The sequence below is a fragment of the Pseudomonas paraversuta genome, assembly GCF_904063065.1.
GTDB classification, from domain to species: Bacteria; Pseudomonadota; Gammaproteobacteria; order Pseudomonadales; family Pseudomonadaceae; genus Aquipseudomonas; species Aquipseudomonas paraversuta.
Genome location: NZ_CAJFCL010000001.1, coordinates 574,675 through 628,908, shown reverse-complemented (window position 1 = coordinate 628,908; position 54,234 = coordinate 574,675). Strand labels below are relative to the sequence as shown.

Genomic DNA, 54,234 nt, shown 5'->3' with positions numbered 1-54,234 from the left:
GGCAAGATTGCCGCTGACTTCCTGATCCGTATTCATATGGATCACTCTGAAGAAGACTATATGGACCTGCGGGTCGGCCTGACCGATGGTGATGGGCGCTTCACTCCAAAATACCTGCCTGAGGTATTGAGCCCGGCGCTCACCGAATGGCTGAGTACGGCCATCATCAAGGGCTCGGTTGACGAAGGTTTCTTCCAGTATCAGGGCTCGCTCAGTCACGATGCGGTGGCCGCCGCGCGCAACATCAGCCTGTTCTTCAAGGTTCATGGCGCCGAGCTGGATTTCCAGCCCGGCTGGCCCCATGTGCGCAATGTGTCGGGTGATGTATTCATCGAAGACAGCGGCGTACGCATCATGGCCAGCAAGGGCCAGTTGCTCGACACCCAGGTGCGCAATGTCGCGGTCAGTATTCCCCACGTGCCGACTGGCAAGGTCAGCCATCTGTACCTGGACGGTGACTTCGACGGTGGCCTGGGCGACGGTTTGAAAATCCTTCAGGAGGCGCCGATAGGCACGGCTGAAACCTTTGCCGGCTGGCAAGGCGAAGGCTCGCTCAAAGGCCGGGTCGATCTTGATATCCCGCTGGAGAAAGGTGTCGAACCGAAAATTCTGGTGGACTTCAAAACCGACAAGGCGCGTTTGAAACTGAGCAATCCCGAACTTGAATTGACCCAGCTCAAGGGCGACTTCCGTTTTGACAGCGCCAAAGGTTTGAGCGGCAAAGGTATCAGTGCCAGGGCTTTTGATCGTCCGGTCACCGCGCAGATATTCGCCGATGGCAAACCTGGCAGGCTGAGTACCCGGGTTGTTGCCAGTGGTCAGGTCGGGGTCAAGAAACTCACCGACTGGCTCAAGTTCTATCAGCCGATTCCGGTCTCCGGGGATTTGCCTTTTCAACTGCAACTCACCCTGGATGGTGCGGACAGCCAGTTGCGGGTCAGCTCCAGCCTCAAGGGGGCGGTGGTTGATCTGCCTGCACCCTTCGGTCTGGCCGCCAACCAGACCCGCAACAGTGTATTTCGCATGACCTTGCAGGGCGCCGAGCGCCGTTACTGGTTTGACTACGGTGATCTGGCAAACCTGACCTTCGCTGCGCCTGACGGCAAATTCGAAGACGGTCGTGGCGAGTTGTTTCTGGGGGCTGGCGATCCCGTGTTGCCACCCGGTAAAGGGTTGCGTATTCGCGGCGTGCTGTCGGAACTGGATGTTGCTCCCTGGCAGGCACTGGTCGAGCGTTATGCGGGCAAGGACCCCGGAGGCAGCGCCAAGCAGATGCTCAGCAGTGCGGATTTCAAAGTCGGCAAGCTGAACGCGTTTGGTACGCAACTGGATCAGGTCAGTCTGCAAATGAAGCGCAGCGCGGCGTCCTGGGGCTTACAGATCAATAGCAAACAGGCCACCGGCGCAGTGACCTTGCCCGATGCCAAAAATGCCCCGATCGTGATCACTATGCAGACCATTCGCCTGCCGGCGCCTGATCCCAAGGCGGTGACTGACGACAATGCTCCGGACCCGCTGGCTTCGGTTGATCCACGCAAAATACCGGCGCTGGACATCATCATTCGCCAGCTTTATCAGGGGTCTGACTTGTTGGGTGCCTGGTCGCTGAATGTGCGGCCGAACAACCGCGGCATCAGCCTCAACAATCTGAACCTGGGGCTCAAGGGCTTGCTGCTCGAAGGCTCGGGCGGTTGGGAAGGGGGAGCCGGTGCCAGCAACAGTTGGTACAAAGGCCGTATCGGCGGACGCAACCTGGCCGATGTCCTGAAGAACTGGGGCTTTGCGCCGAGTGTGACCAGTAACAATTTCCATGTCGACGTCGATGGGCGCTGGCCCGGCTCTCCGGCCTGGATCGGCCTCAAGCGCTTCTCGGGCACTCTGGATGCCTCGCTGAACAAAGGTCAGTTTGTCGAGGTCGATGGCAGCGCTCAGGTGCTGCGTATCTTTGGCCTGCTGAACTTCAATGCCATCGGCCGCCGCTTGCGTCTGGACTTCTCGGATCTGTTTGGCAAGGGTCTGAGCTATGACCGGGTCAAAGGCGTGCTGAATGCCACAAATGGCGTTTACAGCACCTCCAGACCGGTCCTGATGACCGGGCCGTCGACTAACCTTGAACTCAGCGGCACGTTGAATATGATCACCGACCAGGTCAACGCCAAGTTGCTGGTCACGCTGCCTGTGACCAACAATCTGCCCCTTGCGGCGCTGTTGGTGGGCGGGCCGGCGGCAGGCGGAGCAATGTTCTTGCTCAACAAGTTGATCGGTGATCAGGTGTCGCGCTTCGCCAGCGTGCAATACAGCATCCAGGGCCCGTGGGCCGATCCGAAGATCACCTTCGACAAGCCTTTTGAGAAAAACTAGGAGTAGCATGGCGTCAGACATTTCAAGGAGTGCGCCATGTCGTTTGCAGTGATTCAGATGGTCAGCCAGAGCGATGTGCTGGCCAATCTGGCCCAGGCCCGCCGCCTGTTGGAGCAGGCCGCCGGGCGTGGCGCGCGGCTGGTGGTATTGCCCGAAAATTTCGCGGCAATGGGTCGCCGGGATATCGCCGATATCGGCCGCGCCGAGGCCATGGGGCAGGGACCGATCCTGCCATGGTTGAAACAGGCCGCCCGAGACCTCAACTTATGGATAGTGGCGGGTACTTTGCCGCTGCCGCCCGAAGGGCAACCAGATGCCAAGGTCAATGCCTGTTCATTGTTGATCAACGCCGATGGCGAGCAGGCCGCGCGATACGACAAACTGCACCTGTTTGATGTGGACGTGTCTGACAGTCGTGGCCGTTACCGTGAATCCGATGACTATGCGCCCGGGGCACAGGTAGTGGTGGCAGATACCCCGGTTGGCAAACTGGGCCTGAGCGTATGTTACGACCTGCGTTTTCCGGAGCTGTATAGCGAACTGCGGGCTGCCGGGGCTGAATTGATTACCGCGCCTTCGGCCTTTACCGCCGTTACCGGGCAAGCACACTGGGACATACTGATCCGTGCCCGGGCGATAGAAACCCAATGCTACCTGTTGGCTGCAGCCCAGGGTGGCGTGCATCCCGGGCCGCGTGAAACCTGGGGGCATGCTGCAATTATCGACCCTTGGGGGCGCGTGCTGGCAGAGCAGGCCCAGGGCGAAGGGGTGCTGCTGGCCGAGCGCGACAATGCCGAGCAGGCGGCCATCAGGGCGCGCATGCCGGTGGTGAATCATCGACGATTTTTTTCCCGGGGCGCTCAGGAGCAGGTTTAGAGGCGTTTCGGTCAGATGCATTTTTTGTGGGAGCTGGCTTGCCAGTGATAGCAGCACGGACAGAGACAGATCAACTCGTCTGCATCGCCGGCAAGCCAGCTCCCGCAGTAATTTTCAGGCCCGTGGGTTCAGCACTCAAAGATGCTGAAGCAGGGGCCAAGACGGAGTGAATATGAGCGACTTGTTGACCTCAGTCAGCGAACATCTGCTGGCACCGGGCGGTGTCACCATTGAAAGCCTGCAAAGTGTTTTGGGTGATCTGGCCGGGCCGGGCATCGACGCAGCAGATCTGTATTTCCAGGGCCAGATATCCGAGTCCTGGGCGCTGGAAGACGGCATCGTCAAGGAAGGCAGCTTCAGCCTTGATCAAGGTGTCGGCGTGCGCGCCCAGTCTGGCGAGAAAACCGGATTTTCCTACAGTAACGCCATCACCCTGGAAGCACTGGGCCTGGCTGCACGTGCTGCGCGCTCGATCTCGCGTGCCGGGCAAAACGGCACCGTTCAGGCTTTCACCACCCAGGACGTGGCGCAGTTGTATGCGCCCGACAACCCGCTGGAAGTGATCAGCCGCGCAGAAAAGGTCGAGTTGCTCAAGCGTATCGATGCTGCTACCCGGGCCCTTGATCCGCGTATTCAGCAGGTCACCGTGAGCATGGCCGGGGTCTGGGAGCGGATCCTGGTGGCATCCACCGACGGCGGTCTGGCTGCGGATGTGCGGCCTTTGGTGCGCTTCAATGTGAGTGTCATCGTTGAGCAAAATGGCCGGCGCGAGCGCGGTGCTCATGGCGGTGGCGGACGTACCGATTACCGCTACTTCCTCACTGAAGACCGTGCCATGGGCTATGCCCGTGAGGCGCTGCGCCAGGCATTGGTCAATCTTGAGGCCGTACCGGCTCCAGCGGGCACCATGCCGGTGGTACTGGGTTCCGGCTGGTCCGGCGTGTTGCTGCACGAAGCAGTCGGTCATGGCCTGGAAGGCGATTTCAACCGCAAGGGCAGTTCGGCCTACAGCGGGCGCATGGGCGAGATGGTTGCCTCCAAGCTGTGCACCATCGTTGATGACGGCACCCTGGCCGGTCGTCGTGGCTCGCTGAGCGTGGATGACGAAGGCACCCCGACCGAGTGCACCACGCTGATCGAAAATGGCGTACTCAAGGGTTACATGCAGGACAAGCTCAATGCCCGACTGATGGGTGTGGCCCGCACCGGCAATGGCCGTCGCGAGTCCTACGCGCATCTGCCGATGCCGCGCATGACCAACACCTACATGCTGGGTGGCGAAAGTGATCCGGCCGAAATCATTGCTTCGGTGAAGAAAGGCATCTACTGCGCCAATCTGGGCGGCGGACAGGTGGATATCACCAGCGGCAAGTTCGTGTTCTCCACCAGTGAGGCGTACATGATCGAAGACGGCAAAATCACTTACCCGATCAAAGGCGCGACCCTGATTGGCAACGGGCCGGAAGCGATGAGCAAGGTGTCGATGGTCGGTAACGATCTGACGCTGGACAGCGGCGTGGGCACGTGTGGCAAGGATGGGCAGTCGGTGCCGGTGGGTGTGGGTCAGCCAACCTTGAAGATTGACGCGATCACCGTAGGCGGTACAGGCGGGTGATAAAGACTGGGTGGACTGCAATGCAGCCCACCCATTGGTCGGGGATCAACGCAGACCGCGTTGAACCTCGTCCAGGTCACGAATGTACTTGAACAATTTGCGGCTTGCGGCCGGCGCCTTGTTATGGGCAAGTTCGTGTTGAGCCTGACGCACGAGCGAACGCAATTGCTGGCGGTCGGTCTCGGGGAAATCGGCAACGAACTTTTCAAGTACGTCGTCGGAGCCCGCAATCAAGCGGTCACGCCAGCGTTCGAGTCCGTGGAAACGTTCGTTGTATTGGCGCGAAGAGGCATCTACTTGATCAATCAATGCAAGGATTTCGTCGATCGGTTGATCACGCATCAGCTTGCCGATGAACATCATATGGCGCTTGCGCGCAATATTGGCCGTGTGTTTTGGAGCATCTGCCAGAGCCTTGCGCAAGGCGTCGGTCAAAGGCAGTTTTTTCAGCAAATCAGGCTTGAGTGTCGTGAGACGCTCGCCCAGATCAACCAGAGCATGCAGCTCTTTCTTGACCTGTGTTTTGCTTTTTTCGCCGTCGAAGGCGTCGTCGTAAGAATCAACCATGGTGGCAGTCCGCAAAGAAACGCCGCCATGATAACCAGTCGGGGGCCGCTTGTCCGGCCCGGTCGCTCGGCGGCCCTGCCGAAAACAGAATTTGAGTGGAGAAAACCATGAGTGCAGTACAAAGCGTCGGCCCGCAGGCCTTGCCGGCACTGCAGGAGCAAGTAGAGCAAATCATTGCTGAAGCCAGGCGTCAGGGGGCCAGCGCCTGTGAAGTGGCAGTGTCACTGGAGCAGGGGCTGTCGACTTCTGTACGTCAGCGCGAAGTTGAAACCGTTGAGTTCAACCGCGACCAGGGATTTGGCATCACGCTCTATGTGGGTCAGCGCAAGGGGTCGGCCAGCACTTCGGCCACCGGTCCCGATGCCATCCGCGAAACCGTTGCGGCGGCTCTGGCAATCGCCAAACACACTTCTGAAGATGAAAGCTCGGGCTTGGCCGACGCCAGCCTGATGGCGCGCGACCTGAAAGACTTTGATGTCTTCCACACCTGGGATATCACCCCGGAACAAGCCATCGAAAAAGCGCTGGCTTGTGAAGCCGCGGCATTCGAGGCCGACAGCCGCATCAAAAACGCCGACGGCACCACCCTGAGCACCCACCAGGGCTGCCGGGTGTATGGCAACAGCAACGGTTTTATCGGTGGCTCGGCTTCGACCCGCCACAGCCTGAGCTGCGTGATGATTGCCGAAGGCGACGGCCAGATGCAGCGTGACTACTGGTATGACGTTAATTGCCAGGGTGAGTTGTTGATGGATGCAGCAACCATCGGCAAGCGCGCAGCAGAGCGGGCGGCCCGGCGACTGGGTTCGCGTCCGGTGCCCACCTGCGAAGTGCCGGTGCTGTTCTCGGCCGAGCTGGCCGGCGGCTTGTTTGGCAGCTTCCTGGGGGCGATCTCGGGGGGCAACCTGTACCGCAAGTCATCCTTCCTGCTGGACGCGATGGGCCAGCAGATCTTCCCTGAATGGCTGACCCTGGATGAGCGCCCGCATTTGATGCGTGCCATGGGCAGTTCGTCGTTCGATAACGATGGCCTGGCCACCTACGCCAAACCGTTCATCAAAGACGGCGAGCTGGTGTCCTACATCCTCAGCACCTATTCCGGACGCAAGCTGGGCCTGCCAAGTACCGCCAACGCGGGCGGCGTGCACAACCTGTTCGTGACCCATGGCGATGAAGACCAGGCCGCGTTGATCCGGCGCATGGGGCGCGGTTTGTTCGTCACCGAGCTGATGGGCAGCGGGCTTAACATGGTGACGGGGGATTACTCCCGTGGCGCCGCAGGTTTCTGGGTCGAGAATGGCGAGATCCAGTTCCCGGTTCAGGAAGTGACCATCGCCGGCAACATGCGTGACATGTTCAAGCAGATCGTTGCCGTAGGTAATGACCTGGAGTTGCGCAGCAACATCCGCACCGGCTCCGTGTTGATTGAACGGATGACGGTGGCTGGCAGCTAATTCCTCCCGGCGTACACCAGGGCGTATCACCTGTCGGGGGGATACGCCTTTTTTGTGTCTGCACAAGATTGCGCGGCACAGCCTTTAGCAGGCTTGTGTTGATAATCAATATCGCTTAATAATGAATCTCATTATCGAGTGAGCCTGGGTCATGAGTTCTGCCTTGCATGAAGGGCCTTATCTGGAAAGCTGGCGCTGGATGAGCCGCCAGATCCGTTGCGGGCTGGCGCCTGATGAACCGCGCCTGATTGAGCACTACCTGGCCGAGGGCCGCTATCTGGCCTGCTGCACGTCAACGTCGCCCTGGACGATTGCCGTGACCAGCTTCCGGCTGCTGCTGGACACCGCAAGCGACACTGCGCTGCCCTGGCAGTGGCGCACCCTGTGTCTGGACCACGCCTGGCGTCCGCTGCGCGATATCGAAACTCAAGCCCTGTGTGCCTGCCGCCTCAAGCACTGGCAAAGCTTTGCCTGGCGATTGGCAACCTGCGAGCTCGAGCCCTCCATTTCTCTAACAGAACTGCTGCAAGGATTTCCCGATGAGTAATACCCGTATCGAACGTGACAGCATGGGTGAATTGCACGTGCCTGAGGCTGCGCTGTATGGCGCCCAAACCCAGCGTGCGGTGAATAACTTCCCGATCAGTCATCAGCGCATGCCCGCGCAATTCATTCGCGCACTGATCCTGGCCAAGGCTGCCGCGGCCAAGGCCAACGTAGAACTCAAGCAGATCAGCGAAGCGCAGGGCAGCGCCATAGTCGAGGCCACGCAGATTCTTTTGGCCGGCGATTTCATGGAGCACTTCCCGGTGGATATTTTCCAGACCGGCTCGGGCACCAGCTCCAACATGAATGCCAACGAAGTGATTGCCACGCTGGCCTCCCGGGTACTGGGAGAGGCGGTCAATGCCAATGATCACGTCAACTGCGGGCAAAGCAGCAACGACATCATCCCCACCACCATTCACGTCAGCGCCGCGCTGGGCCTGCATGAGGAGCTGCTGCCGGCGCTGTCCCATCTGGTGCAGGTGATTGAGCATAAGGCTGAACAGGTTCACGTTTACGTCAAAACCGGCCGCACGCACCTGATGGACGCCATGCCGGTGCGCATGAGCCAGGTTCTCAATGGCTGGGCGCAGCAGCTGCGGGCCAATATCGGGCACTTGCACGACCTGCAGCCGGCCCTGCAATCGCTGGCACAGGGTGGCACTGCTGTGGGCACCGGGGTCAACGCGCATGCGCAATTCGCCGGGCTGTTCAGTCAGCAGCTCAGCGCACTGACCCATGTGCAGTTCACGCCGGGTAAAGACCTGTTCGCCCTGATCGGTTCGCAGGATACCGCCGTATCCGTCTCGGGCCAGCTCAAGGCTACGGCCGTATCGCTGATGAAAATCGCCAACGACCTGCGCTGGATGAACTCCGGCCCGCTGGCCGGCCTGGGCGAGATCGAGCTTGAAGCCTTGCAGCCGGGCTCTTCGATCATGCCGGGCAAGGTCAACCCGGTGATTCCTGAAGCCACGGCCATGGTTGCGGCCCAAGTGATCGGCAATGACACGGTGATCACCATCGCCGGTCAGTCCGGCAATTTCGAACTGAATGTGATGTTGCCGGTGATTGCCCGCAACCTGCTGGGCAGCATCGAACTGCTGGCCAATTCCAGCCGTTTGCTGGCGGACAAGGCGATCGCCAGCTTCAAGGTTAACGACGCCAAGCTAAAGGAAGCGCTGTCGCGCAACCCGATTCTGGTGACGGCGCTGAATCCGATCATTGGCTATCAAAAGGCCGCTGAAATAGCCAAGACCGCCTATCAACAGGGGCGCCCGGTGATAGACGTTGCCCTTGAATACACAGATCTGCCACGCAGCCAGCTTGAAGTCTTGCTCGATCCCGAGAAGCTGACAGCCGGCGGCGTTTAACCCCTCGCCTGGAGGTTCACATGGAGCACTGGAAACGCACGATCGAAAGAGCCAATCGCTGTTTCGCTGAGGGCGAGCTGGTCGATGCCCGCGAGCATTATCTGCAAGCGCTTGCGCTGGCCCAGGTCCTGCTCGAGCGCTGGAGTGATGCCGATGAGGCGGTGGCGGCCTGCGTTATTTCGCACCACAACCTGGCAGATCTGCATCTGCGCCTCAATCAGCCAGAGGAGAGCGTCGAGTACCTCTGCGCCATTCACCAGCGCTTGTTGCAAACCATGCAGAACCCGCGTCTGGGGCCGGCATTGCGAGAAGCAGCGCTGCGTCAGAGCAGCAAAACCTATGTCGAGCTTTTGAACTTCATCAGCGATCACGGCGAATACCCGCGTTCCAATCTGTTGCTCAAAAGACCCGTGGCGCAGTCCGGTCACGGGTTTTCAACAGTCAGCGGCCATCATCCAGGAGCACATTGATATGACTTTTACCTTGCCTGCCTTGCCTTATGCCTACGACGCACTTGAGCCGCATATCGATGCGCAAACCATGGAGATTCACTACACCAAGCATCACCAGACCTATATCAACAACCTGAATGCCGCAGTGGAAGGGACTGAATGGGCGCAGTGGCCGGTTGAAAAATTGCTCGCCGGAGTTCAGCAACTGCCGGAAAAGCTGCGGGCCGCAGTCATCAACCAGGGTGGCGGACATGCCAATCACTCGCTGTTCTGGCAAGTCATGAGCCCGCAGGGCGGCGGTAATCCGGACGGTGCGCTGGCCAAGGCGATTGATCAGCAACTGGGTGGCCTGGAACTGTTCAAGGAGAACTTCACCAAGGCCGCCCTGACCCGTTTTGGCAGCGGTTGGGCATGGTTGACCGTGACCCCGCAAAAGACCCTGGTGGTGGAAAGCAGCGGCAACCAGGACAGCCCGCTGATGAATGGCAACACCCCGATTCTGGGGCTCGACGTATGGGAGCACGCTTACTACCTGCGCTATCAGAATCGCCGTCCGGAATACATCAATGCGTTTTACAACGTGATCAATTGGCCAGAAGTGGCGCGCCGGTATCAAGCAGCGATTGCCTGAGCCTACTTAAAAGGATTCGGGCCGATTATGGGCACGCAAATATTGGCAGTCGGCGGGGTGCGGATGTTCCGTTATGCCCTCGGCATGCTCTTGCTGTTGGCGGGCACGGCCTTGTTGGTGGCCAAGGGACTGCTCTGGCTGGACCTTGAGCCAAGAATGTTGCGGGCGTTGCAGGGCGGATCGCTCTGCGCGCTGGGCACCGCTTTAGGCGCAGTACCGGTACTGGTCATCCGCAAAATGCCGGTGGCGGTGAGCGATACCTTGTTGGGCTTCGGGGCCGGGGTGATGCTGGCAGCCACGGCTTTCTCGCTGGTTGTGCCCGGCATTGCGTCGGCCCAAAGCCTGGGGTTGTCATCATGGGCGTCGAGCGGGCTGGTCAGTGCGGGCATCCTGCTGGGAGCGTTCTGTCTGTTTTTGCTCGATCGCAAGGTCAGCGGAGCGGGGCCGGAGATGTTCCTCAACCGGCCTGGCGAGCCGCTGATTGCGCCACGTATCTGGTTGTTTGTCATTGCGATTGTGGCGCACAACATTCCTGAAGGAATGGCGGTCGGGGTGTCGGCAGGGGGAGGCATGCCGGATGCCGATAGCCTGGCGATGGGCATCGCCCTGCAGGATGTACCGGAAGGTCTGGTGATCGCATTAGTGTTGGCGGGTGCCGGGATGTCGCGGGTCAAGGCATTCCTGATTGGCGCCGCTTCCGGTCTGGTCGAACCGGTATTTGCGCTGCTCTGTGCCTGGCTGGTGAATTTGGCCGAGGTGTTGTTGCCACTGGGCCTGGCGCTGGCAGCCGGGGCCATGTTGCTGGTGGTGACGCAAGAAGTGATCCCCGAGTCGCGGCGCAATGGTCACGAGAAGCTTGCAAGCCTGGGGTTATGCGTCGGGTTCTGCTTGATGATGGTGATGGACACGGCGTTGGGGTAAACGCTGCAAACTGCCGGGGGAGCGTCTAGCGGCGCTCCTGCAATTGGTTATTCGCCCTCGTCAAAGTAGTTGTTGATGAGTTTGACCAGTGCATCCAGTGCTTCCTGCTCTTGTTCGCCCTCGGTCTTGAGGTGGATCTTTGTGCCCTTGCCAGCGGCCAGCATCATCATGGCCATGATGCTTTTACCATCGACCATGGATTCTGCGGTACGTCCTGCTCTTACCTGGCATGGAAACTGTCCGGCTATGCCTACGAACTTGGCGGATGCCCGAGCGTGCAAGCCCAGCTTGTTGATGATTTCAATTTCCAGTGCAGGCATCGCGGGGTTGATCCTTTCAAGTAAGGTCGCGGTGGCGAACCTGGACATTCTTCAGAGTTTGTTGCAGGCATTTACCGAGTCGCTCGGTCAGATACACCGAGCGGTGATGACCGCCAGTGCAGCCGATCCCTATGGTGACATAGGCGCGGTTGCTGGCGGCGAAGCGGGGTAGCCATTTGAGCAGGTAGCTGGAGATGTCCTGGAACATCTCTTCGACATCAGGCTGCGCTGCCAGGTAATCCGCAACGGGCTGATCCAGCCCTGACAGCTCGCGCAGTTCGGGCTTCCAGTAGGGGTTGGGCAAGCAACGCACGTCAAATACCAGGTCGGCATCGACCGGCATGCCGCGCTTGAAGCCAAACGACTCAACCAGAAAGGCGGTGCCGGGTTCAGGCTTGTTCAGCAGGCGCAGCTTGATGGTGTCGCGCAGCTGATACAGGTTCAGATTGGTGGTGTTGATCGTCAGGTCGGCAAGGTCGGCAATGGGCCCGAGCAACTGGCTCTCATCACGAATGGCCTCGGCCAGTGAACGGCTCGCGCTGCTCAGTGGATGCCGCCGACGGGTTTCCGAGAAGCGCTTGAGCAAGGTTTCTTCATCGGCGTCGAGGTACAGAACATCGCACTGGATATGCCGGTTGCGCACTTCTTCAAGCAATTGCGGAAAGCGTGACAAATGGCTTGGCAGGTTTCGCGCATCGATCGATACCGCCACCAGCGGCTGCGCCAGTTCAGTATGAATCAGTGCACGTTCCGCCAGCTCTGGCAGCAAGCCGGCGGGCAGGTTGTCGATGCAATAGAAACCGTTATCTTCGAGGACGGCGAGGGCGGTGCTTTTACCGGAGCCGGAGCGTCCGCTGACAATGACTAGGCGCATGATAATTAACCGTTCTGTACGTCCAGAACAACCTGATACAGCGCTTCGTTACTGGGTGCGCTGCGTAATCGTTCACGCACATCTTTGCGGTCGAGCATGCTGGCGATCTGCCGCAGCAGTTCCAGGTGTGCGTCGGTAGCAGCTTCTGGCACCAGCAAAACGAACAACAGGTCGACCGGCGCGCCATCGATGGCGTCGAAATCTATGGGAGCGTCAAGATGTAGCAAGGCACTGACAGGCGACTCGCAGCCCTTGAGGCGGCAATGGGGGATGGCGATGCCGTTACCAAAACCGGTGGATCCCAGTTTTTCACGGGCAATAAGGCTCTCGAAGACATCTTGCATTTCCAGACCCGGCACTTCGCGGCTGATCAGGGTGGCAATTTGTTCGAGTGCGCGCTTTTTACTGCCGCCCGGCGCGTTCACCAAGGAACGGCCGGGGGTCAGGATATTTTCAAGTCGAATCATGGTTATGGAGTATTAACGACCCGTGGCGCCCTGGAGCAGGCTTTGGGTCTTTTCCTTATGCTTTTTCAGTTGGCGATCAAGCTTGTCGTAGAGGCTGTCAATAGCCGCATACATGTCTGGATCGACGGCATTGGCGACAACTTCGCCACCGTGAATGTTGAGGGTGGCCTCGATTTTCTGTTTTAGTTTTTCAACAGAGAGAATCACCTGCACATTGGTGATCTTGTCGAAGTGACGTTCCAGCCGTGCGAATTTTTCGTTGATCGAGTCGCGGAGCGCTTGGGTGACTTCCAGATGTTGTCCACTGATGTTGACTTGCATGCAGTTTCTCCTTCTGTTGCCATTGCATAAAGTGGCAGGCCGACCAGCCTGCCACTGAAACGCTGTGGCCCGTGGCTTACATCAAACGCTTGCGTTCGCTCGAAGGCGCTATCCCTAAGGACTCGCGGTACTTGGCGACGGTGCGACGGGCCACCTGAATACCTTGTGCCTCCAGTAAACCAGCGATCTTGCTGTCACTCAACGGCTTTTTCTGATTTTCAGCCGCCACCAGTTTTTTGATGATGGCGCGTATCGCAGTGGACGAGCATTCACCCCCTTCGGAGGTGCTGACGTGACTGGAAAAAAAGTACTTCAATTCATAAATGCCCCGCGGGGTATGCATGAATTTCTGGGTGGTGACCCGGGAAATGGTTGATTCGTGCATGCCGACGGCTTCTGCAATGTCATGCAGTACCAAAGGTTTCATTGCCTCGTCGCCATACTCCAGAAAACCGCGCTGATGCTCCACGATCTGGGTCGCCACTTTCATCAGGGTTTCGTTGCGGCTCTGCAGGCTTTTGATGAACCAGCGCGCTTCTTGCAGCTGATTGCGCATGAAGGTGTTGTCGGCGCTGGTGTCGGCACAACGAACGAATCCTGCGTATTGCGGGTTGACCCGCAGGCGCGGTACCGACTCCTGGTTAAGCTCGACCAGCCAGCGTTCGTTGTCTTTACGAACGATCACGTCAGGCACGACGTATTCGGCTTCGCCGGATTCGATCTGCGACCCCGGACGTGGATTAAGGCTCTGTACCCGTTCGATGACCTGGCGCAGTTCGTCTTCTTTGAGCTTCATGCGGCGCATGAGCTGGCTGTAGTCGCGGGCGCCCAGCAGGTCGATGTAATCGGTTACCAGGCGCTTGGCTTCGTTCAACCAGGGCGTGTTGGCCGGCAGCTGGCGCAATTGCAGCAGCAGGCACTCGCTCAGGTTGCGCGCACCAATGCCGGCCGGTTCGAATTGCTGGATACGGTGCAGAACGGCTTCGATTTCATCGAGTTCAATGTCCAGCTCGGGATCGAACGCCTCAAGGATCTCTTCGAGAGTTTCGTCGAGATAGCCCTGGTTGTTGATGCAGTCGATGAGGGTGACGCCGATCAGTCGGTCGGTGTCGGACATCGGTGCCAGGTTCAGTTGCCACAACAGGTGACTTTGCAGGCTCTCACCGGCCGAGGTGCGGGTGGTGAAGTCCCATTCGTCATCATCGTTGCTGGGCAGGCTGCTGGCGCTGGTTTGATAAACGTCTTCCCAGGCTGTGTCGACGGGTAGCTCATTGGGAATGCGTTCGCTCCAGTCGCCTTCTTCCAGGTTGTCCACAGTAGGCGCGGACTCTTGATAGGAAGGTTCCTGGATGTCGCTGTTGGGTTTTTGCTCAATGTTGTCGGCTAAAGGATCTGAATTGTCGAAGTCGTCGCCGTCTTCCTGGCGCTCGAGCATCGGATTGGATTCCAGAGCCTCCTGGATCTCCTGTTGCAGGTCCAGGGTCGACAATTGGAGCAGGCGGATGGCCTGTTGCAGCTGCGGTGTCATCGTCAGCTGCTGGCCCATTCTCAGGACTAGCGATGGTTTCATGGCTGGGGCTTAAGACCTTATTCGCCGGCGCGCATGGCGCCATCCACTACCAAGGCGCGTGAGCGCCAAACATAAGCAAATTATATGCCTGAAACCGGTGCGTTTGCCTAGAGCACCAAGGTAATAAAAGTCGTGACGACTTTTTGCTGTCCTTGGCGCCCGGGAATTCGCGATGCATCTGGCCTTACAGGCGGAACTCGTGGCCCAGATACACTTCTCTGACCAATTCATTGGCCAGAATGGTTTCAGCATCACCTTCGGCTATCAACTGCCCATCGTTGACGATGTAGGCGGTTTCGCAGATGTCGAGGGTTTCACGGACGTTGTGATCGGTGATCAGTACGCCAATGCCCTTGGCCTTGAGGTGATGAATGATTTGCTTGATGTCGCCCACAGATATCGGGTCAACGCCGGCAAAGGGTTCGTCGAGCAGGATGAATTTCGGGGCGGTTGCCAGTGCCCGGGCGATTTCGACCCTGCGTCGCTCACCACCGGACAGGCTCATGCCGAGGCTGTCGCGGATGTGGCTGATGTGGAACTCCTGCAGCAGGCTTTCGAGCTCCTTGCGACGACCGGCCTTGTCGAGTTCTTTGCGCGTTTCGAGGATCGCCATGATGTTATCGGCGACCGAAAGCTTGCGAAAGATCGAGGCTTCCTGGGGCAGGTAACCGATGCCGGCGCGTGCGCGGCCGTGCATCGGCTGGTGGCTGACATCCAGGTCGTCGATCAGTACGCGTCCCTGGTCAGCCTGGACCAGGCCGACAATCATGTAGAAGCATGTGGTCTTGCCTGCACCGTTAGGGCCGAGCAAACCCACGATTTGCCCGCTGTCGATTGACAGGCTGACATCACGTACCACCTGGCGACTCTTGTAGCTTTTAGCCAAATGCTGGGCTTTGAGGGTTGCCATTACTGGGCCTTCTGCTGGTCGGTTTTCTTCTTCGGCTGGATCACCATGTCGATGCGCGGGCGTGGTGCGGTGACTGTGGAGCCATTGGCGCGTCCGGCGTTTGCGACCTGTTTCACCGTGTCATAGACGATCTTCTCGCCTTCGGTGGTGTTGCCGTCGTTGATGACCTTGGCCTTGTCGATCAGCACAATGCGGTTTTGCGGCGCATGGTACTGAATGGTTACGGCGTAGGCCTGAACCGGCTTGGAGTCGGTTGCTTTTTGCAGCTGCTCGAAATAGGCCAGGTTGCCGACTGAGGTCACGATATCAATTTCACCCGCAGCATTGCGGGTAATAGTGACGGTGTTACCGGTGATTTTCATCGAGCCCTGGGTGATGATTACATCGCCCTTGTAGGTCGCGACGCCTTGTTTGTCATCCAGCTGGGCTTCATTGGCCTGGATGCGGATTGGCTGTTCGTTATCGTTCGGCAGAGCCCAGGCGCTCACGCTTCCCAGTGCTGCGCTCAGGCTGAGCAATAAAGGGAGGGATTTAACGAGACTCATACTGTCCTCTTACGTTGGACAGCAGGTCCATCCTGCCGTCTTTCAAATATGCTTTCATGCCCTTGCCAGTTGTTACGCCGCCAGCGCCGTCGATTCTAACGTCTCGCTCGGTCTGCGCATATTGCTTCTGGGGGAATACAGTCATGCGGGAACTGGTAATAACCGTAGTGCGATTTTTTTCATCTGTGCGGGCCACACGTACCGAGTCGATCAGCTCGACCTCGGTGCCGTCCGGATTAACTTCTCCGCGCTCGCTCTGTACGTGCCACGGGAAGGCCGTGCCGCGGTACATTTGCAGGTCGGGCTTGGTCATCAGGGTGACTTCCGATGACAGCACATGCTCGATTTTGTCGGATGTCATTTCATACTGCAGTTTGCCGTCCGGCAAGAACTGCAGGCTGCGCGCATTAAGCGCGTAATAGTCGATAGCGCTTTCATCGACGGCCGCTTTAGGGGTGTCGAGAAAACGTTCGGGGCTGATATTCCAGTAGCCAACTGATGCGAACAACGCAGCAATGACCGTGAATAACAGGATGTTACGGATCTTTTTGCTCAGCATGGAAAACTCTATAGGTAGGCTGCGTGGGCCGCGTCTAGACGGCCTTGAGCGCGCAAAATCAACTCGCAGAATTCGCGTGCGGCACCTTCTCCGCCTCGTGCCTGAGTGACGCCATGGGCGTGCTCGCGAACAAAGCTGGCAGCATTGGCAACTGCCATGCCCAGACCAACTCGGCGGATAACCGGTAAATCAGGCAGATCATCGCCCAAATAGGCGACCTGTTCATAGCTTAGGTTGAGTTGGCCAAGAAGCTCGTCCAATACCACCAACTTGTCTTCGCGCCCCTGATACAGGTGCGCGATACCCAGGTTTTGTGCGCGACGTTCAACCACCGGGGTTTTACGGCCGCTGATAATCGCGGTCTGAACCCCGGCGGCCATCAGCATCTTGATCCCCAGACCGTCCAGCGTGTTGAAGGTCTTGAACTCGCTGCCGTCTTCAAGGAAGTACAGGCGGCCGTCGGTCAAAACCCCGTCAACGTCGAAAATGGCAAGTTTTATGTCTTTGCCGCGCTTGAGTAGATCAAGGGTCATTACATCACTCCTGCGCGTAGCAAGTCGTGCATGTTCAAGGCACCAACCGGCCGGTCTTCCTTGTCGACTACAATCAGTGCGTTGATTTTGTGGTCTTCCATGATTTTCAAGGCTTCGGCGGCGAGCATGTCAGCCCGTGCGGTTTTGCCGTGGGGGGTCATGACTGCATCAATGCTTGCGTTGCGGATATCGATTTCGCGATCCAGGGTTCTGCGCAAGTCACCGTCAGTGAAGATTCCGGCCAGGCGACCATCTTCTTCTATAACCACGGTCATGCCGAGACCTTTGTGCGTCATTTCCATCAATGCATCCTTGAGCAGCGTGCCGCGGACAACCTGCGGCAAGTCTGCGCCCGAGTGCATGACGTTTTCGACTTTCAGCAGCAGGCGGCGGCCCAGGGCTCCACCGGGATGCGAAAAGGCAAAGTCCTCAGCGGTAAAGCCACGGGCTTCGAGCAAGGCTATGGCCAGAGCATCACCCAGCACCAGCGCGGCAGTCGTCGAGGAGGTCGGTGCCAGGTTCAACGGGCAGGCCTCCTGAGCCACGCGGGCGTCCAGGCTGACATCGGCGGCTTTGGCCAGTGGCGACTCGGGGTTGCCGGTGATGCAGATCAACTGGATACCCAAACGCTTGATCAGGGGCAGCAGGGTGACGATCTCTGCAGTCGACCCCGAGTTGGACAGCGCGAGAATAATGTCATCTCGGGTAATCATGCCCATGTCGCCATGGCTGGCTTCGGCCGGATGGACGAAAAAAGCGGTGGTACCGGTGCTGGCCAGAGTCGCAGCAATTTTGTTGCCGATATGCCCGGACTTGCCCATGCCGACCACGACTACCCGGCCCTTGCTGGCCAAAATCATCTCGCAAGCGCGTACGAAGTCTGCGTCGATATGAGCCAGCAAACCTTCTACGGCTTGCAGTTCGAGGCGGATGGTACGCTGAGCAGATTGGATCAGGTCGCTGGATTGGCTCATGTTTGAAGTCAGATAGCCTGAGAAAAGGCAAAGATTATAGCGGTAATGCGCAATTCCCTCACGCTAGATCGTCGTGCTTTGTTGTCTGCGCTACAAACTACTGCCGGGATTACAGCTGAATCGAATTTATTTCGCTGTCTGGAACCTGATACGGCACTCCTTCGGCCTTGGGCGGTCACTATCAGCAGTGCTATAGTTCGCCGCCAGTTCGGCCCGCTCAGGGAACGCGCCTCCCGATAAAGGGGCAAAGTGTCCGGGTGAGAGGCAGAGGCTGCATCGCAAGGAGTTTAGATGAGCGCCGATAACGCCTACGCGGTCGAGCTGAAGGGAGTGTCCTTCAAGCGCGGTACGCGCAGCATCTTCAATAATGTCGATATTCTGATTCCGCGTGGCAAAGTCACGGGAATCATGGGGCCTTCCGGCTGCGGCAAGACCACCCTTTTACGTTTGATGGGAATGCAACTGCGTCCCAGCAGCGGTGAGGTGTGGGTCAACGGTCAGAACCTGCCGACGTTGTCGCGCAGTGATCTGTTCGATGCCCGTAAGCACATGGGGGTGTTGTTTCAGAGCGGGGCGTTGTTCACCGACCTGGACGTATTCGAGAATGTGGCCTTCCCGCTACGGGTTCACACCCAGTTGCCGGAAGAAATGATTCGCGACATCGTGCTGCTTAAATTGCAGGCGGTGGGACTGCGCGGAGCCATTGATCTGATGCCCGACGAGTTGTCTGGCGGCATGAAGCGCCGGGTTGCCCTGGCGCGTGCGATTGCCCTGGACCCGCAGATCCTGATGTATGACGAACCTTTTGTCGGGCAGGACCCCATCGCAATGGGGGTTCTGGTTCGCCTGATTCGTCTGCTCAATGATGCCTTGGGCATCACCAGCATCGTGGTTTCTCACGACCTGGCTGAAACAGCGAGTATCGCTGACTATCTGTATGTAGTCGGCGATGGTCAGGTGCTGGGGCAGGGTACGCCCGAAGAGTTGATGAACGCCGATAACCCGCGTATTCGTCAGTTCATGAACGGCGACCCGGATGGTCCTGTTCCGTTTCACTTTCCGGCGTCGGACTACCGAACCGATCTTCTGGGGAAGCGCTGATGCGCAAGCATTCAATTATGGATCGTGTCGGACTATTCGGCCGGGCCGGTATCGATATCGTCTCGGTACTGGGCCGTTCGGGGATATTCCTCTTTCATTCTTTGCTGGGGCGTGGCGGCATTGGTGGCGGGTTCGGACTGTTGCTCAAGCAGCTGCACTCCGTGGGCGTCATGTCGCTGGTGATTATCGTGGTGTCCGGTGTGTTCATCGGCATGGTCCTGGCGCTGCAAGGCTTCAGTATCCTGTCCAGCTACGGCTCCGAGCAGGCGGTCGGGCAGATGGTTGCCCTGACGCTTCTGCGTGAACTCGGGCCGGTGGTCACTGCGCTGTTGTTTGCCGGGCGTGCGGGATCTGCCCTGACCGCCGAGATTGGCAACATGAAATCCAGCGAACAACTGTCCAGCCTGGAAATGATCGGGGTCGACCCGCTTAAATACATCATTGCCCCGCGCTTGTGGGCCGGGTTCATTTCCCTGCCGATACTGGCGATGATCTTCAGCGTGGTCGGGATCTGGGGTGGTTCGTGGGTCGCGGTTGACTGGCTGGGCGTCTACGACGGCTCATACTGGGCCAATATGCAAAACAGCGTAACCTTCAGTGGTGACGTACTTAACGGGATCATCAAAAGCATCGTTTTTGCCTTTGTGGTGACCTGGATTGCCGTGTTCCAAGGTTATGACTGTGAGCCCACTTCAGAGGGGATCAGCCGTGCCACTACCAAGACCGTGGTGTATGCCTCGTTGGCAGTCCTCGGGCTGGACTTTATTTTGACTGCCTTGATGTTTGGAGATTTCTGATGCAAAACCGCACCATGGAAATCGGTGTCGGCCTGTTTTTGCTGGCTGGCATCCTGGCTTTGTTGTTGCTTGCCCTGCGAGTCAGTGGACTGTCCCCGACCGCCAGCACCGACACCTACAAGCTCTACGCCTACTTCGACAATATTGCCGGTCTTACCGTGCGCGCCAAAGTCACCATGGCGGGCGTGACCATCGGCAAGGTCACGGCAATTGATCTGGACCGGGACAACTTCACTGCCCGGGTCACCCTGCAGCTCGAAAAGAGCGTGGATAACCTGCCGACCGATTCGACAGCGTCTATCCTCACAGCTGGCTTGCTGGGGGAGAAATACATCGGTATCAGCGTCGGCGGCGAAGACGCTGTGCTCAAAGATGGTGGCACCATCCATGACACGCAATCATCGTTGGTCCTTGAAGATCTGATCGGGAAATTCCTGCTCAACACCGTTAGCAAAGAAGCCAAATAAGGAGCTTTTAGATGATTTCTCTCTTGCGCCGTGGCCTGCTGGTAATTCTGGCAGCAGCCCTTCCTTTGGTGGCAAATGCTGCTCCGGGGCAGTCTGCCCACGACATCGTTTCAGATACCACCAACCGCTTGCTGGCAGACCTGTCCGCCAATAAAGAGCTGTACAAGACCAACCCGAGCAAGTTCTACGATGCCCTGAACGGCATTGTCGGTCCTGTGGTGGACGTCGACGGTATTTCCAAAAGCATCATGACCGTGAAGTACTCGCGTAACGCCACCCCGGCGCAAATGCAGCGCTTCCAGGAAAACTTCAAGCGCAGCCTGATGCAGTTCTATGGCAATGCCTTGCTCGAGTTCAAGAACGAAGGCATTACCGTGTCGCCGGCCAAGGATGAAAGTGGCGATCGCACCAGCGTCGACATGACGGTGAAGGGCGACAAGGGCGCGATTTACCCGCTGTCCTACACCCTTAACAAGGTCAACGGCGAGTGGAAAGTTCGTAACGTGATCATCAACGGTATCAATATTGGCAAGCTGTTCCGTGACCAGTTCGCCGACGCCATGCAGCGCAATGGCAACAATCTGGACAAGACCATCGATAACTGGGCGGGCGAAGTTGCCAAGGCCAAGCAAGTTACCGATCAAGCGGCTCCCAAGGCTGCCGGCCAATGAGTGAGGCGGCAGTGACCCTGGCCGGCGAAAGCGAGTTGCGCCTCAGCGGCGTACTCGACTATCAGACCGGCCCTCGCTTGCGCAAGGAAGGTCAGGCCCTGATCAAAAAGGCTCTGGCCAAGACCCTGGTGGTGGATTGCTCGGCGGTCACCAAATCCAGCAGCGTCGGTTTGTCGCTGCTGCTCTGTTACATCCGTGATGCACAAGCCCTGAACAAGCCATTGAGCATCAAGGCAATGCCCGAAGACATGCGCGAAATCGCCCAGGTCTCGGGCTTGACCGAGTTGCTGGCACATCATTAATAGCCATTTATAGAAAAGCCCCCCGTCAGAGTCCTGTTAAGTGGGGTTCGCAGGCGCGGGGCTTTTTTGTATGATGGCCGACCCGCGCGCATCAGGCGCCGATTGAGGTTGAGCATGCAGGCCGTAGAAGTGAAGAGCTTTCTTGAAGGAAAGCTGCCTGGAACCCAGGTAGAAGTTGAGGGCGAAGGCTGCAACTTTCAGCTGAACGTGATTAGTGACGAACTGGTGGCCTTGAGCCCGGTTAAGCGTCAACAAAGCATCTATGCCCATTTGAACCCTTGGATTGCTGATGGCAGTATCCACGCGGTCACTATGAAATTCTTCAGCAGCGCGGCCTGGGCCGAGCGCACCTGAGCCCCCTGAGCCCCCTGAGCCCATTGGCGTCGAGATTGTTATGGATAAATTGATTATTACCGGTGGTGCTCGTCTTGATGGCGAAATCCGCATTTCCGGGGCGAAAAACTCCGCTCTGCCAATTCTTGCTGCAACCCTGCTGTGCGATGGCCCGGTTACCGTTGCCAACTTGCCGCACTTGCACGACATCACCACCATGATCGAGTTGTTCGGTCGCATGGGCATCGAGCCTGTGATCGATGAAAAACTCAGCGTCGAAATCAACCCGAATACCATCAAAACCCTGGTGGCTCCGTACGAACTGGTTAAAACCATGCGTGCGTCGATCCTGGTACTGGGCCCGATGGTTGCCCGTTTTGGCTACGCTGAAGTTGCGTTGCCAGGCGGTTGCGCAATCGGTTCGCGTCCGGTCGACCTGCACATTCGTGGCCTTGAAGCCATGGGCGCAGAAATCGATGTCGAAGGCGGTTACATCAAAGCCAAGGCGCCAGAAGGCGGCTTGCGCGGTGCCAACTTCTTCTTCGATACCGTCAGCGTAACCGGTACCGAGAACATCATGATGGCCGCCGCACTGGCCAAGGGCCGCAGCGTTCTGCAGAACTCTGCCCGCGAGCCTGAAGTCGTCGACCTGGCCAACTTCCTGAACGCCATGGGCGCCAAGGTCAGCGGTGCAGGTACCGACACCATCACCATTGATGGCGTTGAGAAGCTGCACCCGACCACTTACAAAGTAATGCCGGACCGTATCGAAACCGGTACTTACCTGGTGGCTGCTGCAGTGACCGGTGGCCGGGTCAAGGTCAAGGACACTGATCCGACCATCCTCGAAGCAGTACTTGAAAAACTCAAGGAAGCTGGCGCCGAGATCACCACCGGTGAAGACTGGATCGAGCTGAACATGCACGGCAAGCGCCCGAAAGCGGTGAACGTGCGTACTGCACCGTACCCGGCGTTCCCGACCGACATGCAGGCGCAGTTCATTTCGCTTAACGCCATTGCCGAAGGCACGGGTGCAGTGATCGAGACCATCTTCGAAAACCGCTTCATGCACGTGTATGAACTGCATCGCATGGGCGCCAAGATCCAGGTCGAAGGCAACACGGCCATCGTCACCGGTACCGAAACCCTCAAAGGCGCGCCAGTCATGGCGACCGACCTGCGGGCTTCGGCCAGCCTGGTGATCTCGGCGCTGGTCGCCGAAGGTGACACTCTGATCGATCGCATCTACCACATAGACCGCGGCTACGAGTGCATCGAAGAAAAACTGCAAATGCTGGGTGCCAAAATCCGCCGCGTTCCGGGCTAGTTTCTGGTATTTGGCATCATGGGCACAGGGATGGTGTCCAGCCGCCAGGTGACGTAACGGCTTGCAAGCGTTACCTTACCCGGCCTCGAATCGTTCAAGTCGAGCCTGATTATCAGGCTCGATGCATGTCCGGCACCGCTTGTGTCCGGACATAAGTACCCTGATAAGGACTTACGTTTCCCATGTTGACCATTGCACTGTCCAAGGGCCGTATCCTTGACGACACCCTGCCGCTTCTGGCTGAAGCAGGTATTGTGCCGACCGAGAATCCGGACAAAAGCCGCAAGCTGATCATCCCGACCTCCCAGCCCGACGTCCGCCTGCTGATCGTCCGCGCCACTGACGTGCCGACCTATGTAGAGCATGGCGCGGCCGACCTCGGTGTGGCCGGTAAAGACGTGTTGATGGAGTACGGTGGCCAGGGCCTCTACGAGCCACTGGACCTGCAGATTGCCCAGTGCAAACTGATGACTGCCGGTGCCATCGGGGCTGCCGAGCCCAAAGGCCGGCTGCGCGTAGCAACCAAGTTCGTCAATGTCGCCAAGCGTTACTACGCCGAGCAAGGCCGTCAGGTCGACATCATCAAGCTCTATGGCTCGATGGAGCTGGCCCCGCTGATTGGCCTGGCCGACAAGATCATCGACGTGGTCGATACCGGTAACACCTTGCGTGCCAATGGCCTGGAACCCCAGGAATTCATTGCCGCCATCAGCTCCCGTCTGGTGGTCAACAAGGCTTCGATGAAGATGCAGCACGCCCGTATTCAAGCCCTGATCGACACCCTGCGCAAAGCAGTGGAGTCGCGACACCGCGGCTGACTCACCTGCGCGACCCGGGGTCTGTACCCTGAAGTCGCGCCCATCCATCCGTGTAATAGCCAGAAATCTCAGGTACCCGCGCGGATGGCTTGGTAGTCTTGCGGTGCCTGTGCTGTGCAAAACCATAAACTCTAAGCATTCGCCAATTTCCGAGGCCCTCGCTATGACCGCTCCCACTGCAATTCGCCGACTCAACGCTGCTGACCCGGACTTCGCGCAGCATCTGGATCATCTGCTGAGCTGGGAAAGTGTGTCTGACGACTCGGTCAACCAGCGTGTGCTCGACATCATCAAAGCCGTACGCGAACGCGGCGACGCCGCACTGGTTGAGTTCACCCAGCGTTTTGACGGGCTGAGCGTCAAGTCGATGGCGGACTTGATTCTGCCCCGCGAACGCCTTGAGCTGGCACTGACCCGCATCACGGCCCCTCAGCGTGAAGCGCTGGAAAAAGCCGCGCAACGGGTTCGCAGCTACCACGAAAAACAGAAGCAGGAATCCTGGAGCTACACCGAAGCCGACGGCACGGTGCTGGGCCAGAAAGTCACGCCACTGGATCGTGCCGGCCTGTACGTACCGGGCGGCAAGGCGTCGTACCCGTCGTCGGTATTGATGAACGCGATTCCGGCCAAGGTGGCAGGCGTCACCGAAGTGGTGATGGTCGTGCCGACGCCCCGTGGCGAACTCAATGAACTGGTACTGGCTGCTGCCTGTATCGCCGGTGTCGACCGGGTGTTCACCATCGGCGGCGCCCAGGCGGTTGCGGCATTGGCCTACGGCACCGAAAGCGTGCCAAAAGTCGACAAGGTGGTCGGCCCCGGCAACATCTACGTTGCCACTGCCAAGCGCCACGTGTTCGGTCAGGTCGGCATCGACATGATCGCCGGCCCTTCGGAGATCCTGGTGGTGTGCGATGGCCAGACGGATCCGGACTGGATCGCCATGGACCTGTTCTCCCAGGCCGAGCATGACGAAGACGCGCAAGCGATTCTGGTCAGCCCCGACGCCGAGTTCCTCGACAAGGTGGCGGCCAGCATCGCCAAACTGCTGCCAACCATGGAGCGGGCCGAGATCATCAACACTTCGATCAATGGTCGTGGTGCGCTGATTCTGGTCAATGACATGCAGCAAGCCATAGACGTAGCCAACCGCATCGCCCCGGAGCACCTTGAGTTGTCGGTTGCCGACCCGCAAGCCTGGCTGCCGCAGATCCGCCACGCCGGTGCGATCTTTATGGGCCGTCACACCTCCGAGGCGCTGGGCGACTATTGCGCCGGTCCCAACCACGTATTGCCTACGTCCGGTACCGCGCGTTTCTCATCGCCCCTGGGTGTGTATGACTTCCAGAAGCGCTCCTCGATCATCTTCTGCTCCGAGCAGGGCGCTTCCGATCTGGGCAAGACGGCCTCGATTCTCGCCCGTGGAGAATCACTGACCGGCCACGCCCGTAGTGCCGAATACCGGATCATTGCTGACAGCGAACAGGGGCAATAAGCATGAGTAAATTCTGGAGTCCGTTCGTTAAAGAACTGGTGCCTTACGTGCCGGGCGAACAACCTAAGCTGGCCAGACTGGTCAAGCTCAACACCAATGAAAACCCCTACGGCCCTTCGCCAAAAGCGCTGACAGCGATGCAGGCGCAGATAAACGACAACCTGCGCCTGTACCCGGACCCGAACAGTGACCTGCTCAAACAGGCGGTTGCCGAGTATTACGGCGTGCAGACCGGCCAGGTGTTTGTGGGTAACGGCTCTGACGAAGTGCTGGCCCATGTTTTCAACGGCTTGTTTCAACACGACAAGCCGCTGCTGTTCCCGGACATCAGCTACAGCTTCTATCCGGTTTACTGCGGCCTGTATGGCATAGAGTTCGACGCGGTGCCGCTGGATCAACAGTTCCAGATCCAGCCTGCGGATTACGCCAGGCCCAATGGCGGCATCATCTTCCCCAACCCCAATGCTCCGACCGGCTGCCTGCTGGCGCTGGATGCCATTGAGCAAATACTCAAGGCCAGCCCGGATTCCGTGGTGGTCGTGGATGAGGCCTATATCGACTTTGGCGGCGAGACGGCCATCAGCCTGGTCGACCGCTACCCGAACCTGCTGGTGACGCAAACCCTGTCCAAGTCCCGCTCGCTGGCCGGTTTGCGTGTAGGGCTGGCGGTGGGGCATCCCGACCTGATCGAGGCGCTGGAGCGGATCAAAAACAGCTTCAACTCCTACCCGCTGGATCGCATGGCGATTGCCGGTGCGGCGGCGGCGTTCGAAGACCGTGAGTATTTCGAGCACACCTGCAAAGTCGTGATCGACAGTCGCGAGCAAGTGGTCGGGCAGCTACAGGCGCTGGGGTTCGAAGTGCTGCCATCGGCGGCGAACTTCATCTTCGCCCGTCACCCGGAACATGATGCGGCCGCGCTGGCGGCAAAATTGCGGGAGCAGGGGGTGATAGTGCGTCACTTCAAGCAACTGCGCATCGCCCAGTTCTTGCGCATCACTATCGGCACGCCGGAGCAGAATGCGGCGTTGATTGAAGGCTTGTCCGACCTGTAAACCTGCTCTCCTGCTCGCGAGTTTTTAAAAGATCGCGGGCAGGCTCGCTCCTGCAGGTTATTCCTCTTGCTGCGGCGGCTGCTCTTGCGGTGGACGCAGGCCAACCTCGGCGGTGAGCTTGATCTCTTTGCCATTGCGCATGACGACTATCGACACCTTGTCCGAAGGCTTGATGCGCGCCACTTGATTCATTGAGCGGCGGCCGTCGCTGGCCGGTGCACCGTCAATGCTCAAGATCACATCGCCCAGTTGCAGGCCGGCTTTCTGCGCCGGGCCGTCACGGAAAATCCCCGCCACCACAATCCCCGTGCGTCCGGCCAGGCCAAAGGACTCGGCCAGCTCAGCAGTCAACGGCTGCACCTCAATCCCCAGCCAGCCCCGAATCACTTGCCCGTGTTCGATGATCGACTTCATGACTTCCATCGCCAGGTTGATCGGGATCGCAAAGCCTATGCCTTGTGAACCGCCGGACTTGGAGAAGATTGCAGTGTTGATGCCGGTCAGGTTGCCATTGGCATCCACCAGTGCACCACCGGAGTTGCCGGGGTTGATCGCGGCGTCCGTCTGAATGAAGTCTTCATAGTTATTCAGCCCCAACTGATTGCGGCCGGTGGCACTGATGATGCCCATGGTAGTGGTCTGGCCGACCCCGAACGGGTTACCGATCGCCAGGGCGATGTCACCAATGCGCAGGGTGTCCGAGCGGCCGATGGTGATCGCCGGCAAGTTTTTCAAATCGATCTTGAGAACCGCCAGGTCTGTTTCCGGATCGCTGCCAATCACCCGGGCCAATGTTTCGCGGCCGTCCTTGAGTGCCACCACAATCTGGTCGGCGCCCGTTACCACGTGGTTGTTGGTCAGCAAATAGCCCTCGGGGCTCATGATGACCGCCGAACCCAGGCTGGACTCCATGCGTTTTTGCTTGGGCGCGTTATTGCCGAAGAAGTGCCGGAACTGCGGATCTTCGAACAGGGGCTTGGCGTTTTTGTTCACCACCTTGGTGGTGTACAGGTTGGCCACAGCGGGCGCCGCGCGGGTCACGGCGTCGGCATAGGTGACCGGGCCCTGCTGCACGTAAGTGGTTTGCGGGGCCTGCTGCAGATTGACGTCCTGGCTCGGCAACCCGACCCACTGCGGGTAGCGCTGAATAATCAGCATGGCGACAAGCACGCCCGCCAGTAGTGGCCAGCCGGAATAACGCAAAGCCTTAAACATTGAACTCAGTCCTGAAGGTTGCAGAGCCATCTTGACGGCCCATAATGGCGGCCATTATACGAGGGCCGAACGCCTCTGAACGCTATATTTAGGAGTCTTTTATGGCTGTTGCCCTGAGCACACTGGTAGAAGAAGCAAATCGTTACCTGAACTGCGCTGCAATCAGCGATTACTGCCCCAACGGGCTGCAGGTCGAGGGCCGGCCACAAGTGCTGCGAATCGTCAGCGGCGTGACCGCCAGCCAGGCGTTGCTGGATGCGGCAGTCGAGGCCCAGGCCGATCTGGTGCTGGTGCACCACGGTTACTTCTGGAAGGGCGAAGACCCCTGCATCACCGGGATGAAGCAGCGCCGCCTCAAAACCTTGCTCAAACACGATATCAGCCTGCTGGCGTATCACCTGCCCCTCGACCTGCACCCCGAGGTTGGCAATAACGTGCAACTGGCGCGGCAGCTGGACATCACTGTTGAAGGGCCGCTGGACCCGAACAACACCAAAGTGGTGGGGCTGGTGGGTTCTTTGGCCGAGCCGGTGACGGCCCGTGATTTTGCCCGCCGCGTGCAAGAAGCCCTGGGCCGTGAGCCGTTGCTGATTGAAGGCAGTGCAATGATTCGCCGCGTAGGCTGGTGTACCGGTGGCGGTCAGGGTTACATCGATCAGGCGGTACTGGCCGGGGTTGATCTGTACCTGAGCGGCGAAGCGTCGGAGCAAACTTTCCACAGTGCCCGGGAAAACGACATCAGTTTCATTGCTGCCGGCCATCACGCCACCGAGCGTTATGGTGTGCAAGCCCTGGGTGACTACCTGGCCCGCCGCTTTGCCCTTGAACATTTGTTCATCGACTGTCCGAACCCGATTTAACCCTTATGCCCTCTGGGGAGCAGCCGGTCGGCACTCGATTGCCCGCGGGCTTTCAAGATCAAAACATCGCGAGGCAAGCTCGCTCCAGCAGAGGTAAAGAGGCAAACTCGTCGATCTATTCTTAGACCGTTTCGATCTAGTTGGCGCCCTCAATAGAAGAGAGCGCTGTGCTAGGATTCTCCCCTCGAACACGGCCCGCAGGCCGTTCATAAGATAGCTTTCGTGAGTAGCCATGGTCGACAAACTGACGCACCTGAAACAGCTGGAGGCGGAAAGCATCCACATCATCCGCGAGGTGGCAGCCGAGTTCGATAACCCGGTGATGCTGTACTCGATCGGTAAAGATTCTGCCGTGATGTTGCACCTTGCACGCAAGGCGTTTTTCCCAGGCAAGCTGCCGTTTCCGGTGATGCATGTCGACACCCAGTGGAAATTCCAGGAGATGTACCGCTTTCGCGACAAGATGGTTGCCGAGCTGGGCCTGGACCTGATCACTCACGTCAACCCGGACGGCGTGGCGCAAGGGATCAACCCCTTCACCCACGGCAGCGCCAAGCACACCGATATCATGAAGACTGAGGGTCTCAAGCAGGCGCTGGACAAATACGGTTTTGATGCCGCCTTTGGTGGCGCGCGCCGCGACGAAGAAAAGTCCCGTGCCAAAGAGCGCGTGTACTCTTTCCGCGACAGCAAGCACCGCTGGGATCCGAAAAACCAGCGCCCCGAGTTGTGGAACGTTTACAACGGCAACGTCAACAAGGGCGAATCGATTCGCGTGTTCCCGTTGTCGAACTGGACCGAACTCGATATCTGGCAGTACATCTATCTCGAAGGCATTCCTATTGTGCCCCTGTACTTCGCGGCCGAACGCGATGTGATCGAGAAGAACGGCACCCTGATCATGATCGACGACGAGCGCATCCTTGAGCACCTGTCTGACGAAGACAAGGCTCGCATCGTCAAGAAAAAGGTCCGTTTTCGTACGCTTGGCTGCTACCCGCTGACCGGCGCGGTGGAGTCCGAGGCTGAAACCCTGACCGACATCATCCAGGAAATGCTCCTGACCCGAACTTCCGAGCGCCAGGGCCGAGTCATCGATCACGATGGTGCCGGCTCGATGGAAGATAAAAAACGTCAGGGTTATTTCTAAGGGGTTGTCATGTCGCATGTATCTGATTTGATCAGCGAGGACATCCTCGCCTACCTGGGCCAGCACGAGCGCAAAGAGATGTTGCGCTTTCTGACCTGCGGCAACGTCGACGACGGCAAGAGCACCCTCATCGGGCGCCTGCTGCACGACTCCAAGATGATCTACGAAGATCACCTGGAAGCCATCACCCGTGACTCGAAAAAGAGCGGCACCACCGGTGACGACATCGACCTGGCGCTGCTGGTGGACGGTCTGCAAGCCGAGCGCGAGCAGGGCATCACCATTGACGTGGCGTACCGTTATTTCTCGACCGCCAAGCGTAAATTCATCATTGCCGACACCCCGGGCCATGAGCAGTACACCCGCAACATGGCCACCGGTGCTTCGACCTGTGACCTGGCGATCATTCTGGTGGATGCCCGTTACGGCGTGCAGACCCAGACCCGTCGCCACAGCTTCATCGCTTCGTTGCTGGGCATCAAACACATCGTGGTGGCCATCAACAAGATGGACCTCAAGGACTTCGATCAGGGTGTTTTCGAGTCGATCAAGGCCGATTACCTGAAGTTCGCCGAAGGCTTGCAGATGAAGCCCACCAGCATGCACTTTGTGCCGATGTCTGCCCTCAAGGGCGACAACGTGGTGAACAAAAGCGAGCGCTCGCCGTGGTACACCGGCCAGTCGCTGATGGAAATTCTTGAGACCGTTGAAGTGGCGGCCGATCGCAACCTCACCGACCTGCGCTTCCCGGTGCAGTACGTGAACCGTCCAAACCTGAACTTCCGTGGCTTTGCCGGTACGCTGGCCAGTGGCATCGTGCGCAAGGGCGACGAAATTGTGGTGCTGCCGTCGGGCAAGAGCAGCCGGGTCAAATCCATCGTCACCTTTGAAGGTGAGCTGGAACACGCCGGTCCGGGTCAGGCGGTGACGCTGACCATGGAAGACGAGATCGACATCTCCCGTGGCGACTTGTTGGTGCATGCCGACAACCAGCCGCTGGTGACCGACAACTTTGAGGCCATGCTGGTGTGGATGGCTGAAGAGCCGATGTTGCCGGGCAAGAAATACGACATCAAGCGTGCCACCAGCTATGTGCCGGGTTCGATCGCCAGCATCGTCAACAAGGTCGATGTAAACACCCTGGAAGAAGGCCCGGCCAGTGCCTTGCAGCTGAACGAGATCGGTAAGGTCAGGATCAGCCTCGATGCACCGATTGCGCTGGATGGCTATGCCAGCAACCGCACCACGGGCTCATTCATTATTATCGATCGCCTGACCAACGGCACCGTCGGCGCGGGCATGATTGTCGCCCAGCCGCAGAGCCATGGCAGCGCGACCCATCATGGCGAACTGGCCCATGTGACCACCGAGGAGCGGGCCCAGCGTTTTGGCCAGCAACCGGCCACCGTGCTGTTCAGCGGTCTCTCCGGGGCGGGCAAAAGCACCCTGGCCTACGCCGTTGAGCGCAAGCTGTTCGATATGGGGCGTGCGGTGTTCGTGCTGGATGGCCAGAACCTGCGCCACGACCTGAACAAGGGCTTGCCCCAGGATCGTGCCGGGCGTACCGAGAACTGGCGTCGTGCTGCCCATGTGGCGCGTCAGTTCAACGAAGCCGGTTTGTTGACCCTGGCCGCGTTCGTGGCTCCGGATGCCCTGGGCCGTGAAGAGTCCAAGGCACTGATCGGTGATGATCGCCTGCTGACCGTCTATGTGCAGGCATCTCCGGCCGTATGTGCCGAGCGTGACCCGCAAGGGCTGTATGCAGCCGGTGGCGATAACATCCCGGGAGAATCTTTCCCGTATGACGTGCCGTTGAATGCCGATCTGGTGGTCAATACGCAATCGCTGTCGCTGGATGAAAGTGTGAAGCTGGTACTGGAACTGTTGCGCAAACACGGCGCTATCTAAGCCGTACGAAAAAGCCCGCCACCGAGTACTCGGTGGCGGGCTTTTTTATGCGCGTGTATTTCCCCTCTGCAGGAGCGAGCTTGCTCGCGATCTATTTCGGGCACGCGAGCATGGGGATAGCTCAGGCGCCGGGGTATTTGCGATGCAACTCGTCCAGCAGCCGGTCCTTGTTTTCCCACAAGGTATTGATCCAGCTCTGAAACGCCCGCTTGTACTCAGGGTCCTGGTCGTAGTTTTTACCGATAAACCCGGCCGGGATTCTCAGCTCTTCGAAATCCACCACCACCTCCCGCACGTTGCCGCACAGCAGATCCCAATAACCCGGTCTGCCGCCTGGGTAGTGGATCGTCACGTTGATGATCGATTGCAGCTGTTCGCCCATCGCATCCAGGACAAAGGCAATGCCGCCGGCCTTGGGCTTGAGCAGGTAGCGAAACGGAGAGTTCTGCTGCGCGTGTTTGGCCTCGGTAAAGCGTGTGCCTTCAACGAAATTGAAAATCGCTACCGACTGGTTTTTAAACTTGGCGCAGGTTTTACGGGTGGTGGCCAGGTCCGCGCCTTTTTTCTCCGGGTGTTTGTCCAGGTAAGCCTTGGTGTAGCGCTTCATGAACGGGAAGCCCAGAGCCCACCACGCCAGACCGATCACCGGGACCCAGATCAGCTCCTGCTTGAGGAAGAACTTGAGCGGACGAATACGTTTGTTGAGCACGTACTGCAGCACCATGATGTCAACCCAGCTCTGGTGGTTGCTGGTGATCAGGTAGGAGTGCTGGTAGTCCAGCCCCTCAAGGCCTTCGATATGCCAGCGGGTCTTGCGCAGTAAATCCATCCAGCGCGAATTGTTGCTGACCCAGGCTTCGTGGATCCGGCGCATCAACTCGTCGGTCACACGCTGCGCCGCCGGGAATGGCAGGCACAGCTTGAAAATGGCAACTACGAACAGCGGCGTGCAACACAGGATAGTGTTGATCGCCAGTAGCAATGAAGCGATGACGCCGCGTAACGGCGCAGGCAGGAAATCCAGCATTTACACATCCATAGGTCGGTTGGCGGCTTGAATCGCCGTGAGGGCGATGGTGTAGACAATGTCGTCGACTTGCGCGCCGCGAGGCAGATCATTTACCGGTTTGCGCAGACCTTGCAGCATAGGCCCAAGGCTGACGCAATCGGCGCTGCGCTGTACCGCCTTGTGCGTGGTGTTGCCGGTGTTCAGGTCAGGGAACACAAAGACCGTCGCCCGGCCCGCCACTTTGCTGTCGGGGGCCAGTTGTCTGGCGACCGCTTCATTGGCAGCGGCGTCATATTGCAGAGGCCCGTCGATCAGCAATGAATGCTGGGCCTCATGGGCCAGCAGGGTGGCTTCGCGTACTTTTTCGACCTCTTCGCCACTGGCCGATTCGCCGCTGGAGTAGCTGATCATTGCCACCCGCGGGGTAATGCCGAAGGCGGCGGCCGAGTCGGCGCTTTGCAAGGCAATTTCGGCCAGTTCACTGGCGGACGGATGCGGGTTCATCACGCAGTCGCCATATACCAGCACTTGTTCGGGAAACAGCATGAAGAACACCGATGACACCAGGGTGCAGCCCGGTGCCGTCTTGATCAGTTGCAGGGCCGGGCGGATGGTGTTGGCGGTCGAGTGAATAACCCCGGAAACCAGCCCGTCCACTTCGTCCAGGGCCAGCATCATGGTGCCGATCACCACGGTGTCTTCCAGCTGTTGCTCGGCCATCGGCGCATTGATACTTTTGGTTTTACGCAGTGCCACCATCGGTTCGACGTAACGCCCGCGAATCAGATCCGGGTCCAGAGTCTCCAGCCCCTCAGGCAGCTCGAAACCGTGGGCCTTGGCCACTGCCAGAACCTCTTCAGGTTTGGCCAGCAATACGCAGCGGGCAATTCCGCGGGCATGGCAAATGGCAGCCGCCTGCACGGTCAATGGCTCGCTGCCCTCGGGCAGGACGATGCGCTTGTTGGCTTGCTGGGCCCGCTGGATCAGTTGATAGCGGAACACCGCCGGGGTCAGGCGCATTTCCCGCGGGGTGCCGCAGCGTTGATGCAGCCAGTTGGCGTCCAGATGGCCGGCAACAAAGTCGGTGATGATTTGCGCGCGCTCGCGGTCATCAATCGGGATTTCCTTGTTCAGCTGGTTGAGCTGGTTCGCCGTGTCATAGGACCCTGTACTCACTGACAGCACCGGCAGCCCGGCCTGCAGCGCGCCACGGCACAGTTCCATAAGGCGCGGGTCGGGCTTGGTGTCGCTGGTCAGCAGCAGCCCGGCCAGCGGCACGCCATTCATGGCCGCCAGGCTGACAGCCAGAATAATGTCATCGCGATCGCCGGGGGTAACCACCAGCACCCCGGGTTTGAGCAGTTGCAAGGTGTTGAGTACGGTGCGGGCGCACAGAATGATTTTCGACATGCGCCGGGTTTCGTAGTCCCCGGCATTCAGCACCTGGGCACCCAGCAGGTCGGCCACGTCGCGGGTGCGTGGCGCGTTGAGTTCGGGTTGGTAAGGAATGCAGCCCAGCAGTCTGAAATCGCCACTGCGCAGCAACGGCGAGTGCTCTTTGAGGCGCGCCGAAAAAACTTCCATGCTTTCGTCGGTGCGCACCTTGTTGAGGATCACGCCCAGCACTTTCGGATCTTTGGGGCCACCAAACAACTGTGCCTGCAATTCAACCCGGCCGGAGAGCTCGGTCAGCACTTCGTTTTCCGGGGCCGACACCAGAATCACCTCGGCATCCAGGCTCTTGGCCAGGTGCAGGTTGACCCGTGCGGCGTAACTGGCGGTGCGGGTGGGCACCATGCCCTCAACGATCAGTACATCTTTACCAATGGCTGCTTCTTGATAAAGGCTGATGATTTCTTCGAGCAGTTCATCCAGTTGGCCGTCACCCAGCATGCGTTCCACATGGGCCAGTCCCAAAGGGGTTGGCGGCTTGAGACCGTGGGTGCGGGCGATCAGTTCGGTCGAGCGCTCAGGGCCGATATCACCCGGATGCGGCTGGGCAATCGGCTTGAAAAAGCCGACTTTCAACCCCGCGCGCTCCAGCGTGCGAACCAGTCCGAGGCTAATAGATGTCAGGCCCACACCGAAATCAGTGGGGGCAATAAAGAAAGTTTGCATGCGAGCTTCCTGACGTGGCAGTGCAGGGCAGCGTCCGATGTGCGGGACGGGTGCCTGAATCAATTGCCAAGATTAGCGCTATCTGCGTCTTGAGCACACCAGCCACAGGTAAAGGGCTGACCTATTTTTTTCTGGCGTTGCTGCGGGTCAAGGACCCAGGGCCTGGATTGCCAGGGTGGCTGGTGACGAAGGTGCTGGGTATGGCCACATGACAACACTGCGACCCAGTGCTGCTCTTCATCTTGACGCCAGCCAATGATCGTTGAAGTTTTCAAAGTTATCCGTTGGTCTTTGTTGTATTCGCTTTCGGGCGATTGCTTGGTTAGACTTGCGAACTCACTTATTTTTTTGCAAAAGGTCTCGCCCCATGACGATCGCCGCCAACAAGGCTGTCTCCATCGAATATACCCTGACCAACGACGATGGTGATGTCATCGATAGCTCTGCCGGCGGTGCACCGCTGGTTTACCTGCAAGGCGCAGGTAACATCATTCCGGGTCTGGAAAAGGCGCTTGACGGCAAGGCCGTTGGTGAAGAACTGACAGTGACCGTTGAACCTGAAGACGCTTACGGCGAGTACTCTGCCGAACTGGTCAGCACCTTGAGCGCCAGCATGTTCGAAGGCGTAGACACACTGGAAGTGGGCATGCAGTTCCACGCTTCCGCGCCGGACGGCCAGATGCAGATCGTGACTATCCGTGATCTGGACGGTGACGACGTAACTGTAGACGGCAACCACCCGTTGGCAGGCCAGCGCCTGACCTTCAAGGTCAAGGTTGTTGCTGTACGTGACGCGAGCGAAGAAGAAGTTGCTCACGGTCACGTGCACGGTGAAGGCGGTCATCAGCACTGATCACTGCTGCTACGCTCAATTGCGAGCTAGCCAGAAAAAGGCGCCTACGGGCGCCTTTTTGCTTTTTGAAGAATATGGCAATCGGCACTTCAGGCGATTGTTTATACATGGCCCGGGAATTCAGGAGTTTGTCATGAGCGCTTTTCACGAACTTAATCTCCACGCACTGGACGGCAAGCCGCTGCTCCTGGAAACCTTCAAAGACCAGGTTGTGCTGGTGGTGAACGTTGCCTCGAAATGTGGATTGACCCCGCAATATGCCGCGCTGGAAAACCTTTATCAGCAGTACAAGGCCAGGGGCTTCAGGGTGCTGGGGGTGCCCTGCAACCAGTTCGCCGGGCAAGAACCGGGCACTGAAGAGCAAATCCGCGAATTTTGCAGCCTGAACTATGGCGTGACTTTCGAACTGAGCGCCAAGCTGGACGTAAACGGTCCGGAGCGTCATCAACTGTATCGCTTGCTGGCCGGCGAAGGGGCAGAGTTCCCGGGTGACATCAGCTGGAACTTCGAGAAATTTCTGGTGGGGCCGGACGGCCGCGTGCTCGAACGCTTTTCACCGCGTACCGCACCGGACGATGCGACGGTTATTCAGGCGATTGAAAAAGCCCTGTCTTAAACCGGCACTTCGACGGCGCCGGTGCAGCCCCGGGCAGCCCGCAGCAAATGGCCTTCGAACTGCTCGATGATGCCCTGCCAGCTTTGACGGCTGGCATGCCGGCGGGCATTGAGACGAATGGTGCGCAGGGTTTCCGGGTCTTCGAGCAGCCAGCAGGCGGCTTCAAGCCAGGCATACTCATCACCCGGCATGGCCAGCACGCCGTTATAGCCATGGCGAATATGCTGGCCGGCAGCGGCCTCGTCATAGGCCACGACCCCCAGCCCCGAGGCCTGGGCTTCAAGCACCACGTTGCCAAAGGTCTCGGAAAGGCTTGGAAATAAAAACACATCTGCGCTGGCGTAATGGTTGGCCAGGGCTTCTGCGCACTGCACCCCGCAAAAAACCGCCTCGGGCAACGATGCCTCGAGAGCAGCCCGCTTTTGTCCGTCACCGACCACAATCAACTTGAAGCGCCGTGCCGGATAGCGTGCTTGCAATGCATCAAGGCAACGTTTGAGGGCTCCGAGGTTTTTTTCCGGTGCCAGGCGCCCGACATGTAGCAGCGCAATATCGTTTTCCCTCAGGCCCCAACTTTGGCGCAAAGACATTTGTCGTCTGGACGGACTGAACAGCTGACTGTCGACGCCGCGGGCGAGTAACTCCAGCCGCTCGAAATGTCTGCGCGTCAGTTCCAGGCGCTGGCTGGCACTGGGCACCAGGGTCAGGCTGGAGCGGTTATGGAACCAGCGCAGATAGCGGGTCAGGGCGCGGCTGAAGAAGGTCAAACCATATTGGTTGAAGTACTGTTGAAAGTTGGTGTGAAAACCGCTGACCACCGCGATGCCCAGGCGTCGGGCAACACGCAATGCACACAATCCCAATGGCCCTTCAGTCGCGATGTACACCACATCCGGGCGCTGCTGCTGCCAGCGTCTGGTCAGCCTGTGGGTGGACGTCATGCCCCATTGCAGACCCGGATATCCCGGCAAAGGCCAGCCCCGACACAGCATCAGCGTCGGGGTACTGCGCTGGTTGGCATCCTCGGTCTGGCGCGGGCGCACCACTTCCACGAGATGATTGCGCGCACGCAAGCCGTCACTCAAATGGCTGAGGGTATTGGCCACTCCATTGATTTCGGGCGGGAAGGTTTCAGTGATCAGGGCTATGTGCAGGGCTGTTGTCATGACCTCAGTGTCAGGTACAGCCATGTCGACAATATGTCAGCGCCATGTTGGATTTATGACGCGGGCAAAAATAATAGCTGCAGGTGCCTCGCGTCAGAGCATTGCGAGGCCCCTGCAGTGATCAGGCTCTGGTTCTGGCCAGTGCTTCGTCGCCCCGCTCACGCACCCAGAACAGGGTCGCGCCTGCGACAGCGGCCGGCATCATCAGAATGTTGACCACCGGAATCAGCAGCACCAGATACACGATCCCGCCAAAGCTCAGGCTCTGCCAGCGCTTTTCACGCAGCCAGGCGAGCATCTCATTCCACCCAAGCTTGTGGTTGTCCGCCGGGTAGTCGATGTACTGGATGGCCATCATCCAGACCCCGAAAATCAGCCACAGGGGCGCGGCTACCAAATTGAGCACCGGAATAAACGACAGGATCAGCAGGGCAATCGCCCGCGGCAGAAAATAGCCCAGCTTGCGCATTTCACGGGCCAGGGTGCGTGGCACCATGGCGATCAGTTCGCCCCAGCTAAAAGGCGGCGAGTTATCCACCCCGCGCACCACAGCTTCGACTTTTTCCGAGAGAAAACCGTTGAAAGGGGCGGCAATGATATTGGCGAGCATGGTGAAGGTGAAAAACACCATCAACGCCACCAGCACCACGAACAGCGGCCACAATAAATAGTTGAGGAAGCTGAGCCAGTGGGGCAGCGACGGCATCAGGGCATCGACCCACAGGCTGAACTGGTGCCCGGCGAAATAAATCAGCCCGACGAACAGCACCAGATTGATCAGCAGTGGCAACAGCACGAACAGGCGCAGGCCAGGGCTGAGGACCAACTTGAGGCCTTCACGCAAGTACTGTGGGCCAGAGAGAACGGGTGCGGGCATAGTGTGCTCCGAGCAGTGGAAAACCGGGCGACCTTAACGGCTTTATCTGTAGGGCGAAAGTCTTGCGTAAGAATCGACAATTGCTGTAACAAAGACGTCCAGGCATCTATTTGACTACATAGAGACCAGCTATGAGCTGGATTGTTATTGCGTATTTCCTTACTCTCTGCGGCCTCTATACGCTGCACCTATATTTTTCAGGATCTGCGTGTTTCAGGCGTTGCCTGAGCAGGTTTGCGATTTCTTTTTATTCCAGCCGGTCAATCGGCGTTCCGACCCGGTTTCGACACGGGCGGTCATAGGAGTGAGTCATGTCTGAAGTACGTCATTCGCGTGTGATTATTCTGGGTTCCGGCCCTGCCGGTTACAGCGCCGCGGTCTACGCGGCCCGCGCCAACCTCAAACCACTGCTGATCACGGGCATGCAGGCTGGCGGTCAACTGACCACCACCACCGAAGTCGATAACTGGCCGGGGGATGTTCATGGCCTGACCGGTCCGGTCTTGATGGAACGCATGCGCGAACACGCCGAGCGTTTTGAAACCGAGATCGTGTTTGATCATATCAACGCCGTTGATCTGAAAAACAAACCGTTCAGCCTTACCGGCGACAGCGGTGTTTACACCTGCGATGCGTTGATCATTGCAACAGGCGCCAGCGCCCGTTACCTGGGTCTGCCGTCTGAAGAAGCGTTCATGGGCAAAGGCGTTTCCGCCTGTGCCACCTGTGACGGTTTCTTCTACCGCAACAAGCCTGTGGCTGTGGTTGGCGGTGGCAACACCGCTGTTGAAGAGGCGCTGTACCTGGCCAACATCGCCAGCAAGGTGACTCTGGTTCACCGTCGCGAAACATTCCGCGCCGAGAAGATCCTGATCGACAAGCTGCACGCACGTGTGGCTGAAGGCAAGATCGAGCTCAAGCTCAACGCCACCCTGGACGAAGTGCTGGGTGACAACATGGGTGTGACCGGTGCGCGCCTGAAAAACAACGATGGCAGCTTTGACGAGTTGAAAGTCGACGGCGTCTTCATTGCCATCGGCCACACGCCGAACACCTCGTTGTTTGAAGGCCAGCTGGAACTCAAGGATGGCTACATGGTTGTGCAGGGCGGCCGTGAAGGCAACGCTACTGCCACCAGCATCGAAGGTGTGTTTGCGGCCGGCGACGTGGCTGACCACGTCTACCGTCAGGCCATCACTTCGGCAGGTGCGGGCTGCATGGCTGCACTGGACGCCGAGCGCTACCTGGACGGCCTGCAGAACGCGCAGTTCTGACAGTTTGCGACATAAAAAAACCGGCTTCGGCCGGTTTTTTTGTGTGCGGCAAATTGTAGGAGCGAGCTTGCTCGCGAGATTTTCAGAGCAGCAAAGAAGAGCTCGCGAGCAAGCTCGCTCCTACAGGGTCAACGGCGGGGCGGTGAATTCAACCCCGGCCAGACCATGGGCGATCAACCCGCGGATGTTGCTGTGGTCCGTGCCGTCCGGAGTCGCCACCACCGAGCGATAGTGCTCGCCGAAAGCCAGCAGTGCTTCTTTATCGCTCAGGCCTTCCAGCAGGGCCAGACCCAGTGTTTTGCACGAGCCCTCATTCTGCCCGGCCGCGTTCTCTACACCACCATTGGTGAAGGCTTGTGGCTGGTAATCGTAGTGCGCTGCGATAAACGCCAGGGTATCGGCGAACAGGTGCTCGCCGCTGTTGAGGCTGGCGCGCAGGGTATTCAAATCAGTCATGCTTTTTTCCTGTAGCGAAGGCCGCAGCCTGTTCGGCGCTGGCTTCTTTCTGGTATTGGGATTTCCACTCGGCATAAGGCATGCCGTACACCACTTCACGGGCGTCATCGAGGCTGAGGTCGATCTGACGCTCGTCAGCCGCTGCCTTGTACCACTTGGACAGGCAATTACGGCAAAAACCCGAGAGGTTCATCAGGTCAATGTTCTGCACGTCCTTGCGGCTGTCCAGGTGCGCAACCAGGCGACGAAAGGCGGCGGCTTCGAGTTCAAGGCGTTCTTGGGGCGTCATGGGATTCACCGATATTTAAAGGGTGGGTGCCTGGCGGCTTGCCGCCAGCGTAATTGAAACCGATTCGGCGAAGCGCAACGCGTGCGGCTTGTCGACTTCGACTTCGGCGTACAGAACGGCGCCATTGGCCATGACCAGATCCAGCAGTTCCTGGGTCAGACGCTCAAGCAGGGCGAAGCGGTTGTCTTCGACATGCTGGATCACCGCTTTGGTGATGGTCCGGTAATTGAGGGCGTGATCGATATCGTTGTCACGCACGGCTTGCTGGGCGGCATAGAGGATGGTGAGGTTGATCAATACATCCTGCTTGTTGAGGATTTCTTCCTCGTTGATCCCGATGTACGTGCGCAGACACAGGTCTTTGACGCGGATGCGGGCCATTCCTGGCTGAAGTTGTGGCATTAAGACTTGCTCCGTCCTATCAATTGCAGGAACTCCATGCGGGTGCTGGATTCGCGAAATGCGCCGAGCATGACCGAGGTGTTCATGGTTGAGTTCTGTTTTTCTACGCCGCGCATCATCATGCACATGTGCCGGGCTTCAATCACCACGGCAACACCGGCGGCCTGGGTAATGTCCTGAATGGCATCGGCGATTTCCCGGGTCAGGTTTTCCTGGATTTGCAGGCGGCGGGCGAACATGTCGACGATGCGGGCAATTTTCGACAGGCCCAGCACTTTGCCGGTCGGGATATAGGCCACATGCGCCTTGCCAATGAACGGCAGCAAATGATGCTCGCACAGCGAATACAGCTCGATGTCGGAGACGATCACCATTTCATCGCTGTCCGAGGCAAACAGGGCGCCATTGACGATGGTTTCAACGCTTTGTTCGTAACCATGACACAGGTACTGCATGGCTTTTGCTGCGCGTTCTGGGGTGTCGAGCAAGCCTTCGCGGTCAGGGTTTTCACCGAGACCGATGAGGATCTCGCGATATTGCTCAGGCAGTGTTGCGCTCATGAAGTACTTCCTCGGGGACGGCTATTTGAGATGCCGGCCGCCATTGACGGTCAAGGTGGTGCCGGTCACATACGGGTTATCCAGCAGGTAGCGCAGGCTCTGATAAATCACCTCGGCGCCGGGTTCAAACCCCAGCGCCGACTTGGCCAGGGTGCTGGCGCGGTACGCCGCGTCATCGTCCGGGTTGAACATCAGCAAGGCCGGGGCAATGCCGTTGACTTTGATGCGTGGCGCCAGTTTAGCGGCGAATGACAGGGTCAGGCTGTCGAGCCCGGCCTTGGTCGCGCAATAGGCAATATGCTTGCTGCTGCCCTTGCGGGTGACATCGTCGCTGATATGCACAATGTCCGCCGGAGTCGAGCGCTCCAGCAGTTCAGTGCAGTGCAGGTTGATCAGGTAGGGGGCGAGCATGTGCACGCTGAACATCTGCGTGAAGGCCGCGGTCTGGTCGTCGACGGTATCCACAAGCCAGGCCGAGGCATTATGGACGATGGCCCGCAGCGAGTCAGTGTGGCTTTTCAGGCGCTGGATAAAATCGAGAATACCTTCTTCGTTTGAAAAGTCGGCAAACAGCGTCGTGGCGCCCAGTTCGCGCAAGGCTTGTACGCCGGGTTTTTCACTGCGGTAGGTGATGATCACCCCATGACCGTCCGCCAGCAGTTGCCTGGCGCAATGCAAACCAATGCGCTGGCCAGCGCCAGTGATCAGAATCGGTGCAGAAGGAGAGGGCATGACGGACTCGGTGAGGTAAGGCCGGAAACTGTCGCGGCGTAGTAGCAAAACTATACCAGCGTCCGCGACGTAACGGCCAAGCCCGAATCCGGGTTTAGCTGCGATGGGATGCGATTGCGCCGGCCGGCGGCTTGTTTGGAAGGCTGTGAAGCCAGTTGGCCAGCAAGTGGGTTGAGAGTGGAATAAACCAGAACACCATCAGCGGGGTCAGGGCCAGGGTGCTGACAAATATGCGTGGCAGCAAACTCAGCTCGCCCAGCAGCGGGCCCAGTACAAAGTTGAACAGCAGTGACACCGGAAAGAAAGCCAGCCAGATGGCCACCGCTTGCTTCCAGCGGGGCGGGCGCTGACCGGTGGCACCGAACCAGCCATCGATACCCTTCACGCGGCGCTCTGAAGGATGGGCAAACAGGTCACTGCCACGCAGCAACCAGGCCTTGCGCGAGACCGAGTGTTCCCAGGCGTGGAGGGTGGCTTCGTCGGCAAAGCGGAAAATGATCTGAAACTCGTCATCGCCCGCAGGCGGGGCCAGAACGCCGGAGCCCAGGTAGCCGGGAAAGTCTGTGGCCAATTGTTCACCCTCATGCAGCCAGGCGATCAATTCCTGATAGCGGCCTTCAGCGACACGGCGTGCAACCAGCAAGGTGACAGGAGTGGTAGACATTGTGTATCTCCAGAAGGCTGATGCTGCCCGGGTAGGGCAGCCACAAAACACAGCACCGGGGTGGTGGGCCGTGTTCTGGAAAACAAGCAAGGATTGTTCCTCCTGAGCTCTTTTGCGCCGGTTTGTATCGCTGACAAGTCTGATCCCGCAAAGCATCGTGAAAATCCCGGCCCCTGTTTGAGCACCAGATGACGCGATGAGGCGTAGAATCCCCTGCATATCCTCTTGGTCCTTGCCCTCCAATGCCCGTGATTACTGAACTTGAGCCCGTAGCGTTATCTGCCGATTGCCCTGAACAGCAAGGCTTGTATCCGATCAGGGAAGTCGCGCGGCTCACAGGCATCAACCCGGTGACCCTGCGCGCCTGGGAGCGGCGCTACGGTCTGATCCAGCCAACGCGCACCATAAGCGGGCATCGTCTGTACTCCGTGACCGATATTGAGACAGTGCGCCGGGTCATGGGCTGGCTGGAGCGCGGGGTGGCCGTCAGCAAAGTCGCGCAGTTACTGGCCAACGACTCTGCACATGAGCGCCCGCAGCCTGTCGCCAATGAGCACCGTGAATGGCAATGCGGTGCAGGGGCTGCGCTGAGTGCATTCAACGAGCCCGAGCTGGAACGCCTGTACGGGCAGATTTATTCCGGTTACCCGGCAGAAACCGTTTTCCAGGATATTTTTCTGCCGCTGTGGCAGCAACTGCTCAGGGGGCGGGATGAGTTCGGCCGTACCAGTGAATGGCTGATGCTGGACGGGTTCCTGCGCGCACGGGTACAGCACCGGCTGCAGATGCAGGCGGCACAAGCCGCACAGTGTGTGGTGATGGTTGCAGTGCCGGAGCTGTGTCATGAGCTGGAGCTGCTGGTCGCCGGCTTGCTCCTGAGCCGCCACGATCGGGTGGTCAGGGTGTTGGCGACAGGGCAGCCACTGGACGAGCTTGCGCTGATTTGCGAGAAGATCAGGCCCCAGGCCGTTGTGCTGTTTGCTCAGCGTACCCTGGGCGCCGCGCACCATCGGCGGCTGACGCGGTTGGCGCCCAGCCTGAACTGTCCGCTGTTTTTGGCGGGCGAGGCTGTGCACACGGCGCAAGAGGCGCTGCAGGGAACATCGGTTGTCTGTTTGGGGCGCCAGGCTGCTGGGGTGAGTCAGCAGCTGGATGCTGAACTCAAGGGGCGCTGAGGGCTATGAGCTGTGAAATGCCGGATGCGCCAGACGATGCTGTTGCAGGATGAACTGGCGCAGACGCTCGGTCTGGCCTTTATCGTGCTGGCCAAGCCGGTAGGCATACAGGCCTGATTCGGTCTTGCGCTCCAGCGTGCCGCGTACGGCGATCCGTTCATAGCCCACGGGGCTGAACCATTGGGCAAACTGACGCGGTGGCTGACTGTTGTTGCGCACCTCCACCAGCAGTCCCTTGAACGATACCTGGGTGACCCACAGGTTTCCGGGTCTGGCCCGAATATTCTCCAGTGCCACCGGTTCTTCCAGGGTCAGGCGCCACGGGCGGCCAAGGGGCCCGTCTTCAAAAATGCTCGGCGCTCCCAGCTGCAAATGCTGTGCATGGAACTCGTCTTCCACCAGGCTTAACGGAAAGCTCATTTGCTGGTCGGCAAATTGCGCCTGGATCGTGACTTGTTCATGGGCGGCCAGGCGGGTGAGCAGATCACGTATTTGCGAGACCCCTTTAACCGTGAGGCTCGACGAAGCGTCCCGCTGATTGAGCTGCGGGTTCTGATGCATCGTCTGGATAAAATCCAACTCGTCCTGAGTCAGAAGGGTCTCGTGGGACATTATCTGGCTCGTAAATTAGCGTTACAAATCAGCGCAGGTGAGACTAAGACCCTCAAATCTGTGTTTTGTTAACTCCGTTCGTCGCCTTGAGCGCCTGGAGTTCGGCTTTTACCCCGGCCAGTTCGGCTTCCAGTTGCGCAACCCGCTGTTGGGCTTTGACCTGGGCCGTGACATCTTTTTGCACGCCAATAAAGTAGGTGAGCTGATCGTTCTCGTTAAACACGGGGGTGATCGACAGCTCGTTCCAGAAATGCGCACCATCCTTGCGATAGTTGCGCAGTATCTGGCGAGTCGGCTGGCCGCTGGCGATGGCATCGCGGATCAATTGCAGGCCGGTTTGATCGCGGTCACCGGCCTGCAAAAAGCGACAGTCCTGATACAAGATATCGTCGCTGCTGTAACCGGTGAGCGTTTCAAACGCCTTGTTCACGTAAATCAGAATGTTGTCTTCGCCTTCCTGTTCGGCAATCACAATGCCGTCCTGGGACGCGTCCACCATGCGTTGCAACAAGCGGGAAGTAATCATCGTGGGGTTCTCCGGAGGGGCGGCAAAGTGCTGGCATTTTAAGCCGGTCGCAGGTGCAGTCTACGTGCCATCACCGAAAGCTGCGCCTCACCTGCTAATATCCCGGACTTTTAGTCAGTTACAGGATCAGATTGATGAAAGTCGCCATCCTTTCCGGCTCGGTGTACGGCACCGCAGAAGAAGTCGCCCGCAACGCCAGACAACTGCTGACCGATGCCGGCTTTGAGGTTTTGCTCAATCCTCGCGCCCGCCTGGCAGATATTCAGGCCTTCGCTCCTGAAGCCTTTTTGGCCGTCACCTCGACCACGGGCATGGGCGAGCTGCCCGACAACCTGATGCCGTTGTACTGCGAGATCCGTGATCTGCTGCCGGCCGCCTGGCGTGGCTTGCCCGGTGCCGTGATCGCCCTTGGTGATGAAAGTTATGGCGACACTTTCTGCGGCGGCGGCGAGCAAATCCGTGAGCTGTTCGCAGAGCTGGGGCTGCGCGAGGTGCAGCCCATGCTGCGCCTGGACTCCAGCGTCACCGTTACCCCGGAAGAGGACGCCGAGCCCTGGCTGCAGGACTTGATCAAGGCACTGACGCAATAACCGGCCGCTCGCGCAGCAGCTCCAGCCAGGCTTGGGCTGCCCGCGACAAATAAGCCCCGTCGCGCCAGATAAAGGCGATATCCCAGCGCAGGTAATCCGGCGCGATCAGCTTCAAACGCACGACCCCCGGCCGTACCAGAGCCCGGGCCACCACGCTGGGCAGCAGCACCACGCCTTGTCCGGCGGCCACCAGCGCCACTAAAAAATCCGATTGCCCGCTGCGGCCACCTTCTTTGGGTGTGAAGCCCGATTGATGGCACGCCTGCAGCAAACGCTCGTTGAGCATGAAGCTGCGCTGGTAGAGCAAAAACGGTGTATCGGCCAATTGCTCCAGACGCACGCTGCCGTCCTGTGCAAGCGGATGATCCTCCGGCAGCAGCGCATCCAGCGGTTCATCGCAAAACGGTTGATAGCCGAACAGCGGGTTTTTCGGGGTCAGACTGCCGCCCAGCTCCAGTTCTCCGCTCATCACCGCCTGCTCAATATGCATGCTGCCGCCTTCGAGCAGTTGCACCTGAATATTGGGGTAACGCCGCCGGTACTCGGCAAACAGGCTGGCGAACAAGGTATTACTGCCCAGTAGCGGCAGCCCTACCCGTAACTCGCCCCGGGTCAACTGGCTCAAGTCGTCCAGCTCGCTGAGCAGCTCGTTGTGCAGGCGCAGCATGCCTTCTGCGCGCTGCAGCACCACATTTCCCGCCGCCGTCAGGCGCACCTGCGAACCCAGTCGATCGAACAGTGGCGTGCCAAGGTTCTGCTCAAGTTGCGCCACCTGTTTACTCACCGCTGACTGGCTGATATGCAGCAGATGGGCGGCCTGGGTAAACCCGCCCTGACGCGCCACTTCAACGAATGTGCGCAGTTGTTTGAATTCCATGTGCGTGATTCCGTTTTGGAATAGCTTCCAGTCTAACAATTCGTTTTAGGGATGGAAGGCCTGTCTTTAAACTGAAGTCCAGTCTGCACTGGAACCCATATGAAACGCTTCGATGTAAAACGCTTTGCCCGTCTGGTCAGTGAGGTGGCGGTATTGCTGGCCATTTATTTTCTCGGCTGTCAGATCGCGGCGTGGTGGCACCTGCCAATACCCGGCGGGGTGATTGGCATGGCCTTGCTGCTGCTGGCATTTGCCCTGGGGCTGATCAACCCGGCGACCCTGCAATTGGGTGCCGGGGTATTGATGGCCGAAATGTTGCTGTTCTTCATCCCGGCGCTGATGAGCCTGCTCGACTACGGCGCACTGGTACGCGATGACGGATGGCGGATATTGCTGGTGATCGGGGTCAGCACCTTGTTGGTCATGGTGGTGACCGCCTTTACCGTCGAAGCCGTATGCCGCTGGAGACTGCGCCATGAAGTTTGAATGGATGCCTGTGTTCTGGCTGATCCTCACCCTCGGGGCCTACGGTCTGAGCCGCTGGCTGTACCGGCGCACCGGGCGCTATCTGCTGTCGCCGCTGATTCTGGTGCCTGCCCTGTTGCTTGCAGTGGCCGTACCGCTACACACCGCCTATGCCGAGTACTCAAGCGATACCCATTGGTTGATGCTGGTATTGGGCCCGGTGACAGTGGCCTTCGCCGTGCCGATCTGGCAGCAGCGCAAGTTGCTGGCGCGGCATTGGGTCGCCTTGTTGCTGGGGATGCTGGCGGGGAGTGTGGCCTCCATTGGCAGCTCATTCTGGCTGGCCAGGGCACTGGCCCTCGACACATCGCTGACCATGTCTTTGGTGCCCCGTTCCATCACCACGCCGTTCGCCATGCCCCTGGCCCAACACCTGGGCGGAGTCCCCGAACTGACTGCGGTGTTCGTAATGTTTACCGGTGTATTTGGCGCACTGCTGGGGGGGATTCTGCTCAAGTGGCTACCGCTGCGCAGCAGTCTGGCGCGGGGTGCCCTGTTCGGCATCGGGGCCCACGGAGCGGGGGTCAGCCGCGCCCGCGAGGTCGGCAGTGAAGAGGGGTCAGTGGCGGGGCTGGTCATGGTCCTCACCGGGATCCTCAACCTGTTTGCGGCGCCATTGCTGATGCTGCTGCTTTGAACCGCGGCAAATTCCGGGCATAAAAAAGGCCGCTGAAGGACAGCGGCCAACGAAGACGTTCATCAAGGAGCAACAAATCAACGTCAGGGTAAATCTGGGGGAGAGTCGAGTTGACTCAATCCGTGTGACCGGCAGCCGTGCCGGAAAGTTCGATAAGAATAATGGCTGTCTTGTTATGGAGTAAGGCCGCTTTTCGACAATCTCTGTTACCGCTTCGGCAATAGTCGAAAGCCGAACCAGGCGCCACAGTTATACCGCGGCAGGCGTTGTTAACCCGGTTGATAACCCATCCGCCAGCTGATGGCTGTGCTCGCTTCCAGCAGCCGCTTGGCTGCGGGGCCGTTTTCATCGGCATGGAACAGCGACGCCGGCCCGACCACGGTCAGTACGCCAGCCACATGACCGGTGGCATCAAACACCGGTGCCGATAATGCATCGACCCCGGGCATCAGCAAGCCATGGACAAAATGCAATCCCCGTTCACGGATCTGTACACCGGTTGCGGCGTAGGTTTCAGGTTTTTTCAGCGGATGAATTTTATCGGTTTGCAACTCCAGCTCGCGCAATGTGGCGGTTTCCCGGTCAGGCAGAAAGGCATTGAACACCAGCCCCGTGGACGAACTCAGCAGGGGCAGCACCGAACCCAGTTTGGTCACCACCGTGACTGCGCGAACCGCGGCTTCAATATGCACCACGGTTGCTCCCTGATTGCCCCACACCGCCAGAAAGCAGGTTTCATTCAAGTCATCGCGCAGTTCGGCCATGGGCAGGGCGGCGACTTTCAGCACATCCATGCTGTTGAGTGCGGCCAGCCCCACACGTAACGCCTCACGCCCCAGTCCGTAATGATTGGTGGCTGCATTCTGCTCGGCAAAACCACTGGCGATTAATGCCTGCAAGTAGCGATGCACCTTGCTCGCCGGCATTTGCACGTGCTCGGCCAGACGCGACAGGGAAGTGGAAGGTGACAGCTCGGCCAGGGCCTTGAGGATGTCAGTGCCGACTTCGGCGGAGCGCACTTTCTGTTTGCCAGTGCTGTCGTTACTGCTGCGTGGCTTTTCCATGGGCTGCTGGGATCTCGGGACGAATGGGCGTCTTTATAGCTTGACGCTTAATACCAATCAAATTACGTTATGCGTAATTGAATTACGATAAAAATAACGCAGCGACGCGCAAGCTGTTTTCGGGCCTGGCGCAGTCAGCTGTATTCTCCACACTGGAGGCGCCATGAACCTCGACTCGTCTTTGTCCGATCTCGTGTATCAATCCGGGTTTGGCAATGAATTCAGCAGCGAAGCATTGCCCGGCGCGTTGCCGGTCGGCCAGAACTCCCCGCAACAAGTCCCCTACGGCCTGTACACCGAGTTGTTGTCGGGTACCGCATTCACCATGGCGCGCAGCGAATCGCGCCGCACCTGGATGTACCGGATCAAGCCATCAGCCAACCACCCGGCATTCGTCAAGCTCGGGCGGCAACTGGGCGGCGGCGGATTGGGCCCGGTAACCCCCAATCGCCTGCGCTGGAACCCGCTGCCAATCCCGGATGAGGCCACAGATTTCATTGACGGTCTGATGGCTATGGCGGCCAATGGCGCTGCGGACAAACCTGCGGGTATCAGCATTTACAGCTACTGCGCAAACACCTCGATGCGGCGCGTGTTCTTCAACGCCGACGGTGAATTGCTGCTGGTGCCCGAGCAGGGCCGTCTACGGATTGCGACCGAGTTGGGGGTGCTGGAGCTTGAGCCTCTGGAGATTGCCGTGATCCCCCGTGGCCTCAAGTTCCGTGTTGAACTGCTCGACCCGCAAGCCCGTGGCTACGTGGCCGAAAACCATGGGGCGCCGCTGCGCCTGCCGGATCTGGGCCCCATTGGCAGCAATGGCCTGGCCAATCCCAGGGATTTTCTGGCCCCGGTGGCCCACTACGAACATAACGGGCAACCGACCCCTCTGGTGCAAAAATTCCTCGGTGAACTCTGGGGTTGCGAGCTGGATCACTCGCCACTCAACGTGGTCGCCTGGCATGGCAATAACGTGCCGTACAAGTATGACCTGCGGCGCTTCAACACCATTGGCACCGTCAGCTTCGATCATCCCGACCCCTCGATCTTCACGGTATTGACCTCGCCCACCAGCGTGCCGGGTCTGGCCAACCTCGACTTCGTGATCTTCCCGCCGCGCTGGATGGTGGCTGAAAACACCTTCCGGCCACCATGGTTCCACCGCAACCTGATGAACGAGTTCATGGGCCTGATCCAGGGCAGTTACGACGCCAAGGCCGAGGGGTTCCTGCCCGGCGGTGCTTCGCTGCACAGCTGCATGAGCGCCCATGGCCCGGACGCCGAAACCTGTACCAATGCCATTGCGGCAGAGCTGCAACCGAGCAAAATCGATAACACCATGGCCTTTATGTTTGAGACCAGCCAGGTGTTGCGCCCCAGCCGGTTCGCCCTTGAATGCCCGCAGTTGCAATCCAGTTACGACGCTTGCTGGGCTTCGCTGCCCACAACCTTCAACCCGAATCGGAGATAAACATGACCCAGTCCACATTTACCCGCAGCTGGATCGCCTCCGCCAACGGCCACAGTGATTTCCCGTTGCAAAACTTGCCCATGGGGATCTTCAGCCTTAATGGCTCGGCGCCCCGTAGCGGCATCGCCATCGGCGAGCACATTTTTGATCTTGAGGCGGCGCTGGCTGCCGGTTTGTTTGAAGGTCAGGCCAAGGTCGCGGTGGAAGCCTCGCTGGGCGGCGCCTTGAATACCTATTTTGCGTTGGGCCGCAGTGCCCGGGTAGCCCTGCGCGAACGCTTGCTGGAGCTGCTGGGCGAGGGCAGCACCCTGCGGGGCAAGATCGAAGCCCAGGGTGCGAAACTGCTACCGCTGGCGGCGGATTGCCAATTACACCTGCCGGCCAAAATCGGTGACTACACCGATTTTTATGTCGGCATCGAACACGCGAAAAACGTCGGCAAACTGTTTCGCCCTGACAATCCTTTGCTGCCCAACTACAAGTACGTGCCAATCGGCTACCACGGCCGCGCTTCCACCATTCGCGCATCGGGTGCCGAGGTGCGTCGTCCTAAAGGACAAACCTTGCCCACCGGTCAGACCGAGCCGACTTTTGGGCCCTGTGCACGTCTGGATTACGAATTGGAACTGGGTATCTGGATTGGCCAGGGCAATGACCTGGGGGATGCCATCCCGGTCAGCGAAGCGGGCGAACACATTGCCGGTTTCTGCCTGCTCAACGACTGGTCGGCGCGTGATATCCAGGCCTGGGAATACCAGCCGCTGGGGCCGTTCCTGTCCAAAAGCTTCATCACCAGCATTTCCCCGTGGGTGGTGACGGCCGAAGCGCTGGAGCCGTTCCGCCGCGCGCAGCCGGCCCGTCCTGAAGGCGACCCGCAGCCCCTGGCGTACTTGCTCGATCCCAAGGATCAGGGCCAGGGCGCGTTGGACATCGAGCTCGAAGTGCTACTGCTGACCCAGGGGATGCGTGAACAAAATCTGCCGGCCCATCGACTGGGCTTGAGCAACAGTCTGAACATGTACTGGACTGCCGCGCAGCTGGTGGCTCACCACAGTGTCAACGGTTGCCAGCTGCAGTCGGGCGACCTGTTCGGTTCGGGCACCCTGTCGGGCCCTGACCGCTCGCAACTGGGCAGCCTGCTGGAAATCACCGAGGGCGGTAAACACCCGATCGAACTGGCGTCGGGCGAGGTTCGCAAGTTCCTTGAGGACGGCGACGAAATCATCCTGCGTGCCCGTTGCACCCGTGAAGGGTATGCCTCCATCGGTTTTGGCGAATGCCGGGGCAAGGTCGTCGCTGCGCGCTAAAGGAGCGAGCCATGCAACTCTTTACCTACTACCGCTCGACCTCGTCCTACCGGGTGAGGATCGCGCTGGCGCTTAAAGGTCTGGATTATCAGGCGGTGCCGGTCAACCTGATTGCCGCTGGCGGCGGCGAGCACCGCCAGCCGGCGTATCTGGCGATCAATCCCCAAGGCCGGGTACCGGCCTTGCGTACGGAGGAGGGCAGGGTGCTGACCCAGTCCCCGGCGATTATCGAATACCTCGAGGAGCGGTATCCGCAGGTGGCGTTGCTGTCCGAAGATCTGGACACCCGTGCCCGCGAACGTGCGGTGGCAGCCTTGGTGGCCTGTGATATTCATCCGCTGCACAACGCCAGCGTGCTCAATCAACTGCGCCAGACGGGGCAGACCGAAGAGCAGGTCATGCAATGGATAGGTCACTGGGTCAGCCAGGGCCTGGCGGCTATTGAACAACTGATTGGCGATAGCGGCTATTGCTTCGGCCCGGAGCCCGGGCTGGCGGATGTGTACCTGATCCCGCAGCTGTATGCGGCTGAGCGCTTCAAGGTATCGCTGGTGCCATACCCGCGGATCGCCCGGGTTGCGGCATTGGCAGAGCAGCACCCCGCGTTTGTCGCTGCACACCCCGCGCGGCAACCGGACACACCCGCCTAGCGGCACACAAGACAATGGCCGGGCCGGGGTTCAGACGCACAAACTGTAGCCCCGGCAGGTTATGTCTGAAACCCTGAAAACAGCTCAGACTTATTCCTGCGCACTTCAACGATTTTTCTGGCGCCACCTATACTGGCGTTTACCTTTTATCGTTCGAGGGCTGGTTAATGTTTGCTCTCATGCAAAGTGCTCATGTGGAGTCGTTGCACCTCAGTGTCGATCCTGTCACCGGGCTCAAGGCAGTGATTGCCATTCATAGCAGTCGTCTGGGCCCCGCCCTGGGTGGCTGCCGTTATCTGGCGTATCCCAACGATGAAAGTGCCGTCAACGATGCCATCCGCCTGGCCCAGGACATGAGCTATAAAGCGGCGCTGGCCGGTTTGGCGGTGGGCGGCGCCAAGGCAGTCGTCATGCGGGCGGCCCATGTCGAAAGTCGCGCGGCGCTGTTTGAAGCATTCGGTCGCTGTGTCGAGCAACTCGATGGACGCTATATCACCGCGATCGACAGCGGCACCTCTACCGCCGATATGGATTGCATTGCCCAGAGCACCCGCCACGTAACCAGTACCACTGCGGCAGGCGACCCGTCACCGCATACGGCGATGGGGGTGTTTGCCGGTATTCGCAGCACTGCGTCGTCGCGTCTGGGCAGTGACAACCTGGAAGGATTGCGGGTTGCCGTGCAGGGGCTGGGCAAGGTCGGTTACGCCCTGGCCGAGCAACTGCATGCGGCGGGTGCCGAGTTGCTGGTGTGCGATACCGATCCCGGTAAAGTTCGCCTGGCCATGGATCAGCTTGGCGCCCATCCGGTTGCCTGTGAAGCCTTGCTCAGCACCCCCTGTGACATTCTTGCACCCTGCGGTCTGGGCGGCGTGCTGAACTGGCACAGCGTGGCGCAACTGCGTTGCTCGGCAGTGGCCGGCTGTGCGAACAACCAGCTGACCAACCTGCAAGTTGCCGATCAGCTCGAGCGTCGGGGGATATTGTATGCGCCTGACTATGTGATCAATTCGGGCGGTCTGATTTACATGGCGCTGACCCATGAAGGCGCGACCCCCGAGGCCATTAACCAGCAGTTGTTGCGTATCAGCCAGCGCCTGACGGGCATCTACGCCCACGCCCAGGCCGAGAAGCGTTCACCGGCACGGGTTTCCGATGAGCTGGCGCAGCGGTTGTTGTACCCCAAAAGCACTGCGACCTCATCGTAGGCGCAGGCTTGCCCAGGAAGCTGATTGAGCCGAACAGCCAGACCTTCAGGCCATTGCCAGCAATCGAGCATCCACCGGCTGCTCCAGCAGGTTGCTTGCCTGACAGGATTGATCAGCGGCCAAAAAACGGGTCTCGAACGCGACCAGCCCGGCATGCTGGTTGTGCAGGGCCTGGATCTGCTCCAGCACTGACTGTTTTTTGTCGGTGATGGCGTTTCGCACCACATCCCATGGCAGTGCCTGGCCGTGGTGCTCATCAAGAATCGCCAGCATTTCCTTCAGTTTGAAGCCCAGTTGCTGGGCGCATTTTATGAACATCAGCCGCTCGACACTCTGCTCGCTGTAGACGCGATAGTTGCCACGGCGCTGCGGCGGCGGCAACAGGCCGATGTCTTCATAGTGACGAATGCTTTTGATGGTGGTGCCCGATCGTTGGGCGGCTTTGCCGATGTACATGAAAAGTCCTTTTTAATGGCCGCCCGCATATTGGAGCCTTACCTGGCAGCGAGTTCGCGGATTTGCCCGAGCCAAATGTCCCGCTGCCTGGCGGTTGAATCCAGAATCGGGCCGAATGTCAGGGTCACGAGGGGTTTTATGCCACAAAAGGCCAGAGTGGTCCTGCGCATTTGATGCAATGCCGGCATGCAGTACACCCATTTGTAATACCAGGGCGGGGTGTCCATGGTCACCAGCAGACAGGCGCTGCGTCCTGACAACAGTTTCTCTGGAAAAGCTTTGCCCTTGCGGTAGCTAAAGGCGAAGCCGGGTAGCAGGATGCGCTCGAGAAAGCCTTTGAGCAAAGCCGGAGCCCCGCCCCACCAGACCGGAAACACCAGTACCAGATGCTCCGCCCAGGTGATGTCAGCCTGGGCCTTGAGCAAGTCCGGCTCCAGCGGCTGGATCTGTTTATAACCCTCGTGCAGCACCGGATCGAAACACAGGGCTGCGAGATGCAACACGCGGACATCCTGACCGGCGCCAATGGCCGTTTCGACATAGCTATCGGCCAGGGCTGCACAAAAACTGTCGGTAGAGGGATGTCCCAGAATTACCAGTACTCGCTTGCTCATCATTACACCAACCTGAAAGACGGCCTTTCAGGATAGGGTCTGCCCCAAGGGGGAGAGTCAAGCGAGGGCTCGGTGCTGTTACTCGCTTTCGACCAGCAACTCGGACAGGGCGTCCGGCTGGCTCTTGAAGGCCTTGGCAAACACATC

At 58.9% G+C, this 54,234-nt stretch carries 62 protein-coding genes and 1 pseudogene (2 of these 63 cut by a window edge); 33 read left to right on the top strand and 30 right to left on the bottom strand.

All coding sequences use genetic code 11. From position 1 onward, the window contains the following. From JQ845_RS02935 to tldD, 3 genes are all read left to right on the top strand, one after another. Positions 1-2,361, top strand: the 3' portion of a protein-coding gene (locus JQ845_RS02935) for a YhdP family protein (RefSeq protein ID WP_203008173.1). Its footprint begins 1,452 nt before the window's first position; 2,361 of the gene's 3,813 nt are visible here — the last part of the coding sequence; the start codon falls outside the window, past its left edge; it ends in the stop codon at positions 2,359-2,361. Between the two features lie 36 nt (positions 2,362-2,397). Beyond that, a complete protein-coding gene (locus JQ845_RS02930; protein ID WP_161717935.1) occupies positions 2,398-3,237 on the top strand; it encodes a carbon-nitrogen hydrolase family protein in 840 nt (279 codons plus the stop codon). A 172-nt stretch (positions 3,238-3,409) separates the two neighbouring features. Beyond that, complete coding sequence (tldD, locus tag JQ845_RS02925) at positions 3,410-4,852, top strand: metalloprotease TldD (protein WP_203008170.1); 1,443 nt, start codon at positions 3,410-3,412, stop codon at positions 4,850-4,852. A 45-nt stretch (positions 4,853-4,897) separates the two neighbouring features. On the opposite strand, the gene yjgA is transcribed toward tldD, so the two are convergent. Beyond that, complete coding sequence (gene yjgA / locus JQ845_RS02920; protein WP_003439877.1) at positions 4,898-5,419, bottom strand: ribosome biogenesis factor YjgA; 522 nt, start codon at positions 5,417-5,419, stop codon at positions 4,898-4,900. A gap of 107 nt (positions 5,420-5,526) precedes the next feature. Between yjgA and pmbA the strand changes: the two genes are divergently transcribed. From pmbA to JQ845_RS02890, 6 genes are all read left to right on the top strand, one after another. Beyond that, complete coding sequence (gene pmbA, locus JQ845_RS02915; RefSeq protein ID WP_003439879.1) at positions 5,527-6,873, top strand: metalloprotease PmbA; 1,347 nt, start codon at positions 5,527-5,529, stop codon at positions 6,871-6,873. A 151-nt stretch (positions 6,874-7,024) separates the two neighbouring features. Beyond that, positions 7,025-7,420 (top strand): hypothetical protein, encoded by a 396-nt coding sequence (locus tag JQ845_RS02910; RefSeq protein ID WP_003439881.1) that lies wholly within the window; start codon positions 7,025-7,027, stop codon positions 7,418-7,420. Next, complete coding sequence (locus tag JQ845_RS02905) at positions 7,413-8,789, top strand: class II fumarate hydratase (protein ID WP_003439883.1); 1,377 nt, start codon at positions 7,413-7,415, stop codon at positions 8,787-8,789. The genes JQ845_RS02910 and JQ845_RS02905 overlap by 8 nt, the downstream gene beginning before the upstream one ends. A 20-nt stretch (positions 8,790-8,809) precedes the next feature. Continuing rightward, a complete protein-coding gene (locus tag JQ845_RS02900; protein WP_003439884.1) occupies positions 8,810-9,259 on the top strand; it encodes a hypothetical protein in 450 nt (149 codons plus the stop codon). A gap of 1 nt (position 9,260) precedes the next feature. After that, on the top strand, positions 9,261-9,872 hold the full coding sequence (locus tag JQ845_RS02895; RefSeq protein WP_203008161.1) for a superoxide dismutase: 612 nt from the start codon (positions 9,261-9,263) through the stop codon (positions 9,870-9,872). 27 nt (positions 9,873-9,899) lie between these two features. Beyond that, complete coding sequence (locus JQ845_RS02890) at positions 9,900-10,793, top strand: ZIP family metal transporter (protein ID WP_003439886.1); 894 nt, start codon at positions 9,900-9,902, stop codon at positions 10,791-10,793. Between the two features lie 47 nt (positions 10,794-10,840). On the opposite strand, the gene JQ845_RS02885 is transcribed toward JQ845_RS02890, so the two are convergent. The 10 genes from JQ845_RS02885 to JQ845_RS02840 form a co-directional block, all read right to left on the bottom strand. After that, on the bottom strand, positions 10,841-11,113 hold the full coding sequence (locus tag JQ845_RS02885; protein WP_003439887.1) for an HPr family phosphocarrier protein: 273 nt from the start codon (positions 11,111-11,113) through the stop codon (positions 10,841-10,843). A 16-nt stretch (positions 11,114-11,129) separates the two neighbouring features. Next, positions 11,130-11,987: an RNase adapter RapZ gene (gene rapZ, locus JQ845_RS02880; protein ID WP_003439888.1), complete on the bottom strand. Its 858-nt coding sequence runs from the start codon at positions 11,985-11,987 to the stop codon at positions 11,130-11,132. Positions 11,988-11,992: 5 nt separating this feature from the next. After that, entirely contained in the window at positions 11,993-12,454 is a 462-nt protein-coding gene (gene ptsN, locus JQ845_RS02875) for a PTS IIA-like nitrogen regulatory protein PtsN (protein ID WP_003439889.1), read from the bottom strand. A 12-nt stretch (positions 12,455-12,466) separates the two neighbouring features. Next, the gene (gene hpf / locus JQ845_RS02870; RefSeq protein WP_003439891.1) at positions 12,467-12,775 is read right to left on the bottom strand and encodes a ribosome hibernation-promoting factor, HPF/YfiA family; all 309 of its coding nucleotides are present in this window, start codon (positions 12,773-12,775) and stop codon (positions 12,467-12,469) included. A 76-nt stretch (positions 12,776-12,851) separates the two neighbouring features. Continuing rightward, entirely contained in the window at positions 12,852-14,345 is a 1,494-nt protein-coding gene (locus tag JQ845_RS02865; RefSeq protein WP_203008159.1) for an RNA polymerase factor sigma-54, read from the bottom strand. A gap of 184 nt (positions 14,346-14,529) precedes the next feature. Continuing rightward, entirely contained in the window at positions 14,530-15,255 is a 726-nt protein-coding gene (gene lptB / locus JQ845_RS02860; protein ID WP_003439894.1) for an LPS export ABC transporter ATP-binding protein, read from the bottom strand. Next, entirely contained in the window at positions 15,255-15,800 is a 546-nt protein-coding gene (gene lptA, locus JQ845_RS02855) for a lipopolysaccharide transport periplasmic protein LptA (protein ID WP_003439896.1), read from the bottom strand. The genes lptB and lptA overlap by 1 nt, the downstream gene beginning before the upstream one ends. Further along, a complete protein-coding gene (gene lptC, locus JQ845_RS02850) occupies positions 15,787-16,359 on the bottom strand; it encodes an LPS export ABC transporter periplasmic protein LptC (protein ID WP_003439897.1) in 573 nt (190 codons plus the stop codon). The genes lptA and lptC overlap by 14 nt, the downstream gene beginning before the upstream one ends. Positions 16,360-16,367: 8 nt before the next feature. Then, a complete protein-coding gene (locus tag JQ845_RS02845; protein WP_127196059.1) occupies positions 16,368-16,892 on the bottom strand; it encodes a KdsC family phosphatase in 525 nt (174 codons plus the stop codon). Next, entirely contained in the window at positions 16,892-17,866 is a 975-nt protein-coding gene (locus tag JQ845_RS02840; protein WP_203008156.1) for a KpsF/GutQ family sugar-phosphate isomerase, read from the bottom strand. The genes JQ845_RS02845 and JQ845_RS02840 overlap by 1 nt, the downstream gene beginning before the upstream one ends. Positions 17,867-18,157: 291 nt before the next feature. On the opposite strand from JQ845_RS02840, the gene JQ845_RS02835 reads away from it, so the two are divergent. From JQ845_RS02835 to hisC, 10 genes are all read left to right on the top strand, one after another. Further along, positions 18,158-18,967, top strand: coding sequence for an ATP-binding cassette domain-containing protein (locus tag JQ845_RS02835; RefSeq protein ID WP_003439910.1), 810 nt, complete (start codon positions 18,158-18,160; stop codon positions 18,965-18,967). Beyond that, complete coding sequence (gene mlaE / locus JQ845_RS02830) at positions 18,967-19,764, top strand: lipid asymmetry maintenance ABC transporter permease subunit MlaE (RefSeq protein WP_003439912.1); 798 nt, start codon at positions 18,967-18,969, stop codon at positions 19,762-19,764. Before JQ845_RS02835 ends, mlaE begins: the two co-directional genes overlap by 1 nt. After that, positions 19,764-20,231, top strand: coding sequence for an outer membrane lipid asymmetry maintenance protein MlaD (gene mlaD, locus JQ845_RS02825; protein ID WP_003439913.1), 468 nt, complete (start codon positions 19,764-19,766; stop codon positions 20,229-20,231). The genes mlaE and mlaD overlap by 1 nt, the downstream gene beginning before the upstream one ends. 11 nt (positions 20,232-20,242) lie before the next feature. Then, a complete protein-coding gene (locus tag JQ845_RS02820; protein ID WP_003439915.1) occupies positions 20,243-20,902 on the top strand; it encodes an MlaC/ttg2D family ABC transporter substrate-binding protein in 660 nt (219 codons plus the stop codon). After that, positions 20,899-21,204 carry an STAS domain-containing protein gene (locus JQ845_RS02815; RefSeq protein ID WP_003439917.1) on the top strand — a complete coding sequence of 102 codons (306 nt, stop codon included), beginning with the start codon at positions 20,899-20,901 and terminating at the stop codon, positions 21,202-21,204. Before JQ845_RS02820 ends, JQ845_RS02815 begins: the two co-directional genes overlap by 4 nt. Before the next feature lie 114 nt (positions 21,205-21,318). Continuing rightward, complete coding sequence (locus JQ845_RS02810; protein ID WP_003439919.1) at positions 21,319-21,558, top strand: BolA family protein; 240 nt, start codon at positions 21,319-21,321, stop codon at positions 21,556-21,558. 40 nt (positions 21,559-21,598) lie between these two features. After that, on the top strand, positions 21,599-22,864 hold the full coding sequence (murA, locus tag JQ845_RS02805) for a UDP-N-acetylglucosamine 1-carboxyvinyltransferase (protein ID WP_003439921.1): 1,266 nt from the start codon (positions 21,599-21,601) through the stop codon (positions 22,862-22,864). A 182-nt stretch (positions 22,865-23,046) separates the two neighbouring features. Next, a complete protein-coding gene (gene hisG, locus JQ845_RS02800; RefSeq protein ID WP_003439923.1) occupies positions 23,047-23,682 on the top strand; it encodes an ATP phosphoribosyltransferase in 636 nt (211 codons plus the stop codon). A gap of 163 nt (positions 23,683-23,845) precedes the next feature. Then, positions 23,846-25,174 (top strand): histidinol dehydrogenase, encoded by a 1,329-nt coding sequence (gene hisD / locus JQ845_RS02795; RefSeq protein WP_003439925.1) that lies wholly within the window; start codon positions 23,846-23,848, stop codon positions 25,172-25,174. A gap of 2 nt (positions 25,175-25,176) precedes the next feature. Next, positions 25,177-26,229 carry a histidinol-phosphate transaminase gene (gene hisC / locus JQ845_RS02790; RefSeq protein ID WP_003439926.1) on the top strand — a complete coding sequence of 351 codons (1,053 nt, stop codon included), beginning with the start codon at positions 25,177-25,179 and terminating at the stop codon, positions 26,227-26,229. A 57-nt stretch (positions 26,230-26,286) separates the two neighbouring features. On the opposite strand, the gene algW is transcribed toward hisC, so the two are convergent. Continuing rightward, positions 26,287-27,444 (bottom strand): Do family serine endopeptidase AlgW, encoded by a 1,158-nt coding sequence (gene algW, locus JQ845_RS02785; protein ID WP_003439928.1) that lies wholly within the window; start codon positions 27,442-27,444, stop codon positions 26,287-26,289. Between the two features lie 101 nt (positions 27,445-27,545). Here algW and JQ845_RS02780 point away from each other — a divergent pair, with 101 nt between their 5' ends. From JQ845_RS02780 to cysN, 3 genes are all read left to right on the top strand, one after another. Next, the gene (locus JQ845_RS02780) at positions 27,546-28,304 is read left to right on the top strand and encodes a Nif3-like dinuclear metal center hexameric protein (protein ID WP_203008153.1); all 759 of its coding nucleotides are present in this window, start codon (positions 27,546-27,548) and stop codon (positions 28,302-28,304) included. Between the two features lie 232 nt (positions 28,305-28,536). After that, positions 28,537-29,454, top strand: a complete 918-nt coding sequence (gene cysD / locus JQ845_RS02775) for a sulfate adenylyltransferase subunit CysD (RefSeq protein WP_003439932.1) — start codon at positions 28,537-28,539, stop codon at positions 29,452-29,454. Positions 29,455-29,463: 9 nt separating this feature from the next. Continuing rightward, positions 29,464-31,362, top strand: a complete 1,899-nt coding sequence (cysN, locus tag JQ845_RS02770; RefSeq protein ID WP_003439933.1) for a sulfate adenylyltransferase subunit CysN — start codon at positions 29,464-29,466, stop codon at positions 31,360-31,362. Positions 31,363-31,483: 121 nt separating this feature from the next. On the opposite strand, the gene JQ845_RS02765 is transcribed toward cysN, so the two are convergent. The 3 genes and pseudogenes from JQ845_RS02765 to JQ845_RS02755 form a co-directional block, all read right to left on the bottom strand. After that, a complete protein-coding gene (locus JQ845_RS02765; protein ID WP_003439935.1) occupies positions 31,484-32,389 on the bottom strand; it encodes an acyltransferase in 906 nt (301 codons plus the stop codon). Continuing rightward, on the bottom strand, positions 32,390-34,489 hold the full coding sequence (pta, locus tag JQ845_RS02760; protein ID WP_203008126.1) for a phosphate acetyltransferase: 2,100 nt from the start codon (positions 34,487-34,489) through the stop codon (positions 32,390-32,392). Positions 34,490-34,548: 59 nt separating this feature from the next. Further along, positions 34,549-34,858 (bottom strand): annotated as a pseudogene (locus JQ845_RS02755) (DUF3565 domain-containing protein). Here JQ845_RS02755 and JQ845_RS02750 point away from each other — a divergent pair. Both JQ845_RS02750 and JQ845_RS02745 read left to right on the top strand, forming a co-directional pair. Next, the gene (locus JQ845_RS02750; protein WP_003439940.1) at positions 34,857-35,342 is read left to right on the top strand and encodes an FKBP-type peptidyl-prolyl cis-trans isomerase; all 486 of its coding nucleotides are present in this window, start codon (positions 34,857-34,859) and stop codon (positions 35,340-35,342) included. The pseudogene JQ845_RS02755 and the gene JQ845_RS02750 overlap by 2 nt on opposite strands. Before the next feature lie 133 nt (positions 35,343-35,475). Beyond that, complete coding sequence (locus tag JQ845_RS02745) at positions 35,476-35,958, top strand: glutathione peroxidase (protein WP_003439942.1); 483 nt, start codon at positions 35,476-35,478, stop codon at positions 35,956-35,958. Here the strand turns inward: JQ845_RS02745 and JQ845_RS02740 are convergent. Then, positions 35,955-37,148, bottom strand: coding sequence for a glycosyltransferase family 4 protein (locus JQ845_RS02740; protein WP_161717945.1), 1,194 nt, complete (start codon positions 37,146-37,148; stop codon positions 35,955-35,957). The two genes, JQ845_RS02745 and JQ845_RS02740, sit on opposite strands and share 4 nt — an antisense overlap. A gap of 97 nt (positions 37,149-37,245) precedes the next feature. Continuing rightward, positions 37,246-38,001 carry a sulfate transporter CysZ gene (gene cysZ / locus JQ845_RS02735; protein WP_003439947.1) on the bottom strand — a complete coding sequence of 252 codons (756 nt, stop codon included), beginning with the start codon at positions 37,999-38,001 and terminating at the stop codon, positions 37,246-37,248. A 311-nt stretch (positions 38,002-38,312) separates the two neighbouring features. Here cysZ and trxB point away from each other — a divergent pair, with 311 nt between their 5' ends. After that, the gene (gene trxB, locus JQ845_RS02730; protein ID WP_003439949.1) at positions 38,313-39,275 is read left to right on the top strand and encodes a thioredoxin-disulfide reductase; all 963 of its coding nucleotides are present in this window, start codon (positions 38,313-38,315) and stop codon (positions 39,273-39,275) included. Between the two features lie 120 nt (positions 39,276-39,395). Here the strand turns inward: trxB and JQ845_RS02725 are convergent, their stop codons facing one another. The 6 genes from JQ845_RS02725 to JQ845_RS02700 form a co-directional block, all read right to left on the bottom strand. After that, positions 39,396-39,731: a HopJ type III effector protein gene (locus JQ845_RS02725; protein WP_010656030.1), complete on the bottom strand. Its 336-nt coding sequence runs from the start codon at positions 39,729-39,731 to the stop codon at positions 39,396-39,398. Next, entirely contained in the window at positions 39,724-40,020 is a 297-nt protein-coding gene (locus JQ845_RS02720) for a DUF1244 domain-containing protein (protein ID WP_003439952.1), read from the bottom strand. Before JQ845_RS02720 ends, JQ845_RS02725 begins: the two co-directional genes overlap by 8 nt. 15 nt (positions 40,021-40,035) lie before the next feature. Beyond that, a complete protein-coding gene (gene folX / locus JQ845_RS02715) occupies positions 40,036-40,422 on the bottom strand; it encodes a dihydroneopterin triphosphate 2'-epimerase (protein ID WP_003439954.1) in 387 nt (128 codons plus the stop codon). After that, on the bottom strand, positions 40,422-40,982 hold the full coding sequence (gene folE / locus JQ845_RS02710) for a GTP cyclohydrolase I FolE (RefSeq protein WP_003439956.1): 561 nt from the start codon (positions 40,980-40,982) through the stop codon (positions 40,422-40,424). The genes folX and folE overlap by 1 nt, the downstream gene beginning before the upstream one ends. Before the next feature lie 21 nt (positions 40,983-41,003). Next, positions 41,004-41,714: a dihydromonapterin reductase gene (gene folM, locus JQ845_RS02705; RefSeq protein WP_161717946.1), complete on the bottom strand. Its 711-nt coding sequence runs from the start codon at positions 41,712-41,714 to the stop codon at positions 41,004-41,006. Positions 41,715-41,808: 94 nt separating this feature from the next. Further along, a complete protein-coding gene (locus tag JQ845_RS02700; protein WP_127196054.1) occupies positions 41,809-42,378 on the bottom strand; it encodes an antibiotic biosynthesis monooxygenase in 570 nt (189 codons plus the stop codon). Positions 42,379-42,620: 242 nt separating this feature from the next. On the opposite strand from JQ845_RS02700, the gene JQ845_RS02695 reads away from it, so the two are divergent. Next, the gene (locus tag JQ845_RS02695; protein ID WP_203008123.1) at positions 42,621-43,553 is read left to right on the top strand and encodes a MerR family transcriptional regulator; all 933 of its coding nucleotides are present in this window, start codon (positions 42,621-42,623) and stop codon (positions 43,551-43,553) included. 3 nt (positions 43,554-43,556) lie between these two features. Here JQ845_RS02695 and JQ845_RS02690 read toward each other — a convergent pair whose 3' ends face one another. Continuing rightward, positions 43,557-44,165 (bottom strand): hypothetical protein, encoded by a 609-nt coding sequence (locus tag JQ845_RS02690; RefSeq protein WP_003439965.1) that lies wholly within the window; start codon positions 44,163-44,165, stop codon positions 43,557-43,559. A 52-nt stretch (positions 44,166-44,217) separates the two neighbouring features. Continuing rightward, complete coding sequence (locus tag JQ845_RS02685) at positions 44,218-44,691, bottom strand: PAS domain-containing protein (protein WP_010656027.1); 474 nt, start codon at positions 44,689-44,691, stop codon at positions 44,218-44,220. Between the two features lie 134 nt (positions 44,692-44,825). On the opposite strand from JQ845_RS02685, the gene JQ845_RS02680 reads away from it, so the two are divergent. Next, positions 44,826-45,281 carry a flavodoxin gene (locus JQ845_RS02680; RefSeq protein WP_003439968.1) on the top strand — a complete coding sequence of 152 codons (456 nt, stop codon included), beginning with the start codon at positions 44,826-44,828 and terminating at the stop codon, positions 45,279-45,281. Here JQ845_RS02680 and JQ845_RS02675 read toward each other — a convergent pair. Next, complete coding sequence (locus JQ845_RS02675; RefSeq protein WP_003439970.1) at positions 45,262-46,158, bottom strand: LysR family transcriptional regulator; 897 nt, start codon at positions 46,156-46,158, stop codon at positions 45,262-45,264. The two genes, JQ845_RS02680 and JQ845_RS02675, sit on opposite strands and share 20 nt — an antisense overlap. Before the next feature lie 99 nt (positions 46,159-46,257). Here JQ845_RS02675 and JQ845_RS02670 point away from each other — a divergent pair, with 99 nt between their 5' ends. Both JQ845_RS02670 and JQ845_RS02665 read left to right on the top strand, forming a co-directional pair. Beyond that, a complete protein-coding gene (locus JQ845_RS02670) occupies positions 46,258-46,644 on the top strand; it encodes a CidA/LrgA family protein (RefSeq protein WP_060781830.1) in 387 nt (128 codons plus the stop codon). Continuing rightward, positions 46,634-47,320, top strand: a complete 687-nt coding sequence (locus JQ845_RS02665) for an LrgB family protein (protein WP_003439976.1) — start codon at positions 46,634-46,636, stop codon at positions 47,318-47,320. Before JQ845_RS02670 ends, JQ845_RS02665 begins: the two co-directional genes overlap by 11 nt. A gap of 269 nt (positions 47,321-47,589) precedes the next feature. Here the strand turns inward: JQ845_RS02665 and JQ845_RS02660 are convergent, their stop codons facing one another. Continuing rightward, positions 47,590-48,384 carry an IclR family transcriptional regulator gene (locus tag JQ845_RS02660; RefSeq protein WP_003439978.1) on the bottom strand — a complete coding sequence of 265 codons (795 nt, stop codon included), beginning with the start codon at positions 48,382-48,384 and terminating at the stop codon, positions 47,590-47,592. 163 nt (positions 48,385-48,547) lie between these two features. Between JQ845_RS02660 and hmgA the strand changes: the two genes are divergently transcribed. From hmgA to JQ845_RS02640, 4 genes are all read left to right on the top strand, one after another. Then, the gene (hmgA, locus tag JQ845_RS02655; RefSeq protein ID WP_203008120.1) at positions 48,548-49,852 is read left to right on the top strand and encodes a homogentisate 1,2-dioxygenase; all 1,305 of its coding nucleotides are present in this window, start codon (positions 48,548-48,550) and stop codon (positions 49,850-49,852) included. Positions 49,853-49,854: 2 nt separating this feature from the next. Next, positions 49,855-51,159, top strand: a complete 1,305-nt coding sequence (gene fahA / locus JQ845_RS02650; RefSeq protein WP_203008117.1) for a fumarylacetoacetase — start codon at positions 49,855-49,857, stop codon at positions 51,157-51,159. Positions 51,160-51,170: 11 nt separating this feature from the next. After that, entirely contained in the window at positions 51,171-51,809 is a 639-nt protein-coding gene (gene maiA, locus JQ845_RS02645; protein ID WP_010656023.1) for a maleylacetoacetate isomerase, read from the top strand. 167 nt (positions 51,810-51,976) lie between these two features. After that, positions 51,977-53,017, top strand: coding sequence for a Glu/Leu/Phe/Val dehydrogenase family protein (locus JQ845_RS02640; protein WP_003439985.1), 1,041 nt, complete (start codon positions 51,977-51,979; stop codon positions 53,015-53,017). A gap of 45 nt (positions 53,018-53,062) precedes the next feature. Here JQ845_RS02640 and JQ845_RS02635 read toward each other — a convergent pair whose 3' ends face one another. From JQ845_RS02635 to JQ845_RS02625, 3 genes are all read right to left on the bottom strand, one after another. Next, positions 53,063-53,473, bottom strand: a complete 411-nt coding sequence (locus JQ845_RS02635; RefSeq protein ID WP_010656022.1) for a MerR family transcriptional regulator — start codon at positions 53,471-53,473, stop codon at positions 53,063-53,065. Between the two features lie 38 nt (positions 53,474-53,511). Further along, positions 53,512-54,087: an NAD(P)H-dependent oxidoreductase gene (locus tag JQ845_RS02630; protein WP_203008277.1), complete on the bottom strand. Its 576-nt coding sequence runs from the start codon at positions 54,085-54,087 to the stop codon at positions 53,512-53,514. Between the two features lie 78 nt (positions 54,088-54,165). Further along, positions 54,166-54,234, bottom strand: partial view of a YebG family protein gene (locus JQ845_RS02625; protein WP_003439988.1) — the end only. It continues 189 nt past the right edge of the window; 69 of the gene's 258 nt are visible here — the last part of the coding sequence; its start codon lies beyond the right edge, outside the window; it ends in the stop codon at positions 54,166-54,168.

Bases quoted from the DNA above. Each gene is read 5' to 3' on its own strand.
- JQ845_RS02640 (WP_003439985.1), top strand. From the start codon at position 51,977: ATGTTTGCTCTCATGCAAAGTGCTCATGTGGAGTCGTTGCACCTCAGT.
- lptC (WP_003439897.1), bottom strand. From the start codon at position 16,359: ATGCTGAGCAAAAAGATCCGTAACATCCTGTTATTCACGGTCATTGCT.
- algW (WP_003439928.1), bottom strand. From the start codon at position 27,444: ATGTTTAAGGCTTTGCGTTATTCCGGCTGGCCACTACTGGCGGGCGTG.
- murA (WP_003439921.1), top strand. From the start codon at position 21,599: ATGGATAAATTGATTATTACCGGTGGTGCTCGTCTTGATGGCGAAATC.
- hpf (WP_003439891.1), bottom strand. From the start codon at position 12,775: ATGCAAGTCAACATCAGTGGACAACATCTGGAAGTCACCCAAGCGCTC.
- JQ845_RS02745 (WP_003439942.1), top strand. From the start codon at position 35,476: ATGAGCGCTTTTCACGAACTTAATCTCCACGCACTGGACGGCAAGCCG.
- lptA (WP_003439896.1), bottom strand. From the start codon at position 15,800: ATGAGTCTCGTTAAATCCCTCCCTTTATTGCTCAGCCTGAGCGCAGCA.
- hisG (WP_003439923.1), top strand. From the start codon at position 23,047: ATGTTGACCATTGCACTGTCCAAGGGCCGTATCCTTGACGACACCCTG.
- JQ845_RS02695 (WP_203008123.1), top strand. From the start codon at position 42,621: ATGCCCGTGATTACTGAACTTGAGCCCGTAGCGTTATCTGCCGATTGC.
- JQ845_RS02840 (WP_203008156.1), bottom strand. From the start codon at position 17,866: ATGAGCCAATCCAGCGACCTGATCCAATCTGCTCAGCGTACCATCCGC.
- folX (WP_003439954.1), bottom strand. From the start codon at position 40,422: ATGCCACAACTTCAGCCAGGAATGGCCCGCATCCGCGTCAAAGACCTG.
- rapZ (WP_003439888.1), bottom strand. From the start codon at position 11,987: ATGCGCCTAGTCATTGTCAGCGGACGCTCCGGCTCCGGTAAAAGCACC.
- JQ845_RS02780 (WP_203008153.1), top strand. From the start codon at position 27,546: ATGGCTGTTGCCCTGAGCACACTGGTAGAAGAAGCAAATCGTTACCTG.
- hisC (WP_003439926.1), top strand. From the start codon at position 25,177: ATGAGTAAATTCTGGAGTCCGTTCGTTAAAGAACTGGTGCCTTACGTG.
- maiA (WP_010656023.1), top strand. From the start codon at position 51,171: ATGCAACTCTTTACCTACTACCGCTCGACCTCGTCCTACCGGGTGAGG.
- JQ845_RS02905 (WP_003439883.1), top strand. From the start codon at position 7,413: ATGAGTAATACCCGTATCGAACGTGACAGCATGGGTGAATTGCACGTG.
- hisD (WP_003439925.1), top strand. From the start codon at position 23,846: ATGACCGCTCCCACTGCAATTCGCCGACTCAACGCTGCTGACCCGGAC.
- ptsN (WP_003439889.1), bottom strand. From the start codon at position 12,454: ATGATTCGACTTGAAAATATCCTGACCCCCGGCCGTTCCTTGGTGAAC.
- JQ845_RS02690 (WP_003439965.1), bottom strand. From the start codon at position 44,165: ATGTCCCACGAGACCCTTCTGACTCAGGACGAGTTGGATTTTATCCAG.
- JQ845_RS02750 (WP_003439940.1), top strand. From the start codon at position 34,857: ATGACGATCGCCGCCAACAAGGCTGTCTCCATCGAATATACCCTGACC.
- cysZ (WP_003439947.1), bottom strand. From the start codon at position 38,001: ATGCCCGCACCCGTTCTCTCTGGCCCACAGTACTTGCGTGAAGGCCTC.
- JQ845_RS02675 (WP_003439970.1), bottom strand. From the start codon at position 46,158: ATGGAATTCAAACAACTGCGCACATTCGTTGAAGTGGCGCGTCAGGGC.
- tldD (WP_203008170.1), top strand. From the start codon at position 3,410: ATGAGCGACTTGTTGACCTCAGTCAGCGAACATCTGCTGGCACCGGGC.
- JQ845_RS02865 (WP_203008159.1), bottom strand. From the start codon at position 14,345: ATGAAACCATCGCTAGTCCTGAGAATGGGCCAGCAGCTGACGATGACA.
- JQ845_RS02685 (WP_010656027.1), bottom strand. From the start codon at position 44,691: ATGATTACTTCCCGCTTGTTGCAACGCATGGTGGACGCGTCCCAGGAC.
- folM (WP_161717946.1), bottom strand. From the start codon at position 41,714: ATGCCCTCTCCTTCTGCACCGATTCTGATCACTGGCGCTGGCCAGCGC.
- JQ845_RS02900 (WP_003439884.1), top strand. From the start codon at position 8,810: ATGGAGCACTGGAAACGCACGATCGAAAGAGCCAATCGCTGTTTCGCT.
- trxB (WP_003439949.1), top strand. From the start codon at position 38,313: ATGTCTGAAGTACGTCATTCGCGTGTGATTATTCTGGGTTCCGGCCCT.
- pmbA (WP_003439879.1), top strand. From the start codon at position 5,527: ATGAGTGCAGTACAAAGCGTCGGCCCGCAGGCCTTGCCGGCACTGCAG.
- JQ845_RS02765 (WP_003439935.1), bottom strand. From the start codon at position 32,389: ATGCTGGATTTCCTGCCTGCGCCGTTACGCGGCGTCATCGCTTCATTG.
- JQ845_RS02810 (WP_003439919.1), top strand. From the start codon at position 21,319: ATGCAGGCCGTAGAAGTGAAGAGCTTTCTTGAAGGAAAGCTGCCTGGA.
- JQ845_RS02670 (WP_060781830.1), top strand. From the start codon at position 46,258: ATGAAACGCTTCGATGTAAAACGCTTTGCCCGTCTGGTCAGTGAGGTG.
- JQ845_RS02845 (WP_127196059.1), bottom strand. From the start codon at position 16,892: ATGACCCTTGATCTACTCAAGCGCGGCAAAGACATAAAACTTGCCATT.
- JQ845_RS02930 (WP_161717935.1), top strand. From the start codon at position 2,398: ATGTCGTTTGCAGTGATTCAGATGGTCAGCCAGAGCGATGTGCTGGCC.
- JQ845_RS02815 (WP_003439917.1), top strand. From the start codon at position 20,899: ATGAGTGAGGCGGCAGTGACCCTGGCCGGCGAAAGCGAGTTGCGCCTC.
- JQ845_RS02635 (WP_010656022.1), bottom strand. From the start codon at position 53,473: ATGTACATCGGCAAAGCCGCCCAACGATCGGGCACCACCATCAAAAGC.
- JQ845_RS02680 (WP_003439968.1), top strand. From the start codon at position 44,826: ATGAAAGTCGCCATCCTTTCCGGCTCGGTGTACGGCACCGCAGAAGAA.
- JQ845_RS02835 (WP_003439910.1), top strand. From the start codon at position 18,158: ATGAGCGCCGATAACGCCTACGCGGTCGAGCTGAAGGGAGTGTCCTTC.
- JQ845_RS02665 (WP_003439976.1), top strand. From the start codon at position 46,634: ATGAAGTTTGAATGGATGCCTGTGTTCTGGCTGATCCTCACCCTCGGG.
- JQ845_RS02630 (WP_203008277.1), bottom strand. From the start codon at position 54,087: ATGAGCAAGCGAGTACTGGTAATTCTGGGACATCCCTCTACCGACAGT.
- JQ845_RS02740 (WP_161717945.1), bottom strand. From the start codon at position 37,148: ATGGCTGTACCTGACACTGAGGTCATGACAACAGCCCTGCACATAGCC.
- mlaD (WP_003439913.1), top strand. From the start codon at position 19,764: ATGCAAAACCGCACCATGGAAATCGGTGTCGGCCTGTTTTTGCTGGCT.
- hmgA (WP_203008120.1), top strand. From the start codon at position 48,548: ATGAACCTCGACTCGTCTTTGTCCGATCTCGTGTATCAATCCGGGTTT.
- cysD (WP_003439932.1), top strand. From the start codon at position 28,537: ATGGTCGACAAACTGACGCACCTGAAACAGCTGGAGGCGGAAAGCATC.
- lptB (WP_003439894.1), bottom strand. From the start codon at position 15,255: ATGGCAACCCTCAAAGCCCAGCATTTGGCTAAAAGCTACAAGAGTCGC.
- JQ845_RS02700 (WP_127196054.1), bottom strand. From the start codon at position 42,378: ATGTCTACCACTCCTGTCACCTTGCTGGTTGCACGCCGTGTCGCTGAA.
- JQ845_RS02820 (WP_003439915.1), top strand. From the start codon at position 20,243: ATGATTTCTCTCTTGCGCCGTGGCCTGCTGGTAATTCTGGCAGCAGCC.
- cysN (WP_003439933.1), top strand. From the start codon at position 29,464: ATGTCGCATGTATCTGATTTGATCAGCGAGGACATCCTCGCCTACCTG.
- pta (WP_203008126.1), bottom strand. From the start codon at position 34,489: ATGCAAACTTTCTTTATTGCCCCCACTGATTTCGGTGTGGGCCTGACA.
- fahA (WP_203008117.1), top strand. From the start codon at position 49,855: ATGACCCAGTCCACATTTACCCGCAGCTGGATCGCCTCCGCCAACGGC.
- folE (WP_003439956.1), bottom strand. From the start codon at position 40,982: ATGAGCGCAACACTGCCTGAGCAATATCGCGAGATCCTCATCGGTCTC.
- JQ845_RS02660 (WP_003439978.1), bottom strand. From the start codon at position 48,384: ATGGAAAAGCCACGCAGCAGTAACGACAGCACTGGCAAACAGAAAGTG.
- JQ845_RS02890 (WP_003439886.1), top strand. From the start codon at position 9,900: ATGGGCACGCAAATATTGGCAGTCGGCGGGGTGCGGATGTTCCGTTAT.
- JQ845_RS02725 (WP_010656030.1), bottom strand. From the start codon at position 39,731: ATGACTGATTTGAATACCCTGCGCGCCAGCCTCAACAGCGGCGAGCAC.
- JQ845_RS02720 (WP_003439952.1), bottom strand. From the start codon at position 40,020: ATGACGCCCCAAGAACGCCTTGAACTCGAAGCCGCCGCCTTTCGTCGC.
- mlaE (WP_003439912.1), top strand. From the start codon at position 18,967: ATGCGCAAGCATTCAATTATGGATCGTGTCGGACTATTCGGCCGGGCC.
- JQ845_RS02910 (WP_003439881.1), top strand. From the start codon at position 7,025: ATGAGTTCTGCCTTGCATGAAGGGCCTTATCTGGAAAGCTGGCGCTGG.
- JQ845_RS02885 (WP_003439887.1), bottom strand. From the start codon at position 11,113: ATGCCTGCACTGGAAATTGAAATCATCAACAAGCTGGGCTTGCACGCT.
- yjgA (WP_003439877.1), bottom strand. From the start codon at position 5,419: ATGGTTGATTCTTACGACGACGCCTTCGACGGCGAAAAAAGCAAAACA.
- JQ845_RS02895 (WP_203008161.1), top strand. From the start codon at position 9,261: ATGACTTTTACCTTGCCTGCCTTGCCTTATGCCTACGACGCACTTGAG.